This window comes from Streptomyces kunmingensis, from assembly GCF_039533535.1.
Taxonomy (GTDB): Bacteria; Actinomycetota; Actinomycetes; order Streptomycetales; family Streptomycetaceae; genus Streptomyces; species Streptomyces kunmingensis.
In genome coordinates, this window is record NZ_BAAATS010000012.1 from 140,371 (window position 1) to 198,041 (window position 57,671).

Sequence of the window (57,671 nt, forward strand, 5' to 3'; positions counted from 1 at the left end):
GACCCCGCTCCTCAATCGCCGGAGGGGCTTGAATGGGGGGGGCTTGAATGGGGCGGGACCGTCGGGTGTCAGTCAGGTACGAGACGACGGGAGGGGGTGGGCGGGGTATGTCCGCGCGCAGCACCCCTGCGCCAAGCGGCGGCCTGCAACGCAACGGGCGACGCCTACAAGATGGCGAGCACGGACATACCCCGGCCACCCCCGCACCCACCCACACACCTGTAGGACTCAACGGAAAGCCGCCAACGAGAACCGGACGGCCACCCTCCCTTCAAGGCGCCCCCGTACGCTGACCCCACGATGAGACACCGCAGGCGCCGCACCCCACCCTCCCCCCTCCCCCAGCGCAACGGCATCGACGCCGTACGAGTACGGATGCCGCTGGACGACAGGTGGGACACCGTGCGGGCCCACCTCACCGAGCGCCTGGCGGCAGCACACGGCACGATCGACGCGATGATCACAGAGGCCCGCATCGTGGGTTCGGACGGCACCCCCATCACGGCGACCACGCCCTACGCCCCCGGCGGCCACGTCTGGTTCCACCGGGACCTGGAGCCCGAACCCCCCGTCCCCTACTCCCTCGACATCGTCCACCGCGACGATCACATCCTCGTAGCGGACAAGCCCCACTTCCTGGCCACGACCCCCCGAGGCAGCCACGTCACGGAGACCGCGCTGGCCCGCCTCCGCCAGGTGTCGGGAACGGAGACGCTGAGCCCGGCCCACCGTCTGGACCGGCTGACCGCCGGCCTGGTGCTCTTCGTCGTACGCCAGGAGGAACGCGGCGCGTATCAGACCCTGTTCCGGGACCGGCTGGTCACCAAGGAGTACGAGGCGGTGGCCCGCCACGACCCCGCCCTCCGCCTGCCGACCAAGGTCCGCAGCAGGATCGAGAAGGAGCGGGGCGTGCTCACGGCGCACGAGGTGCCGAACGGCGAACCCAACGCGGAGAGCACGGTCCACCTCAAGGCCGTGAAGGGCGACCTGGCCCTCTACCACCTGACGCCCCACACGGGCCGCACCCACCAACTACGGGTGCACATGAACGCCCTGGGCGTACCGATCCTCGGCGACCCGCTCTACCCACGGGTCGCCGAACAGACCGCCCCCGACGACTTCCGCAGACCTCTGCAACTCCTGGCGCGCACACTGGAGTTCAGGGACCCGGTGACGGGCCACGAGCACAGCTTCGTGAGCGGCCGGCAGCTGGAGGCCTGGGAGTCGTACGAGTCCTGGGCTCAGTAGCCCCGCCACCACCGCAGAAGCCGCTGCCATGCGCCGAGCCGCACCTCGGGCGCCGCAACCGGAGCAGTGGGGACGGACGAAGCAGAGGGAGCCGCAGCCTCAGGCGCTGCGGCAGAAGCCGACGCAGCCTTGGGTGAGCCGGACGAAACATGCCAGTCGGCCCGCGGAGGCGGCACCATGCTGGGCTTGGTGACGACGTCCTGCTGCGCGCGGGGCGTGAAGGACACGGGCAGGGAGACGAGATGCTGCGACAGAATGGTGGAACGCCACCGCAACTCCCCTTCCGCGACCGAGAGTTCAGCATCGGGCAGCCGCATCAAAAACGCGTCGACCCCGATGTCGGCGATGGCGCGCCCGATGTCCTGCCCGGGGCACTCGTGGGGCCCGCCACCGAAGGCGAGGTGTGACCGGTTGCCCTGCATGTGCTCGGTCGGGTCGGGCCGCACGGCGGGGTCGACGTTCCCCGGTGCGATGCCGAAGATCAGGGCGTCACCGGCGCGGATGTGCTGCCCGCCGAGTTCGGTGTCGACCTTGGCGTAGTAGGCGACCATGGCACTGAAGGGCGGTTCGTCCCACAGGGACTGCTCGACGGCTTCCGGCACGGTCATCTGGCCGCCGTTGAGCTGGGCGCGGAAGCGCGGGTCGGTGAGCACGGTGCGCAGTACGTTGGCGATGAGGTTGGCCGTGGCTTCGTAGGCGGCGATGAGGACGAGCCGCAGGTGCTGGCCCACTTCGTCGTCGCTGAGGGCGGCGGGGGCGGCGATGAGACGGCTGATGAAGTCGTCCTCGGGATCGGCCCGGCGGCGGGCCGTGGCCTCCATGAGGATGCCCATGATGTATTCGTTGCTGGCGATGGCCGTCTCGGTGCCCTTGATCATGTCGCGGGCGGCCTGCACGAAGCGCTCGCTGTACGCCTCGGAGGCGCCGAAGATGTCGAGCATGACCATCATCGGCAGGTGCTCGGCGAAGTCGCTGACGACGTCGCACGTGCCGCGCTCGGAGAAGCGGTTGATGATTTCCTGGCAGGCCTTGTTGATGGCGCGGCGCAGGCTGCGGTGGTCGATGATCTCGAGGGCGTGGGTGACGGCGCCGCGCAGCCGCAGGTGCTCGGCGCCCTCGGCCATGGAGCAGATGGGCTGCCAGCCGAAGACGGGGGCGAGCGGGTGGGTGAGCTTGACGGTGCCGTTCTTCAGGGCGGTCCAGTTGCGGGCGTCGCGGTTGTACTGCGAGGTGGTGCGGACCATGTGGAGGTTCTCGCCGTGGCCGAGCACAGCCCATACGCGCACGTCGTCGTGGATCAGCGCGGGGGCGACGGAGCCGTGTTCGGCGCGCAGTTTCTCGTAGACGGCCGCGAGGTCGGTGTCGGCCTCGGGCCCGTAGAGCCTGCGCATCCCGTCGGGTCCGAGGGCGTGCGCGGGACAGCCCGGCGGGGGGCCGGACGAGGGGTCGCCGAGGGGGTCGAAGCCGGCGGGCGACTGGGAGGGCTGGGACGTCACGGTGATCGCTCCGGTAGTGAAGGGCAAACTGGTTCTTTGGATCGACCGGACCGACGAAACAAGCCCGCTCGACCCAACTGGTCGCTGCAAAACGGAAGTTGATGAAGCCCGCCCTCTCAGGCCCGCTGCAACGCCATCTCGTGCAGATAGCGCATCAGGGTCATGAGGACGTCACGGCTGGAGGCCCGGCGGCGTGCGTCGCACTCGATGATGGGCACGTGCGGGTCGAGGTCGAGCGCGCTGCGCAGCTCCTCGGAGGGGTAACTGGGGCCGTCGGGAAAGGCGTTGTTGGCGATGACGAACGGAACGCCGCGCTCTTCCAGGCGCCCGATCACGTCGAAGCTCACTTCGAGGCGGCGGCTGTCGATGAGAACCACGGCACCGAGGGCGCCCTCGAACAGGCCGTTCCACAGGAACCAGAACCGCTCCTGGCCCGGCGTGCCGAAGAGGTAGAGGACAAGCTCGTCGGTGATGCTGATGCGCCCGAAGTCCATGGCCACGGTGGTGGCGGTCTTGGTCTCGGAGCCGTAGTTGTCGTCGACGCCGATGCCCGCCTGCGTCATGGTCTCTTCGGTGGTGAGCGGGCGGATCTCGCTGACGGAGCCCACCATCGTCGTCTTGCCGACGCCGAACCCGCCCACGATGACGATCTTCACGGCGGAGGTGACCGTCTCGGGCATCCGGTCCTCGGCCCGCGGGCCGGGGACCTGGGCGCTGCCCACCGCCGCGTCCATGGCACCGGTGGAGTCAGAGCTTCTGTAGTCCATGCATCACCGCTTCGAGGAGGGAACGGTCGGCGACGGCGCCCCGGATCACCGGTGCCCGCGAGTGGACGAGTTCGGCCGCGAGGAGCTCGCCGAGCAGCACGGTGACCACGCTGAACGGCAGATTGAGGTAGGCCGAGATCTCGGCCGTGGACAGCGGTGTCCGGCACATGCGCAGGACGGCGGACTGTTCGGGCGGCGTGGCGACCGGGGGGTCGGCGCGGGCCACGATCAGGGTGACCAGGTCGAGCGTGGCGCGCTCGGCGCCTTCGGTGCCGCCGGTGATGACGTAGAGCCGCTCGGGATCCTTGGGGTCCTTCGGGCCCTCGGGGCCCTGGGCGGAGCGGCGCTCGCGCTGGGGAGGCAGTTCCTCTTCGCGGTGGGGGGGGTCGAGGGAACGTGGCGTCATACGGTCTGGCCGTTGCGTCGGGGCGGGCTGGTCAGATGGGCGCCGATCCGGATGACGAGGTCGCGCATCTGGTGGCTGATGAGGCCCGCGTCGACGTACGGGTCGGCGAGGACGGCGAGGTAGGCGCCCTTGCCCGCGGCCATCAGATAGAAGAAGCCGCCGTCGACCTCGATGATGACCATGTTCATCTTGCCGTTGCTCTCCGGGATCTCGGAGGCGACGGCGGAGGCGAGGGACTGAAGTCCGGCGCAGGCTGCGGCGATCCGGTCGGCGCCGTCGGGATGGCCGCCGAACCGGGCGATGCGCAGACCGTCCGCGGAGAGCACCACGACCTGACGCACATTGGGCACGCCGTCGGCGAGCTCCTTGAGCATCCAGTCGAAATTGGCGCGTTGCTGGATCACTGGCGGTCTCCCTCGTCGACCTGCTGGTTGTACGCGTCGTCGTGCGGCTTCTCTGCGTCGGCGACCGCCCCGCCGGCCACGCCACCGGCGGCGGCACCGGTCTCGTCGGGCTTGAGGCCGTTCATGAACGCCTCGACCCACAGGCCGGGTTCGGGCTGGGCCGGCCGCTCGTGCTCCGGCTCCGCGGCCGGACCGACCGCGGGGGCGGCGACGGGTGGCGGGGCGGCCGTGGTCCCGGAGCCGGAACCAGGACCAGGACGGGAACCGGAACCGGGCGGCGGCATCGACAGATCGGGGTGGCGGGGCGTCACGATGATCTGGTCGTCGATGATCTTCGTGTCGACCTTCCTGCGGCGCTGCGGCAGCCCATTGGCCCGCCACTCCGTGACCACGGGTTCGTCGTCCTCCATCGCGGCGACGACCGGGGCGGAGGGGCGCGGTCCCGTGGTGGGGCGACGCGTCTTCTTCAACCGCGGCTCTTCCTTGATCGGTACGCCGTTGTGGTCGACGCGCGGTACGGCGGTGGCGCCGATGCCGTGGGCGAGGCCGGGCGCGGGCCCGGTGCTCATCATGTCGCGCGGCACGACGAGGACGGCGCGCACGCCGCCGTAGGCGGACTGGCGCAGGGAGATCTGCATGTCGTACATCGAGCAGAGCCGGCCGACGATCGCGAGGCCGAGGCGCGGATTCTCACCGAGGTCGTTGAGGTCGATGCCGGACTTGGCCTTGTCGAGCATCCGCTCGGCCTTGGCGCGCTGTTCCTCGCCGAGGCTGACGCCGCCGTCCTCGATCTCGATGGCGATGCCGGTCTGCACCTCGACGGCGGTGACGTGGACCCGGGTCTGCGGCGGCGAGTAGCGCGTCGCGTTGTCGAGGAGCTCGGCGCAGGCGTGGATGAGGGGCTCCACGGAGACACCCCTGATGGCCACGTCGCAGATCGCGTGCAGGTCGATGCGCGGGTATTCGAGGATGCGGGACATGGCGCCGCGCAGCACGCTGTAGAGCCGGACGGGCTTGGGCCACTGGCGGCCTGGCCGGGCGTTGCCGAGGACGGTGACGGAGTCGGCGAGGCGGCCGATCAGGGCGGTGCCGTGGTCGATGCGCAGGAGGTCGTCGAAGACCTCGGGGTTGCGGCCGTGGTCCTCCTCCATCTCGCGGAGTTCCTGGGCCTGTTTGTGCACGATGGCCTGGACGCGGCGGGCGATGGAGACGAACGCGCGCTGCGCGGCGTCGCGCATGGCCTCCTCGCGGTCGATCTCCTTGAGGGCCTGGCGCAGGAGTTCGCGCTCGCCCTGGGTGGTGTCGCGGAAGGCGGGATCGGAGTCGCAGGTGTTGCGGACGGCGTCCTTGGGGTTGTCGCCGGTGCGCATCCGGTACAGGGCGTGCGGCAGGACCTCTTTGGCGACGCGCATCGTCCGGTGCTCCTGGGCGGCGATACGTGCTTCCAGCTCGGCGATGTGCCGCGTGTACTGGGCGCGCAGCCCTTTGACGAGGCGACCGCGCCGGACGGCCTCGGCCGCGACGGCGACCACCAGGAGCGTGCCGAGCGCGCCGCACAGGGTGACGGCGAGGCGGGCGGGCTGCGTGACCAGGGCGACGGCCGCGCCGGTGGCGGCGGCCATGACCATGGCGGGCAGCAACAGCACGCGTGTGTAGGGGACGTCTCGGCCACCGGGAGGCGATTGAACACTCACCATGTATGCCCTCTGAACGGTCGGGTCGGGGAAGGAAGTTTGCGATGGTTCGCCGCGCTTCGTTCCGGGGATCAATGCGAATCATCGGCGCACGGGAGAACAAACGCCCGAATACATCTCAACTCGGTGCGCTGCGGGCGAGCTTAGTCCGACCGGATCATCGCCGAGTCATATTCGGCAAGGCCCTGAAATAGCCACCGGGGCAGGCATACACTCGCTCCCATTTGCACGCTCGGCTGCGATTCGAACACATGGAGTGAGGGCGTCCGGTCGTCCGAACTCCCGGCGGGCGGACAGCGGTTGACGTTTCACGCGGCCTGCTGGTGCACTGAGTGCATGCGCCCTCAGCTGCGGCTGGTCACCCGCGACCACATCGACTTCGGTCGTGTGTGGTCGGCGGCGTGTTGCGCCTGACGTCCCTCAGGCCCACCACCACCCTTTACAGCTGAAGAGGCGTTTACTCATGCCCGTAGAGTTCCTCGGCATCGCCGCGACCAACGAAGGCTCCGAAGTCACCGCCCGCTCCGGGGCGTCCTTCGACAAGGACTACACGCTGCGGCTCGCCCGCGCGCACGAGGAGTACGGCTGGGACCGCATCCTCTTCGCGTACGGGTCCGGGTCCCCCGATCCGTCGCCGGCTGCCGCCTACATCGCGGCGCGCACCGAGAAGATCCAGATCCTGGTGGCGCACCGACCGAACGTCTCGTACCCCACGTTCGCCGCGAAGACCTTCGCCACCCTGGACCGCATCAGCGACGGCCGCCTCGCGGTCCACTTCATCACGGGCGGCAACGACCACGAGCAGCAGCGCGAGGGCGACTTCCTCGGCAAGGACGAGCGGTACGCGCGTACGCGGGAGGCCATCCAGATCATCAAGAAGGCCTGGACGTCGCACGAGCCGTTCGACCACGAGGGCGCGCACTACCGCTTCCGCGACTTCGTCAGCGACACCTTCCCGGTGCAACAGCCGCATCCGCAGGTCTCGTTCGGCGGTTCGTCGCCGGCGGCGTACGCGGCGGGCGGCGCGGAGGCCGACATCTACTGCCTGTGGGGCGAGCCCCTCGCCGAGACCGCCCAGCAGATCGAGTCGGTCGGGGCGGCGGCGAAGGCGGCGGGCCGCACGGACGTGCCCCGTATCCAGGTCGCGTTCCGCCCGATCATCGCGCCGACGCAGGAGCTGGCGTGGGAGAAGGCGCACGCGACGCTGGCCCGCATCAAGGCCCGCAAGGCGGGCAGCCCGCTCTCCCGCCGCCATCCGCTGAAGAACCCGGAGAACGCGGGTTCCCGACGTCTTCTCGCGGCGGCGGCCCAGGGAGAGCGCCACGACCGCGCCCTGTGGACCCCGACAGCGACGGAGACCGGCGGCGCCGGCAACTCGACGGCGCTGGTCGGCACCCCGGAAACGGTGGCGCAGGCCCTGCTGGACTACTACGACCTGGGCGTGAACATCCTCTCGGCCCGCGGCTACGACCTGCTCGACGACGCGATCGACTTCGGCCGCCACGTGATCCCGATCGTCCGCGAAGAGGTCGCCAAACGAGACGCGGCCCGCGCGGCGGCCTGAGAGCCACGGGCCCGGACCGGGGCCGACCGGCCCCAACCAGCTCCGTCCAGCCTCAAGCCCTCGCCCGGGACCGGGCCCGCCCCGGCGGGCCCCAACCGGCCCCGGTCCAGCCACAAGCCCCCGCCCAGGACCGGCCCCCGCCGACCCCACCCCGGCGGACCCCAACCAGCTCCGGTCCAGCCACAAGCCCCCGCCCAGGACCGGGCCCGATCCCCCGCCACGGCCGGCCCCACCGCATCGCGACACCGGGCCCGGGACCACTGGTCCCGGGCCCTGCCGATTGTGCCGCTCCAGCGCGCGTCAGCCCACCGACGAGTACGCCACCACGCCCCGCAACAGCTGGTCCACCGCCTTGCGCGCATTGCGTGCCACCGTCGACGAACCGTCGTGGGGCGCCGCCGCCGCGATCTGGCCCAGCACGTCGATGACCTGCTTGCACCACCGGACGAAGTCCCCGGCCGGCATCTCCGCCTCGCGCAGCACTTCGTCGAGGCCCTTGCCGGAGGCCCACTGGTACGCGGCCCAGGCGAACCCGAGATCGGGCTCGCGCTGGCCGACCCCCTCCGCCTGGTTGATCCGGAACTCCTCTTCCAGCGCGTCGAGCCGGCCCCAGATCCGCACCATCTCGCCCAGCGCGGCCTTCGCCTTCCCCGACGGCACCTTGGGCGCCAGCGCATCGTCGGAGACCCGCGCCTCGAACACCAACGCCGAGACGCACGCCGCGAGTTCGGCGGGGTTGAGGTCGTTCCACACCCCGTCGCGCAGGCACTCGCTCGCCAGCAGGTCCAGCTCACCGTAGAGCCGCGCGAGCCGCTTGCCGTGCTCGGTGACCTCGTCGCCGCGCAGATAGTCCAGCTCGGTCAGCAGCTTCACGATGCGGTCGAAGGTACGCGCGATCGTGTTCGTGCGGCCCTCGATCCGGCGCTCAAGGCCCGCGGTGTCCCGCCGCAGCCGGTGGTAGCGCTCGGCCCAGCGGGCGTGGTCCTCCCGGTCGGAGCACCCGTGGCAGGGGTGGGCCCGCAGCTCGGTGCGCAGCCGCGTGATCTGCCGGTCGTCGGCGGCGGGCGCCCGCCCCTTCTTGTGCCGGTCGGGCACGATGTGCCCGGCCTTGGTGCGCAGCGCCGACGCCAGATCGCGGCGCGACTGCGGGGAGCGTGCGTTGAACGACTTCGGGATCCGCATCCGCTCCAGCGCCTCCACCGGCACCGGGAAGTCGATCGACGCCAGCCGCTTGACCTGCCGCTCGGCGGTCAGCACCAGCGGTCGCGGACCGTCGTGGTGCTCGAACCCCCGGTGCCCGTTGGTCCGCCCGGCGGGCAGCCCGGGGTCCAGGACGAGCGCGAGGCCCGCGAACTTGCCCGTCGGTACGTGGATGACGTCCCCGGGCTTGAGCTTCTCCAGCGCCGCGGCCGCCTGCGCCCGCCGCTGCGCCACGCCCTGCTTGGCCAGCTCCGTCTCGCGGTCCTTGAGCTCGCGCCGCAGTCGCGCGTACTCGTCGAAGTCCCCGAGGTGGCAGGTCATGGACTCCTTGTAGCCCTCGAGCCCCTCCTCGTTCTTCTGGACCTGACGCGAGATGCCGACGACGGACTTGTCCGCCTGGAACTGCGCGAACGAGGTCTCCAGAAGCTCCCTGGACCGGTGCCGGCCGAACTGCTCGACCAGGTTCACCGCCATGTTGTACGACGGCTTGAAGCTCGACTTGAGCGGATACGTACGGGTGCCCGCGAGCCCCGCCAGGTGCTCCGGACTGAAGCCGCGCTGCCACAGCACGACGGCGTGGCCCTCGACGTCGATGCCCCGGCGGCCCGCGCGCCCCGTCAGCTGCGTGTACTCACCGGGGGTGATGTCGGCGTGCTGCTCCCCGTTCCACTTGACGAGCTTCTCGAGGACCACCGATCTGGCGGGCATGTTGATGCCGAGCGCCAGTGTCTCGGTGGCGAAGACGGCCTTCACCAGACCGCGGACGAACAGCTCCTCCACGACCTCCTTGAAGGTCGGCAGCATGCCCGCGTGGTGGGCGGCGATGCCGCGCTCGAGCCCTTCGAGCCACTCGTAGTACCCGAGGACGTGCAGGTCCTCGTCGGGGATGGAGGCCGTCCGCGCCTCGACGATCTCCCGGACCCGGGCCCGCGCGTCCTCGTCGTTCAGCCGAAGCCCCGCGTACAGGCACTGCTGCACGGCGGCCTCGCACGCGGCGCGGCTGAAGATGAAGGTGATGGCGGGCAGCAGCCCCGCGGCGTCGAGCCGCTCGATGACCTCGGGGCGCCCCGGCGTCCACATCCTGGAGCGCTGGCGCCGCTCCCGCTCCCGGTCGGCCTCGCGCATGGCGCGTCCGCGCCGCCGGTCCTGGTACGAGGGACGGCTCGCCTCCATGCGCGCCATCCGCGTCAGGTCCGGGTTGACGGCCTTTCTGCTGCCTTCGCCCTCCTCGAAGAGGTCGTACATCCGGCGTCCGGCGAGCACGTGCTGGAACAGCGGCACGGGCCGGTGCTCGGAGACGATCACCTCGGTGTCGCCGCGCACGGTGTCGAGCCAGTCGCCGAACTCCTCGGCGTTCGACACCGTGGCCGACAGGGAGACCAGCGTCACGGACTCCTGGAGGTGGATGATCACCTCTTCCCATACGGCGCCACGGAAGCGGTCGGAGAGATAGTGCACCTCGTCCATGACCACGTAGCCGAGATTGATCAGCGCCTGCGAGCCCGCGTACAGCATGTTGCGCAGCACCTCGGTGGTCATCACGACCACCGGCGCGTCACTGTTCACACTGTTGTCGCCGGTCAGCAGGCCGACCTTGTCGGCGCCGTAGCGCTTGGCGAGATCCTGGTACTTCTGGTTGGACAACGCCTTGATCGGCGTCGTGTAGAAGCACTTCTTGCCCTGCTCGAGGGCGAGGTGCACGGCGAACTCGCCGACGATCGTCTTGCCCGAACCCGTGGGCGCGGCGACCAGGACGCCCTTGCCCGCCTCGAGCGCCTGGCACGCCTCGATCTGGAAGGGGTCGAGGCCGAAGTCGTACATCTCGCGGAAGTCAGCGAGCGCGGTGGCCTGCTCTGCGGCCCGCCGACGGGCTGCCGCATACCGCTCGGCCGGTGAGAGGTCCTCTGTCATCGTGCTTTCGAGCCTACCGGCCCCCACTGACAACGGACGATCATTATCCGGTAAGGACCCGCACCGCCCCCGGCACGCACTCGGCCACCAGCGGCAGCGGCCCGACGGGTTCTCCGTCCGCGTATCCCGTGACGCCGGCGGCATCGCCGGTGGCCAGTTCCACTCGCGCCGCCCGGTAGGTGCTGACGACGGGGTGGCTGAGATGCGTGCCCTTGTAGACGCGCGGGAACACCCGCAGCAGTGTCGTCCGGGAGCACTCGCCGACCACGGTGATGTCGAACAGTCCGTCGCTCATGTCGGCGTCGGCGCAGATCCGCATGCCGCCCCCGTACGACGTGCCGTTGCCGACGGCGACGAGGGTCGCGGCGATCTCGCGCACGGAGCCGTCGTCGAGGGTCAGGCGGAAGGGCACCGGCTCGAACGCGGCCAGCTCGGCCACGATCGCCAGGTCGTACTTGAAGCGGCCGAGCGGTATCCGCATCCGGTTTCCGCGGTCGTTGACCCGGGAGTCGAAGCCGGAGGCGAGTACGGTGCCGAACCAGTGGCCGCCGATCCGTCCCAGGTCGACGGAGCGGATCAGCTCGCCCTTGAGTGCCTCGGCGACGAGCGCGCCCGCTCGGGCCGGCTCGCGTACGGGCAGCCCCAGGGAGCGCGCGAAGTCGTTGCCCGTGCCCACCGCGACGACGCCGAGCGGGGTGCGGGTGCCGGCGACGGCCTGCAGGGCGAGGTTCACCAGACCGTCCCCGCCGACGGCCACCAGGGCGCCGGTGCCCTCGGACACCGCGGCACGCGCGCGTACCAGGGCGTCGTCGGCGTTCTCCCCGATGACGGTGCGCACGGAGAAGCCGGCCGCCCGCAACGCGGAAGCGGCCGGCTGCGCGGCGCCCGCGCCCCGGCCGCGTCCCGCGGTGGGATTGACGAAGAGGGTGATCTCGCTGGTCACGGGCCGGACCCTAACAAGTGCCCGGCCCGGAAGGGGGATTACCTCAGGTCACATCGTCGTAACCGTTGATCCGGTCCTTCTCGCCCGTGGACTGCTCGGGCAGCGAGCGGCTGGCGGAGACCGGCTCCACCTCATCGATGTCCTCGGGGGACAGATCGAGCTCGGAGGCCTCGTCGTCGGCGGGCCCGGCTGCCTCGATACGCCGCCTGCGGCGGTCGTTCAGCAGGGAGAAGGCCGTCGCCGCGAAGTACAGGATCCAGATCGGCCCGGCGAGGGCGATCATGGTCAGCGGGTCCGTGCTGGGCGTGGCCACCGCGGCGAAGACGGTGATGCCCATGATCATGCCGCGCCACCAGCCGAGCATCCGCTTGCCGGTGATCACGCCCGTGAGGTTGAGCATGACGAGGAGCAGCGGCAGTTCGAAGGAGAGCCCGAAGACGATCACCATGCGGGTGATCAGGTCGAGCAGCTCGTCGAGCGGCAGCTGGTTGTCGATGTTGGCGGGCGAGAAGTCGAGCAGCACGCGCGCCATGGTCGGCAGCGTCTTGTACGCGAAGAAGGCGCCGCCGAGGAAGAGCGGGACGCCGGTCGCCACGAAGCCGGTGGCGTACTTCTTCTCGTGCTTGTGCAGGCCGGGCGCGACGAAGCCCCACAGCTGGTAGAGCCAGATCGGCGACGCGCCGACGACACCGGCCATCAGCGACACCTTCAGGGCGAGCGTGAAGGGCGTGATCAGGCCGTTGAGCACGATGCGGGCGCACTGCTCGTTGGCGTCCTTGTTCTCGGCGGCCTTGGCCGTCAACTCCGAGAAGGACTTGTCACAGCCGACGGAGTCAAGGACCGGGTTCGTGAAGAACTCGATGATGTCCTTGTAGTAGAAGGCAGCGACGATCGTCACGACGAGGATGGCCAGGACGGCCTTCCCGAGCCGGTTGCGAAGCTCACGCAGGTGCTCCGCGAGCGGCATCCGCCCCTCGGGGTCCTTCTCCTGCTTGCGGGCAGACTTGAGCAACCCACGTCCTCATCTCGTGCGACAGGCCGCCGTCACAGGGGGCGGCCTTCGATCAGCTCTTGATCAGCTCTTCGTCGTCTGGTTGGTCGGCTCGGACACGGGACGCGAGCTGGTCACGTCGCCCGGAGCGGCCTGGATGGTGCGCTGCGCCGGGGTCTCCTTGTCGTCCTGCTTCGGCGGGTCGGAGGGAGCGGCATCCTTGTTGCCACCCTCGCTCTTCATGGCCTTGGCCTCGCTCTTGAGGATGCGGGCCGACTTGCCGAGCGAGCGCGCCATGTCCGGGAGCTTCTTCGCGCCGAACAGGAGGAGGATGACCACGAGCAGGATGATCAACTCGGGGGCGCCGATCTTTCCACCGAACATATGCGTTTACCTTCTCACTGAGGCGGCAGGGGCGGGACTGCCGGTACCGATCGGACTTCGGACTGTTGTCCGACCACCGTGCTGGCAGCGATCGTATCCCGTGGGGGTGAACACGGGGCAATCCCCGTGCGTACTCCCAGTTGCGGCCGGCGCCTCACTATCAGGCCGCGTATGCGAGCGTACCCGCCCGACCTCGGAGTCCGACAGGTCACAGTGGTAAAGCGCTTTCCATCCCGCGTCGCACGCTTCGAAGCGCTCAGACGGCGTCACCGCCGGCCTTGGCCACGCTCACCGCGGCCCGCTCCAACTCCTCGGCCGCGCGGTTGATCCGCTGTGTGGTGTCGGCGACCTGGCGCCCGAGGCGCTGCGCCTCGACGAACACCTTGACCGCGAGGACGGCCAGCACGGCAAGTCCCACGAACCCCAAAGCCACGGCCAGCATCGCCCAGAACATGCGCCGAGCCTAGACGGTCTGGTGGAGACGGAGTGTGCGCACCCCGCCGCCGGTGAGGAGTTCGACGATGCGCTCACCGGCCGGCTTGCGTACCGCGGTCCCGCACTCGGGACACGTGAACGAGTAGAAGGTGGTGCGGCGGCTGGCGCCGATCGCCAAGCGCAGCGCGGTCGCCGCCAGTTCGAAACAGCCGCGGCAGTCCGGGCAGGCCGCCTTGAAGACGGCGGGCACCGGAGCGGCGACCGTGGCGGACATCGTGGCGATATCAGTGAAACCGGCCACACCGGTCATCCTGTCCACCTTGCACCTTTCATCCGTTCTGCGCCATACATCCCACGAGGCCGGGCCCAACTCCCTCACGCGACCCCGTCGTACGCGGCCAGCGCCTGCCGCGCCGCGTCCCGCGCGCTCACCGCGAGCTCGGCCGGCGCCACGATGTGCCCGTCCCTGCCGAGCCGCAGCGCGAGCCGTCGCAGCGAGGAGGGATCGGGCGTACGCAGCGTGATCCGCAGACCACCGTCCGCCAACTCCTCGGCGCTGTCGTGCGGGTAGTACTCGGCGACCCAGCGCCCGCCGGGCCCGACCTCCACGACGACCTCGGGGTCCTCGGCCGCGGGCTGCACCAGCCCCTCGGACAGATCCCGCAGTTCGACCTCGGGCGGCGCCGCGGCCTCCTCGAGGACCCGGATCTCCGCGACCCGGTCGAGCCGGAACGTACGCCGCGCCTCCGACCTGCGACACCACGCCTCTACGTAGGTGTGACCGACGCTGACCAGGCGGATCGGGTCGATCTCCCGCTCGGTGACCTCGTCGCGCGCGGGCGAGTAGTAGCGGATCCACAGCCGCCGCCGCTCGGAGATCGCGCGGTCGACGTCCGCGAAGACGCCGCCCTCGGACTCGAACGTGACGTTCAGGCGCGCGCTCGCGCTCGCCACCTCACCGGCCGCCGCCTCCAGCTTCGCGGTCGCGCGCAGCAGCGCCAGGCGGTCGCTCTCGCGCAGCCCCGGCAGCGTGGCCACCGCCCGCGCCGCCACCAGGAGCGCGGTCGCCTCGTCGGCGGCGATCCGCAGCGGCTCGGCGACATCGTCCGGGTTGTGCCACCAGATGCGGTCGCCGTCCGTGTCGATGTCGAGGAGGTCACCGCCGCGGAAGCTCGTCCCGCACAGCGGCAGCACGTCCAGGTCGGAGATCAGCTCGTCCTCGGTGATACCGAAGGCCCGGGCGACGTCCTCGACGCGCGCACCGGGGCGCTCGCGCAGATACGTCACCAGGGACAGCATCCGCCGGGTCTGATCGATGGCATTGGAAGCCATGCTTGTGTGTTCTCCCCCTCAGCCCTTGGCCACGGCGCGCAGCCGGTCCACGACATCGGCCCGCAGCTCGGCGGGCTCCAGGACGACCACATCAGGGCCGAACTCCACGAGCCAGGCGTCGAGTCCGTGCCCGTACGGGATCTCCAACTCGTCCCAGCCGTCGCCCAGTTCCCGTACCGAGACGGCCTTGGCGCGCAGCGGGTAGCCCGCGCCGGTGCGCAGCCTGATCAGCGCGGAGCGCGTGGCGCTCTCCCCCGCCCAGCTCGCCACGGTCTCCCGTACGGTCACCACGTCCGGCACCTCGGCCTTGAACTGGCCGGCGCGCGAGCGGACCTTGCCGGTGATCCGGGACAGCCGGAAGACCCGCTCGGCCTGCCGGTCGCGGTCCCAGCCCGCCAGGTACCAGTGGCCGCGCCAGCACTCCAGGGCCCACGGTTCGACGTGCCGGGGCGCGGGCCGCGCCGCGGTCGCCTTGCGGTAGTCGAAGACGACGGGCCGGCGGTCGCGGCAGGCCAGCATCAGCGGCTCGAAGGACGCCTCGTGCACCGGAATCCGCGGTTCGAGCGCGCCATGGCTCTCGTACGGGTCCACGTCCTCGGGCATCCCGGCGGCCCGCAGCTTCTGCAGGGCGCCGCTGGCGGCACCGGCCAGGCGGGCCTGCTGCCACACCTTCGCGGCGAGGCCGAGCGCGGCGGCCTCCTCGCCGTCGAGCGTGACGGGCGGCAGCCGGTTGCTGTCGCGGCGGGCGAGGTAGCCGACCTCGCCGTCCAGGTTCTCCACGGTCTCGATGACCAGGCCGAGCTCGCGCAGGTCGTCCTTGTCGCGCTCGAACATGCGGTTGAAGGAGTCGTCGTTGCCCGCCTCCAGGTAGGCCTCGATGGACCCCCGCAGCTCGCGCTTGCTGAGTGGCCGCCGTGTCCCGAGCAGACACAGCGCCAGATTCATCAGCCGCTCGGCCTTGGCAATGGCCATCGACGCCCTTTCCTCATGTAGCTCCCGACGGACGACCGTACCGCTAGGGGGTGTACCGGCAAAAGCCAGGGGATGCGGCAGGGCCCATGCCTGATGGCATGGGCCCTGCGATGACCACTTGTGGTCGTGGTGCGACGAACTCAGACGGAGATCAGGTCACAGACGAAGATCAGCGTCTCGCCGGGGGCGATCACGCCGCCGCCGGCGCCACGCTCGCCGTACGCGAGGTGCGCGGGGATGGTCAGCTTGCGACGGCCGCCGACCTTCATGCCCTGCACGCCCTTGTCCCAGCCCTGGATGACCTGGCCGGCACCGAGCTGGAACTCCAGCGGGTTGCCGCGGTTCCAGGAAGCGTCGAACTCCTCGCCGGTGGAGAAAGCCACACCCACGTAGTGGACCTTGACGTAGTCCCCGGCCTTTGCCTCGGGGCCGTCACCCTCCCAGATCTCCACGATCTCCAGGTCCGTGGGGACCGGACCGTCGGGGAAGTCGATCTCGGGCTTGTCGATGCTCACGTGTAGTGCTCCTGCTTGTTGGCGGTTGGGCAACCGGGACAGTCTGCCATTTCTCCGGCGGTCAGTGCGCGGCGAGGATGTCGACCACGAAGACCAGCGTGGAGTTGGCCGGCAGGGTCTCGCCCTTGGCCTCCTTGCCGTACGCCTGGTCGGCCGGGATCACGAGAAGGACCCGGTCACCGATGTGCTTGCCGACGATGCCGGTGTCCCAGCCCTTGATGACCTGGCCCTGCCCGATGACGGTCGAGAACGGCTGGCCCGTCTTCCAGGACGAGTCGAACAGCTCGGCCTTCTCCTTGCCCTCGTTCAGCTTCCACGCGGCACCGCTGTACTGCATCGTGACCGTCTGGCCGCTCTTGACCTCGGCACCCTTGCCGTTGATCAGGACCTGGTCGACGAGCTTCTTCGGCGGGTCGTTCTTCGGGACGGAGATCGTGGCCGGCTCCTCCTTGTCGGCCTTGATCTGCGGCAGGTTCGAGGGGATCGAGCCCTGCGTGCCCTCGGCCTTCTTCGGGATCACCTTGCCGACGTCGACGGCGAAGACGAGCGTGTCCGTGGCGGTGATGCCCACCTGCGGGTTGCCCTGGCTGCCGAAGCCGGCCGCCGGAGGCGCCACGACGAGGACCCGGCTGCCCTCCTTCTGCCCGACCACGGCCTGCGCGAACGCCGGGAGCTGGCCCTCGCCGCCCGCGGTCACCAGCTGCTGGCCACCGCCCTGCTTCCCGTACGTCGTACCGAGGTCCTTGGCGCCCTTCCAGACCTTGCCGGTGAAGTTCATCGACACCAGGTCGTTCTTCTTCACCTCGGGGCCGTCGCCCTCGGAGAGCGTGTGCACGACGAACTTGTCGCTCGGGTCGCCCTTGGGCAGCGTGATCGTCGCCTTCTTGCCGACGTCGCCGCTCACCTTCGGCATCGGGTTCGCCGTGTCGACCGCCTTGGGCACCTCGGCCGTCTGCGGCGACGAGGACGGGGAGTCCGCCTTGTCCGCCGCGTCCTTCTTGCCGTCGTCGCTGCCGCAGGCCGTCGCGGTCAGCGCCAGTGCCGGCACGATCAGTAGAGCTGCAAGTCGGCGTCGCACAGTGATCCTCAAGTCGCTCGAGTACAGTCCGGCCACTCTAGGCCCTCGTACAGCTTTTCCGAGGACGGCCGAAGGGCCTCGTACGAATGATTCGTACGAGGCCCTACGCGGGATCGGTGGAACCGGGAAACGGCCCGGACCGCGCCTACATACCGGCGATCAACTTCTCCACCCGGTCGTCCACACTGCGGAACGGGTCCTTGCACAGCACGGTGCGCTGCGCCTGGTCGTTCAGCTTCAGATGGACCCAGTCGACCGTGAAGTCACGGCGCTGTTCCTGGGCCCGGCGGATGAAGTCGCCGCGCAGCCGCGCGCGCGTGGTCTGCGGCGGCACGGACTTGCCCTCGAAGATCTTCAGGTCGTTGCAGATCCGAGCGGCCTGGCCCTTCTTCTCCAGGAGGTAGTAGAGGCCTCGGCGGCGGTGGATGTCGTGGTACGCGAGGTCTATCTGTGCGACCCGCGGGTGCGACATCGTCATGTTGTGCTTGGCGCGGTAGCGCTCGATGAGCTTGTACTTCATGACCCAGTCGATCTCGGTGCCGATGCGGTCGAGGTCCTCCGCCTCGATCGCGTCGAGCGTGCGGCCCCACAGCTCGAGGACCTGGTCGACGGTGCCGGTGCGGATGCCCCGGCGCTCCACGAAGTCGACGGCCTTCTCGTAGTACTCGCGCTGCACCTCGAGGGCCGAGGCCTCGCGGCCGCTGGCCAGGCGCACCTTGCGCCGGCCGGTGATGTCGTGGCTGACCTCGCGGATGGCCCGGATCGGGTTCTCCAGGGTCAGGTCGCGCATCACGGTGCCCGCCTCGATCATGCGCAGCACCAGGTCGGTGGCGCCGACCTTGAGGAGCATGGTCGTCTCGGACATGTTCGAGTCGCCGACGATGACGTGCAGCCTGCGGTAGCGCTCGGCGTCGGCGTGCGGTTCGTCGCGGGTGTTGATGATCGGCCGGGAGCGCGTCGTCGCGGAGCTGACGCCCTCCCAGATGTGCTCGGCTCGCTGGCTCACGCAGTACACGGCACCGCGCGGAGTCTGCAGTACCTTGCCCGCGCCGCACAGCAACTGACGCGTGACCAGGAAGGGAATGAGAATGTCCGCGAGCCGCGAGAACTCCCCGTGCCGCGCCACCAGGTAATTCTCGTGGCAGCCGTAGGAGTTTCCCGCCGAGTCGGTGTTGTTCTTGAACAGATATACGTCGCCTGCGATGCCCTCCTCGTGCAGGCGGCGTTCGGCGTCGACGAGCAGGCCTTCCAGAATGCGCTCGCCCGCTTTGTCGTGGGTGACCAACTCGGTCACGTTGTCACATTCCGGTGTTGCGTATTCCGGATGCGAACCCACGTCAAGATAGAGGCGGGCGCCGTTCCGCAGAAAGACATTGCTGCTGCGGCCCCATGACACGACACGGCGGAAGAGGTACCGCGCCACCTCGTCAGGTGACAGACGGCGCTGTCCCCTGAACGTGCATGTGACGCCGTACTCGTTCTCCAGCCCGAAAATGCGGCGGTCCATGACTGAACATTACGCCCGATCCCCCGAGCTGAAACGGGGTTCGACGGCACGGTTTGGATCATTTTCCGCCGCGACCCCGACACGCCCGGACGTGCGAGGGGCACTCAGCACCCGCCCCGTGGCCAGCAGCACGAGCAGCGCGAGGCTCCCCGTGGCCGCCGGCACGGTGAACCCCCACCGTGTACCGCCCCATTCGACGACCGGTCCCGCGACGGCCGTACCGACGCTGGCCCCCACCGTGAACGTCGTCACGAGCCAGGAGAACGCCTCCGTCACCGTGCCCCGCGGCGCGTGCCGGTCGACGACGATGAACGCACAGGCGATGCACGGCGCCAGGAACACCCCCGCGACCGCCGTGAGCGCCACCATCGCCACCGGCCCGGGCATGAGCGTCAACGGCACGTAGAAGAGGGCCAGAAGAGCCACCAGCCACCGAAGTCGCGTCTCCGGGGGGCCACTCCACTGCCGCGCCCCGTACACGCTGCCGCCCGCCAGGGCGCCGAGCCCGAGCGCCGCCATCATCCAGCCGTAGACGGTGTTCGCCGCGGCCCCGCCGTTCTCGTCGGCGTACGAGACCCCGGCCACGGTGATGGAGCCGAGCGCGAGCCCGATGAACAGGAAGGCGGCGAGCAGGACGAGCAGTCCCGGCGAGCGCAGGGCGCCCAGCCAGTGGGCCTCGCGCGGCGCCGAGCGCCACTCCCGCGAGGGCCGCGACAGCACGACCGAGAGCGCGCCGAGCACCCCGATGACGTTCAGGACGACCAGCGCGGCCTGCGCCGACCACAGCGACACGCACACCGTCACCAGCAACGGGCCGACGGTGAACATGACTTCCTGCGCGATGGCGTCCATCGCGTACGCCCTGTGCACCTGCTCCTCGCGCGGCAGCACGCTGGGCCACAGGGCCCGCAGACCGCCTTCGAGCGGTGGCGTGAACAGTCCGGCCGCGGCCACGGAGCCGTACGCCCACACCGGCGAGTCCGTGCCGACGAACGCGAAGAGGGTCATCGCGAGCCCCGACAGGACAGCGGCCGGCAGTTGCACCTTCGGCTGGCCGCGCAGGTCGACGAGGCGCCCGAGCAACGGCTGCCCGATCGCGTTGGCCACCCCGTAGACCGCCGCCAGCGCTCCCGCCAGGGTGTACGTGCCGCCCTCGGCGCGGATGAACAGCACGATGGCGATCGCCGCCGTGGCGTTCGGCAGCCTGCCGACGAGCGTGCCCGTGAGCAGCCGCATCGCGTGCCGCGCCCGGAGGATCTCCGCATACCCCGCGGCCATCGCGCCGCCCCCGTCCTGAGGTTCAAGTTTTACGTATAACGTCGAGGGGTTATACGTACCACGTACGCCGCTCCGGGGACCACCCGCTAACGTCGTCCACCCCGGCCCACCCGGTCCACCGGCCGGGACGACACCCACGGAGGCAGCAGTGACCAGCGGTACGGACGGGACGGCTCCCGCCCGCCCCACCAGCCGGGACGTGGCCCGCGCCGCCGGCGTCTCGCAGGCCGCGGTCTCCCTCGTCATGGGCGACAAATGGCACGGCCGGGTCGCCGCCGCCACCGCCGAACGCGTCCGCACGGCCGCACGCGAGCTGGGCTACCGCCCCAACCTCGCGGCCCGCAACCTCCGCCTGGGCCGCACCCGCACCGCCCTGCTCGTCGTGCCCGCCCTCACCAACGAGTTCTTCGCGGGCGTCTACACCGGAGCCGCCCGCGTCGCCGCCCGGCACGACTTCGGCGTCGTCCTCTATCCCTCCCCCGACGGCGTGGGCCAAGCCCGCGATCCGTTCCCCTCCGCCAGCGCCGCCCTCGACGGCATCCTGGCCTCCTCCATGGCCGCCGACGCCGTCACGGCGCTGCGCGGCGACGGCCTGCCCCTCGTCATGCTCGACAGCGACCCGGCCGGCAGCCTCGGCGCCGCGACCGTCAACCTCGACCTCGCCGACGGCATCCGGCAGATCACCGACCATCTGCTGACCCTCGGCCACCGCCACTTCCTGCACATCGCCTCCGCCGTACGGTCCTGGACCTTCGACGTACGCGCCCGCGAACTGGCCGCCACAGCCGCCCGGTTGCCCGGCACGACAGTGCGCACCGTCCGCTCAGCCCTGACCGTCGAGGACGCCCTCGCTGCCGCCCAGCGGGCCCTGCACACCTCCGGCGAGACCCGGCCCACCGCGATCGTCTGCGACGACGACAAGCTCGCCACAGGCGCCTACAAGGCCGCGCGGCGCATGGGCCTGCGTATCCCCGAACACTTCTCGGTCACCGGCTTCGACGACCTCTCCCTCGCCACCGCCGTCGAACCCGAACTCACCACGGTGCGCCTGCCCGCGGAGGAGTTCGGCGAGCGGGGCATGGCCGCCCTGCTCGCCGTCCTGGAGGGCCGGACCCCCGAAACCGATCCGCTCCCCGTCGAGTTGGTCGTCCGCGGCTCGACAGCGCCACCACCCCGCACCACGCCCTGACACACGTGTGCCCCGGCCGGTTCGGCAACCGGCCGGGGCACACGCGGACGCACACGTACTGAGGGCTACTCCTCGGCGGAATCGTCGGAGTCGGAGGCGTCGTCGGACACCGCGTCCGACGCGGCCTTCGACGACGCGGCAGCACCCTCGGCCGTCAGCAGCCGCGACAACTGCCGCCCCACGATCCGCTTGAACTTGCGCTGCTGCGGCCGCGTACGGTCCAGCACCGCCACCTCGAGACGCTCCGCGGGAATCTCCCGCTCGCTCCCGTTCGTATCGCGCGACAACGCCTGCACCGCCAGCTTCAGGGCCTCGGACAGCGTCATACCGTCCTGATGACGCTGGTCCAGGTAGCCACTGATCTGCTCGGCGTTGCCGCCGACCGCCACCGAGCCGTGCTCGTCGACGATCGAACCGTCATGCGGCAACCGGTAGATCTGATCCCCCTCGGAAGTCTCACCGACCTCCGCGACAACCAGCTCCACCTCGTACGGCTTCTCGGCCGCACTGGAGAAGATCGTGCCCAGCGTCTGCGCGTACACGTTCGCCAGACCACGGGCCGTCACATCGTCACGGTCGTACGTGTACCCACGCAGATCCGCGTAACGGACGCCCCCGATACGCAAGTTCTCGTACTCGTTGTACTTACCGGCGGCCGCGAAGCCGATCCGGTCGTAGATCTCGCTGAACTTGTGCAGGGCCCGGGACGGGTTCTCGCCGACGAACACGATGCCGTCGGCGTACTGCAGCACGACCAGGCTGCGACCGCGGGCGATGCCCTTGCGCGCGTACTCCGCGCGGTCGGCCATCGCCTGCTGGGGTGAGACATAGAACGGCGTCGACACCGGCTATCCGTCCCTTTCTGTCAGTAACGCATCAGTGGGGAGAGAAGAGCGAACGGACAGCTCACAGCAGAGCGGCTCGCGGACCGTCCGGCTGCTCCAGACGCCGCTCGAGGATCGCCCGGGCGATCTCCGAGGACTCGTCGTCCGTCAGACGGCGGAAACCGTCCTGCGAGATCACCGTGACGATCGGGAAGATCCGCCGCGCCATGTCCGGACCGCCGGTCGCCGAGTCGTCGTCCGCCGCGTCGTACAGCGCCTGCACGACCAGCGTCGTCGCCTGCTCCTCCGTCAGATCGCCGCGGTAGAGCTTCTTCATCGCCCCGCGCGCGAAGACCGAACCCGAACCGGTGGCGGCGTAGCCGTGCTCCTCGCTGCGCCCGCCCGTGACGTCGTAGGAGAAGATGCGCCCCTTCTCACGGTCGACGTCGTATCCGGCGAACAACGGCACGACCGCCAGCCCCTGCATGGCCATGCCGAGGTTCGAGCGGATCATCGTGGACAGCCGGTTCGCCTTGCCCTCCAACGACAGCTGGGCGCCCTCGACCTTCTCGAAGTGCTCCAGCTCCAGCTGGAAGAGCTTCACCATCTCGACGGCCAGACCGGCGGTGCCGGCGATACCGACGGCCGAGTACTCGTCCGCCGGGAAGACCTTCTCGATGTCGCGCTGCGCGATCACGTTCCCCATCGTCGCCCGGCGGTCGCCGGCGAGCACGACCCCTCCGGGGAACGACACGGCGACGATCGTCGTGCCGTGCGGGGCCTCGATGACGCCCTGCGTCGGCGGCAACTGCCGGTTCCCCGGCAGGATCTCCGGCTGGTGCTCGGCCAGGAAGTCCATGAAGGACGACGACCCGGGCGTCAGGAAGGCAGCCGGTAGACGCCCGGTGCTACGAGGGTTGGCTTCCACGCGTTTCCTTCCAAGTAAGCGGCGGCTCGACGGGTGGTGTCGGGGTCGTCCCCCAACTTGCCGATGGCCGAATTGCAGTTGAAGCACAGTACGCCACGGACCCTACCCGTCTCGTGGCAGTGATCCACATGGACTGCGGGAGCCTTGAGGCAGATCACGCAGATCCCCATTTGGGAGGCGACCATCTCGTCGCGCTGCGCCTCGGTGAGGTTGTAGTTGCGCTTGAGGTGGTCCTGTCGGCCCTGGATCGCTCGGCACGCCTTGCACCGGGTCGACAGACCGTCGGAGGCCGAAGCATTGCGATGCCACTCGCTGTGCGCCTTGACCTCATTGCAAGCGCGGCAGAGCTTGTGCCCAGCAGGCACTTCCACCCTCTCGCGCACGGACTTGCCGATCGCCTCTCGGCGGCGCCGGTAATGTGCCGCGCTGTATTCCGCGACACATTCCCGGCACCGCGTCTGAAGGCCGTCCCGCCGGTTCCGGTCGGCGGCGTAAGAGGCCAGGGGGAGCATCTTCTTGCACCCGGCACACCTCTTCTCAGCCAGATGCGACATGTCCGCTATTGACCACCTTTTTGCACAAATGAGCGCACGAAGTCCTCTGCGTTCTCCTCGAGTACGTCGTCGATCTCGTCCAGAACCGAGTCGACGTCGTCGCTCAACTTCTCCTGGCGCTCCTTGAGATCTTCGGTCGCCTGGGCGTCCTGCGCCTGCTCCTCGACCTCCTCGGTGGAGCGCGTCGCCTTCTGCTGTCCGCCGCCGGTGTCCTTGGTCGCCATATCCAGCTCACCCCGCTCGGGTCGACATACACGTCGTACGTGTCGTACAGGCCGTTCGTGATCAGAACCCTACAAGTCGGCTCCGACATCGGCCCCGCAGTTGGTACAACGTGCGGAGCCCACCTTTGTGATTCCCCTGCCGCGGGCCTTTCAGCCGCGGATCAGCCGCCGGAGAGCACGCGGACCAGATCTTCGGCCGTCCGGCACCGGTCGAGCAGCTCCTTCACGTGGTTGCGCGTTCCGCGAAGGGGTTCGAGCGTGGGGACCCGTTGCAGTGAGTCGCGGCCGGGCAGATCGAAGATGACCGAGTCCCAGGAGGCCGCGGCGACGTCGTCCGCGTACTGCTCGAGGCAGCGTCCGCGGAAGTACGCGCGCGTGTCCTCGGGGGGCGCCGTACGGGCCCTCTCGACCTCGTCCTCGGTGAGGAGGCGCTTCATCTTGCCGCGGGCCGCGAGGCGGTTGTAGAGGCCCTTCTCGGCCCGTACGTCGGCGTACTGGAGGTCGACGAGGTGCAGCCGCGCGGCGTCCCAGTCGAGGTTGTCGCGGCGCCGGTAGCCCTCCATGAGCTCGCGCTTGGCGACCCAGTCCAGCTCGCCGGAGAGGCTCATCGGGTTGGTCTCCAGGCGGCCGAGCACGTCCTCCCAGCGCGACAGGACGTCCTTGGTCTGGTCGTCCGCGTCGGCGCCGAAGCGCTCCTCGACGTACTTCCGGGCGAGCTCGAAGTACTCCATCTGGAGCTGCACCGCCGTGAGCGTGCGTCCGCTACGGAGCGTGATCAGATGCTGGAGCGACGGGTCGTGGGAGACCTGGTGGAGGGTGCGGACCGGCTGGTCCACGGCCAGGTCGACCGCGATGAAGCCGTCCTCGATCATGGAGAGGACCAGGGCGGTCGTACCGAGCTTCAGGTACGTCGAGATCTCGGAGAGGTTCGCGTCGCCGATGATCACGTGGAGCCGGCGGTACTTCTCCGCGTCCGAGTGCGGTTCGTCGCGGGTGTTGATGATCGGGCGCTTGAGGGTCGTCTCGAGGCCGACCTCGACCTCGAAGTAGTCGGCGCGCTGGCTGAGCTGGAAGCCGTGTTCGTGCCCGTCCTGACCGAGGCCGACGCGGCCCGCACCGGTGACGACCTGACGGGAGACGAAGAACGGCGTCAGATGGCGCACGATGTCCGAGAAGGGGGTCTCCCGCTTCATCAGGTAGTTCTCGTGCGTGCCGTAGGAGGCGCCCTTGTTGTCGGTGTTGTTCTTGTAGAGGTGGATCGGCTGGGCGCCGGGCAGCTGGGCCGCGCGGTCGGCCGCCTCCGCCATGATGCGCTCGCCGGCCTTGTCCCACAGGACCGCGTCCCGAGGATTGGTGATCTCCGGTGAGCTGTACTCGGGGTGTGCGTGGTCGACGTAGAGGCGCGCCCCGTTGGTGAGGATGACGTTGGCCAGGCCGATGTCCTCGTCGGTGAGCTGGCTGGAGTCGGCGGCCTCCCGCGCGAGGTCGAAACCCCGGGCGTCGCGCAGCGGGTTCTCCTCCTCGAAGTCCCAGCGGGCGCGGCGGGCCCGGTGCATCGCCGCCGCGTAGGCGTTGACGATCTGGGACGAGGTGAGCATGGCATTGGCATTGGGGTGGCCGGGGACGGAGATCCCATACTCCGTCTCGATGCCCATTACTCGCCGTACGGTCATGCGGCCCTCCTTGCCCGGCGGCGCCCTCGGTCGGGGGCGGCGCTCAAGTACCGCTGGTTCTCCGATGCGCATGCGGTGCCCGTCCCCGCACGGCGCGACTCGGCGGCAGGAAAGAGCCTAGAACGCCTCCGCGCTGGTGGGGAGATCATTTGCGTCATTGCTTCGCTCCGACATCGAGCGGGTGGCTGCGTGGTAGTTGCCCGGAAAAACAACGGGCTGCGGGCACCCGGTCCGGGCACCCGCAGCCACCCTGTCTTTTACAGGTATTGACCGGTGTTCGCCACCGTGTCGATGGAACGTCCGGTGTCCGCGCCCTGCTTTCCGGTGACAAGGGTGCGGATGTAGACGATCCGCTCGCCCTTCTTTCCGGAGATCCGGGCCCAGTCGTCCGGGTTCGTGGTGTTGGGCAGGTCCTCGTTCTCCTTGAACTCGTCGATGCAGGCCTGGAGAAGATGAGAGACCCTGAGGCCCTTCTGCTTCTGCTCGAGGAAGGCCTTGATGGCCATCTTCTTGGCACGGCCGACGATGTTCTCGATCATTGCGCCGGAGTTGAAGTCCTTGAAGTACAGGACTTCCTTGTCTCCATTGGCGTACGTGACTTCGAGGAAGCGGTTCTCCTCGGATTCCGCGTACATGTGCTCCACGGCGGTCTGGATCATATTGGCCACCGTGGCCGCCCGGTCGCTGCTGTGCTCGCCGAGGTCGTCGGCGTGCAGGGGCAGGCGCTGGGTGAGGTACTTCCCGAAGATGTCCTTGGCCGCTTCGGCGTCCGGGCGCTCGATCTTGATCTTCACATCGAGTCGTCCGGGCCGCAGGATGGCGGGGTCGATCATGTCCTCACGGTTCGAGGCACCGATCACCACCACGTTCTGCAGGCCTTCCACGCCGTCGATCTCGGCGAGCAGCTGCGGGACGATGGTGTTCTCCACGTCCGAGCTGACACCGGAGCCACGGGTGCGGAACAGGGACTCCATCTCGTCGAAGAAGACGATGACGGGGGTGCCCTCGCTGGCCTTCTCACGGGCACGCTGGAAGACGAGGCGGATCTGCCGCTCGGTCTCACCGACGTACTTGTTGAGAAGCTCAGGACCCTTGATGTTGAGGAAGAAGCTCTTGCCCTGGCCCTGTCCGGTCACCTCGGCGACCTTCTTGGCAAGGGAGTTGGCGACTGCCTTGGCGATCAGGGTCTTACCGCAGCCGGGGGGCCCGTACAGCAGGACGCCCTTCGGCGGCCGCAGTTCGTGCTCCCGGTAGAGGTCCGGGTAGAGGTAGGGCAGCTCGACCGCGTCGCGGATCAGCTCGATCTGGTTGCCCAGGCCGCCGATCTGTTCGTAGCCGATGTCCGGGACCTCTTCGAGGACGAGTTCCTCTACTTCGCTCTTCGGTACGACCTCGTAGACATAGCCGGAACGGGGTTCGAGAAGCAGGGCGTCGCCGGGGCGGATGACGACGTCGAGCAGGGGTTCGGCGAGCCGGACCACCCTCTCCTCGTCGGTGTGCCCGGTGACAAGGGCGCGCTCGCCGTCCTCGAGGATCTCCTTGAGGGTGACGATGTCGCCGACGCTCTCGAACTCCATGGCCTCGACCACGTTGAGCGCTTCGTTGAGCATGACTTCCTGGCCGCGCCTGAGCTCTTCGAGCTCGACGCTCGGGCTCACGTTCACCCGGAGTTTTCGGCCGCCGGTGAAGATGTCGGCGGTGCCGTCCTCGTTTGCCACGAGGAAGACTCCGAAGCCGGCCGGCGGCTGTGCGAGCCGGTCGACTTCCTCCTTGAGGGCCACGATCTGGTCGCGGGCCTCGCGGAGTGTGTTCGCGAGTCGTTCGTTCTGAGCGGACACGCCGGCCAGATTTGTCTGCAGCTCGACGATCCGCTCTTCGAGAATCCTCGTATGACGCGGAGAGTCGGCGAGCTTGCGCCGCAGGACGGCGATTTCCTGCTCGAGATAGGCAATCTGACCGGCGGGGTCGTCGGACCCTCGTCCCGGGCGGATGCCGCGGTTGATGTCGTCGTCGTGGGCTGCCACGGTCCTCACCTCCTCCAAGGGGAGCTGGACGCTTCCAGACCCTACCTGGGTGGGTGTTGATTGAAACCCCTAGATCACAAAGACGGTCGAGGAGTGTCTGATCTTCACCCTTGCGCTCTCCCTCACGCCAGTGGAATACCCACCCAACAACATCGGAAAGCGGGCGGTTGTAGGGTCGAACTGTTCAACACCCGTCAGGCCTGGCCCGACTTGCTCCTGTGAAGTCGGTTTTCCGGGGCCACGACGCAGGAAACGGCAGGAGACATGACCGTGCAGCAAGAGGCCGGATCCGGCACCGGGAGCAGCGTTCCGCTGGAGGTGTGGATCGACCAGGACCTGTGCACAGGTGACGGGATCTGCGCCCAGTACGCGCCGGAGGTCTTCGAGCTGGACATCGACGGTCTCGCATATGTGAAGAGCCCGGACGACGAGCTGTTGCAGGACGCCGGTGCCTCAACGCCCGTACCCCTTCCGCTCCTCACGGATGTAGTGGCGTCCGCGAAGGAGTGCCCGGGTGACTGCATCCATGTACGCCGCGTTTCGGACAGCGTCGAGGTGTACGGCCCCGACGCGGCGTGACGGTGAAGGGCCCCGCATACCGGATCACCGGTGTGCGGGGCCCTTCTTGTCGTGTCTCAGACGCTGTCGGCCTTGGCCGGGGTGGAGCGGGCGAACGTCCCGTTCTTCCACTGCCACTTGGCCCGGTCGTGGATGTCGGGGCGGTAGCGCGGGACGGCGTCGGAGGAGTAGCCGTCGAGGGTGGCGGTGACGGCTTCGTCGCGTACGTCGAAGGCGCTGACGGAGAACCCGTCCTTCGGGTCGACGAGTGTGGCGACGACCCGGGGCTTGGCTCCCGGGGCCTGGGTGAGGACGTAGACCCCGTTGGGCGGGGTGCCGGAGCCCGCGTCGCAGCGGACGACCGCGACCGTCTCGGGCCTGCCGTCGCCGTCGAGGTCGCCGGAGGCCTTCTTCTGGACGACGACCTCGACCGGGCCGCAGTTGAGCGGGAAGTGGACCGCGGCCGGATCGGGCGGCGCGAGGGCCGCCGAGGTGGTGCCGGGCGCGGTGGATTCGGCCTGGGCCGCGGTGGCGGCGCCGGGCTGGAGGAAGCCGGAGGCGGCGACGACGGCGGCGAGCGCCGCCGCGGTGGCCAGCCAGTGGATGGGTCGGGTGGTGGTGTGCGCCAGTTCCGGGACGGCGGGTTGCTGCACTAGGAGTGTCTCCTGTGAGGGCTGTGCCGGTGGGGGTGGCCAGCATCGTGCCATACGTCACAGTGCAGGGGAACGGCGGGGTCTCGCGTTTCTGCGGAGTGCTCCTGGTTGTGGTGCTGCCGCTGTGTCAACGAACGGACGCCGCCGCCGAGTTCCCGTACATCAAGGGGAACTCGGCGGCGGTGTCACAGCGTTGTGCGGTCGTACGTTCCTGTGGGGCGGCCGGCCGTCGGCTCAGCGGCCGCGGTTGCCGCCGTCGGCGTTCGGACCGTCGTAGTCCTCGCCGTAGGCGCCCTTGGCGGGGCGGCGGCGGCGCATGGGCGGCTCGACGCCGTCCGCGAGGCGGCGGGCGGTCAGCAGGAAGCCGGTGTGGCCGATCATCCGGTGGTCGGGGCGGACGGCGAGGCCTTCCACGTGCCAGTTGCGGATCATCGACTCCCACGAGGTGGGCTCGTTGAAGCAGCCGATCTCGCGGATGGACTCGACGGTGCGGGCGAGCTGCGTGGTCGTGGCCACGTAGCAGCACAGGATGCCGCCGGGGACGAGCGCCTTCTTGACGACGTCCAGGCACTCCCAGGGAGCGAGCATGTCGAGGATGACGCGGTCGACGTCGCCGTCGGTGAGGTTGTCCTGGAGGTCGCCGACGGTCAGCTGCCAAGCCGGGTGCGGGCCGCCGAAGTAGCGCTCGACGTTGCCCTTGGCGATCTCGGCGAAGTCCTCGCGGCGCTCGTAGGAGTGCAGCATGCCCTCGTCGCCGATGGCGCGCAGCAGGAAGCTGCTGAGGGAGCCGGAGCCCACGCCCGCTTCGACGACGCGTGCGCCGGGGAAGATGTCGGCGAAGGCCAGGATCTGCCCCGCGTCCTTGGGGTAGACCACGGCGGCGCCGCGGGGCATGGACAGGACGTAGTCGGGGAGCAGGGGGCGCAGCGCGAGGTAGGCGACGTTTCCGGTGGTGCGGACAACGCTGCCCTCGGGAGCGCCGATCAGCTCGTCGTGCGGGAAGGAACCCTTGTGGGTGTGGAAGTTCTTCCCGTCCTCGAGCGTGAACGTGTAGTGGCGGCCCTTGGGGTCGGTCAGCTGTACCTGGTCCCCGACCTTGAAGGGCCCGCGTCGGCGGGCGGCACCGGTCGGTTCGGACATGTGACCAGCCTACCGGCCCTGGGGGCGCCCGCCGACCACACCGCTCACGGGCGTTCTACGAGGGTCGGGCCATGGCCTTGACGAACGCGCGCTCCACGTCGGCGGCGGACAGGACGCCGTAGATCGCGCCGTTGTTCTCGACGACGAGGTACTCGGTCGCCGGGGTCGCGCGGAGGGTGTCGAGGAGGTCCTCCCCCGCCAGTTCGGCGGAGACGCGCATCCCGTCCGTGAGGTCCTGGGCGAGGCCGCTGACGGCGACCCAGGGGCGGCGGTGCTCGGGAACGCCGACGATGGCGGCCTCGCGGACCAGGGAGCGGGGTTCGCCGTCGACATCGACGACGACGAGGGCGCGGGCTCCCGACTCGTTGGCCCGGCGCAGCGCCTCGGAGAGCGGGGTCGCGGCTTCGACGGGGACGGCGCGGCGGGTGAGGGTGCGGGCGCGCAGTTCCGGGAGGTGTTCGCGCAGGCGGGCCATGCGGAGGCTGTTGCCGGCGCCGGTCCAGATGATCGCGGCGAGGATCGCGGCGAGGAGGGCGTCGGTGACGGTGTCCATGCCGCTGACGTCTTCCGCGTTTCCGCCGAGGGCGCCGGTCTGGGTGAGCAGGGGCAGGCCGATGAGGACGGTGACGGCGAGGGCGCGGCCCACCCAGGCGGCGGCGATCGTGCCGCTCATGGGCTTGCCGGTGATCTTCCAGACGACGGCGCGGAGCATGCGGCCGCCGTCCAGGGGCAGGCCGGGCAGCAGGTTGAACGCGGCGACGATGAGGTTGGAGACCATCAGGCCCGCGAGGAGCACGCCGGGGACGGTGGCGGGCTCGACCGCCATCATGCCGAGGTAGAAGACGCCGGAGAGGACGAGGGAGAGCAGGGGGCCGACGAAGGCGAGGATGAACTCGCGGCCCGGGGTCTCGGATTCCTTCTCGATCTCGGAGACGCCGCCGAAGAACTGCAGCTGGATCCGGCGGACCGGGAGCTTGAAGCGCAGGGCGGCGACGGTGTGGGCGAGTTCGTGGACGAGTACGGAGGCGTAGAACGCGACCGCGAAGAAGAGGGAGACCAGGTAGCGGGCGGCGCCGAGCTCGGGCAGCACGCGGTCGAGCTGGCCGCCGAACACCCAGGTGATCAGCGCGGCCACGAGGAACCAGCTGGGGGCGACGTAGACCGGCACGCCGAAGGGGCGTCCCATGAGGATGCCGCCGCGCGGGTTCGGCGGCTTCGTCGGCCCCTTGCGCTTGCCGGAGGTGGCGGCGGCGCGGTCGGGGTGGGTGTCGTAGGGGTGCTGGGCCGGGGTTTCGTCGGCGCCGGTGGGACGGCTTCCGGAGGCGCCGGTGGTGGGGCCGTCCCCCGTGGGAGCCCCGGTGGCCGGGCCGCCTGCGCTACTGGGGGCCTGGCTGATGCCGGACCCGTGATCGGAGCCAGGCTCCTGACCGGCGCTGGGGCCTTGGCTGGTGCCCGGGGTCTTCGGGGGCTCCTGCGGCGGGGCCGCGTCCGTGCCGCCCGGGGTGGAGTCGGGCCGGGCCTGCGCAGGATGCTCACCGGTGTCGCCCGCGGGCGGGGCGGATCGGGGCTGCCCGTTTTCGTCCACGGCGAAGGGCCGGGCCTGCGCAGGGTGCTCGCCGGTGCCGCCCGCGGGCGGGGCCGGCTCGCCCGGGGCGGATCGGGGCTGCCCGTTGTCGTTCACGGCCAGGGGCCGGGCCTGCGCGGGACGCCCCCCGGGGTCGCCCGCGGGCGGCGTCGCCCCGCCGGTGCCGGACTGCGGCTGCCCGCTCTCGTCCACGGTGATCCCTCGGTCCCCTCGTTCGAGCGTTTCCCGCCGGAGCGGGACGTTCTGGCGTCGATGGTATGCGGACAGTGTCCGGCGGCCCCGGGCGACTCCCCCGGGCCACGCTACGCAAGACGCCGGGGACGCGCAGGTGCCTGACTGTCAGTGGCGGGCCGTATCGTCGTGGGACATGGAGACCAGTACCGAGTCGGGACCGGGGACGAGCCCGGAGTCCGGCCCCGAGAGCGGCCCCGGCGAGGCCGTCACCGCCAGCGTCGCGGCCGTCACGGCTGTCGCGCCGGCCTCGCTCTCGCCGTCGCGCGCGAGCGATTTCATGCAGTGCCCGTTGCTGTACCGGTTCCGGGTGATCGACAAGCTGCCGGAGAAGCCGAGCGAGGCGGCGACGCGGGGCACGCTGGTCCATGCCGTACTGGAGAGATTGTTCGACGCGCCGGCCGGGGAGCGGACCGCGCCGCGGGCCAAGTCGCTGATTCCGGGCCAGTGGGACCGGCTGCGGGAGGCCAGGCCGGAGCTGGGCGAGCTGTTCGCCGACGATGCCGAGGGCGAGCGGATGACGCGCTGGCTCGGCGATGCGGAGCGGCTCGTCGAGCGGTGGTTCACGCTGGAGGACCCGACCCGCCTCGAGCCCGCCGAGCGGGAGTTGTTCGTCGAGGCCCAGCTGGAGTCGGGGCTCAAGCTGCGCGGGATCATCGACCGGGTCGATGTGGCGCCCACCGGCGAGGTGCGGATCGTCGACTACAAGACGGGCAAGGCGCCCCGGCCCGAGTACGCCGAGGGCGCGCTGTTCCAGATGAAGTTCTACGCGCTGGTGGTGTGGCGGCTGAAGAACGTCGTGCCGCGGCGGTTGCAGCTCGTGTATCTGGGGAGCGGGGACGTGCTGACGTACGACCCGGTGATCGCAGATCTGGAGCGGGTGGAGCGCAAGCTGCACGCGCTGTGGGACGCGATCCGGGAGGCCACCGAGACCGGGGAGTGGCGGACGCGGCCGACGAAGCTGTGCGGTTGGTGCGACCACCAGGCCGTCTGTCCGGAATTCGGCGGCACTCCCCCGCCGTATCCGCTTCCCGTGCGCTCCACGGGCGATCCGACGGGCGATCAGACCCACGGTCCGGCCGGCGGTCCGGCGGTCGTCCCCCGGGAGGCGCAGCCGCTTCAGGTCAGGGTGGCCGAGTCCGGCCAGGCCTAGCAGGGCAGAATGGGGCCGGACTATCGAAGGAGAGTTTCGTGGCCATCCGCGTCCTACTGGTCGATGACCAGCCGCTGCTGCGTACCGGTTTCCGCATGATTCTGGAGGCCGAGCAGGACATCGCGGTCGTCGGCGAGGCCGGGGACGGCCTCCAGGCGCTCGATCAGGTGCGGGCGTTGCAGCCCGATGTGGTGCTCATGGACATCCGGATGCCGCGGATGGACGGTGTCGAGGCGACCCGGCAGATCACCGGTCCCGACAAGGCCGGTCCGGCGAAGGTGCTGGTCCTGACGACGTTCGATCTCGACGAGTACGTCGTGGAGGCGCTGAAGGCGGGGGCCAGCGGCTTCCTCCTCAAGGATGCTCCGGCGAACGAGCTGGCGCAGGCGATCCGTGTGGTCGCCGGCGGTGAGGCGATGCTCGCGCCGAGCATCACGCGCCGGCTGCTCGACAAGTACGCGGACCATCTCCCGTCGGGCGACGAGCCGGTGCCGGACACGCTGCACACGCTGACCGAGCGCGAGGTCGAGGTGCTCAAGCTGGTGGCGCGGGGTCTGTCGAACGCGGAGATCGCGGCTGATCTGTTCGTCAGCGAGACGACCGTGAAGACCCATGTCGGCCATGTGCTCACGAAGTTGGGGCTGCGCGACCGGGTGCAGGCGGCCGTGTACGCGTACGAGAGCGGCCTGGTGCGGCCGGGCGCCCAGTAGCCCGCGGACACGGACTACGTGCGCGTGCGTAGGAGAAGACGGTGTGCATACGAAGGCGGCGGTCACCCGGAGGTGGCCGCCGCCTTCGTGTGTACGTGTGGGCCGGTCAGCCCTTGCTGATCTCCCAGAACCGGAAGACGGTCGACGCGTCGAGGCAGTTCTCCAGGCCGTACACGTTGTCGCGGGCGACGGCGTACTGCTTGGCCTGCCACACCGGCAGGATCGGCAGTTGCCGGGCGACGATGTCCTGGAGCCGCTCGTACTGTTCGGTGGTGGCGGCGCGGTCGCTCTGGGCGCCGGTCCGCGGGATGATCGTGCCGGTGATGGTGCTGTTGGTGTAGTTGTTCCCGAGGACGTTGCCGTCGCCGAAGAACGGCTGGGTGAAGTTGTCCGGGTCCGGATAGTCGGGCACCCAGCCCTTGACGTAGACGCCGTACTTGCCGGACTTGATGTCCCGTTCGTACTGGGCGAAGGGGACGGACTTGACGTCCGCGTCGAAGAGGCCGCTCGCGTTGAGCTGTTCGGCGATGGCCTTCAACTCGGCGTCGGTGGCCGGGCCGTAGCGCGTCGGCGTGGACCAGAGCGTCAGCTCGGTCTTGCCGGTGAGGCCGGCGGCGCGCAGCGTGGACCGGGCCTTGCCCGGGGAGGGGCGGGCGCCGTACGTGTCGAAGAACGCGGTGTTGTGGCCGCTGATGCCCGCCGGGATGATCGAGTACAGCGAGGTCGCGGTGTTGTCGTAGACCTTGTCGATGAGGGCGTCGCGGTCGATCAGATAGGCCATCGCCTTGCGGACGGCGAGATTGCCGGCGACGGGGTCCTTCATGTTGAAGACGAGGTGCTGGACCTCGGCGCTGGTGCCCTCGACGACGTCGAGCTTCTCGGCGTCCTCGCCGGTGGCGGCCTCGATGTCGGCGACGTCCTTGGCGGCGAGGCCGCGGTAGGCGAGGTCGACGCCCCCGTCGAGCAGGGACTTCTTCAGGCCCGCCTGGTCACCGTGGAAGAACTTCATGGTGACGCCGGAGTTCTTGACCTTGGCGGTGCCCCGGTACCGGCCGTTGACGGAGAAGGTCGCCTGCTTCTTGTCGAACGAGTCGAGCCGGTACGGGCCCGAGCCGACGGCCTTGCCGTCCTCGCGCAGGGCGTCGGCCGGGTACACGGTGTGGTCGACGATCGAGCCGGCGCCGGAGGCGATCTTGCTGGGGAAGGTCGCGTCGGCGTACTTGAGGTCGAACACGACGGTGTTGTCGTCCGGCGTCTCGACCTTGTCCAGCATCGGGAACATGATGGCGGGACCGGCGTCGTCGTTGATGTTCCGCATGCGGTCGAACGAGTACTTGACGTCCTTCGACGTCAGCGCGTTGCCGTTGCTGAACTGCAGCCCGGGGCGCAGGGTGCACGAGTAGGCCTTGGTGGCCGAGTCGCTGAAGTGGCACTCCTTGGCCGCCTCGGGCTGCGGTTCGGTGCCGCCCTTGGGGAAGCTGAGCAAGGACTGGAAGACGTTGTTGAACAGCAGCCAGGAGCCCGGGTCGTAGCCGGAGGCCGGGTCGGTGGCCTGGATGTCGTCGGACATGCCCATGACCAGCGAGTCGCCGGTGCCGCCGGAGCCGCCCGAGCCGCCCTGGTCCGCGCCGCAGCCGGACAGCAGTGCCGCGGCGAGGCTTACGCCGAGGGGCAGGATCAGCCGCTTCTCGCGATTTCTCACGGTCGTGCCTTGTCGTCGTTCGTGCGGTACGTGGCGGGGCCGGCCTCGTCCTCGGGGCCGGCCCCACGGAGAACTCAGTCGCTGATGCCGCGGCCCAGTTCCCACAGCTGGAGGACCGAGGAGGAGGACAGCGCCCGCTCCACGCCCGTGATGTCGTCGCGCGCGGCGACGTACTGCTTGCCCTGCCACAGCGGCAGGAGCGGCACGTCATCGGCGACGATGTTCTGGATCTGCTGCAGGCTCTTGGAGGCGGTGAGCCGGTCGGCCTCGCGGCGCTCGGCCGGGATCAGCTGGCCGCGGATGGTGCTGTTCGCGTACGGGGACGCGATGGTGTTGTCCTTGTCGAGGAACGGCGCGAGGAAGCTGTCCGCGTCCGGGAAGTCGGGGAACCAGCCCATGCCGTAGACGCCGTACTTGCCCTTGAGCTCATCGGCGCGGAAGGTGTCCCAGAGCTTGCCGTCGATGTCGACGTCGAACAGGCCGCTGGAGTTCAGCTGCTTCTGCAGGACCTCGAACTCCTTCTTGGTGGCCGAGCCGTAGTGGTCGGTCGTGTAGTGCAGGGTGAGCTTGACGGGCGTGGTGATGTTGGCCCGGCTCAGCATGCCCGCGGCCTTCGAGCGGTCCGGGTCGCCGTACTTGTTGAAGAACGAGTTCTGGTGGCCCGTGACGCCCGCGGGCACCAGCGTGTACAGCGGGTCGGCGGTGGTGCCGTACACCTCGGAGATGAGCTCGCCGCGGTCCACGAGCTGCGCCATGGCCTGGCGGACGGCCTTGTCCTTGGTAGCGCCCGAGGCGGTGTCGAAGCCGATGTAGCGGATCTCCATGCCCGGCGTCTCGACCAGGTTGATGTTCTTGGGCGGGTTGGTCGAGTACGTGCTGATCTGCTCCGGGGACATGGCGCGCGTCATCACGTCGACGTCGCCCTTCTCCAGCGCCTTGCCCATGACGTCGGCGTCGGCGAAGGAGACGAGGGACACCTCGTTGTTCTTCGGCTTCAACTGACCCTTGTAGTTGGGGTTCTTGGTGAAGACGGCCTTGACGAGGGTCTTGTCCTTGACCTCGGCCTTCATCGTGTACGGGCCGGATCCGTCGATCTCGAAGCCGTTGCGCAGCGCCTTCTTCGAGTAGTCGTCGGGGTTGACGATGCCTGCGACGGGCGTGGCCAGCTTGTACGGGAAGGTCGCGTCCGGGGTGTTCAGGTGGAAGATCACCTGGTTGTCGCCCTGCGTCTCGACCGTGTCGATCGTGGAGAGCAGGCCGTACACCATGCTGGCGCTCTTGATGGTGCGGACGCGGTCGATGGAGTACTTCACGTCGGCTGCCGTGATCGGGCTGCCGTCGGCGAACTTCAGGTCCTTGCGGAGCTTGCAGACGTACCGCTCGCTGCCGGTGTCGGTGAAGATGCAGCTCTCGGCGGCGTCGGGCACGGGGTCGCCGCTGCCGCTGCGGGGCATCGCCATCAGCGTCTGCACGGTCTGGCGCAGCACGTTCCACGAGCCGACGTCGTAGGCGTCGGCCGGGTCGAACGGGGCGGGGGTGGACTTCGACGCCACGAACCGGTCGGTGGTGCCCACGGCGATTCCGTCGCCGCCCTCGCTCCCACTGTCGGACCCGCCGCACGCGACGAGCACGGGGGCAAGCAGACCGATGACGGCCGGCAGCACCAAAGTCTTGCGGTTCATGCTCGAAGTTCTCCAGAGCTGTCGATCCCGTGGGCCTGGGGCAAGGGTGATGCGCGCGGGACACGGGTGGGTTACGTCGATGTTCTCGCGACGACATTAATGGGCCCGCCGTCGCGGCCCGCAGGCGCTGGAGTCCGGCGCCCATCACGGAGCGGAATCAGGCGTGGACGCACCGAAAACACCTCAGGAGGAAGGTTCGGCGCAGGGGGCGACCAATCGGGACACAAAGGCACGCCCAGAAGCCCTCGAAGCGCTTGCGCAGCACGGCCCGCCACGCCTGTCGACCCCCTACCGAGTGGGAAAGGTCACACATTCAACTGGCTTGGTGTGCGCGGTGATTCAGCCAACCGGCGGCCGTCAGAGCGTCATCAGGCCATGCAGGAATGGCACGTTGACATGTTCGAGGGAGGGCACGACGGTGCGCCGGTGGGCCGGTTCGATCGGGGCGACGGACGGGACGGCGACGACGTGACAGCCCGCGGCCTCGGCGGCGGCGACCCCGGTGGCGGTGTCCTCGATGACGGCGCAGCGCGCGGGTTCGGCGCTCAGCCCGGAGGCGGCGATCAGATACGGGTCGGGGTGGGGCTTGGTGCGGGAGACCTCGTCGCCGGCGACGGTGAGGCGGAAGTGCTGTGCGCCGAGCGAGTGCAGGACCCGGTCGATGATGCGGCGGTGGGAGGCGGAGACGAGCGCCGTGGGCACTTCGTGCGCGGCCAGTTCGGCGAGGAGTCTCGCGGCGCCCGGCATCAGCGGCAGCGACTGGGCGATGCGCCGCTCGAAGGCGTCGTTGAGCAGGACGGTCACCTCGGGGATGGTGATGTCGGCGCCGGTCGCCTCGATGAGGAAGCCCGCGCTGCGGGTCATGGGGCCGCCGACGACGACCTGCTGCCAGGCGGGGTCGAGCGTGTGGCCGAGATCGGCGAAGACGGCGCTCTCGGCGTCCCACCAGAATCCCTCCGTGTCGACGAGGGTTCCGTCCATGTCGAGGAGCACGGCCTGAAGTGTGGAGCCTTCGGCCGTTCGGGTACCGAGTGCGGGGACCGTACTGGTCATCCGAGTACACCTCCATGAGGGACGAGAAGGCCGGTCACCCTCCTGGAGCGGGAGGGCGACCGGCCTGTGCTGGACCGACCAGTGTACGACGGTGATGATTACCGCGCGTTGAAGTACTTCGCTTCCGGGTGGTGGATGACGATCGCGTCCGTGGACTGCTCGGGGTGGAGCTGGAACTCCTCGGAGAGGTGGACGCCGATCCGCTCGGGCTCGAGCAGGTCGGCGATCTTGGCGCGGTCCTCCAGGTTCGGGCAGGCGCCGTAGCCGAGGGAGAAGCGCGCGCCTCGGTACTTCAGGGCGAACATGTCCTCCATCGCGGCCGGGTCCTCGCCGGCGAAGCCCAGCTCGGAGCGGACGCGGGCGTGCCAGTACTCGGCGAGGGCCTCGGCCAGCTGGACGGAGAGGCCGTGCAGTTCGAGGTAGTCGCGGTAGGAGTCGGCGGCGAACAGTTCGGCGGTGGCCTCGCCGATCTTCGAGCCGACGGTGACGACCTGGAGTCCGACGACGTCGGTCTCGCCGGACTCCTCCGGGCGGAAGAAGTCGGCCAGGCACAGGCGCCGGCCGCGGCGCTGGCGCGGGAAGGTGAAGCGGGTCCGCTCGTTCCCGTCGTCGTCCAGGATGATCAGGTCGTCGCCCTTGGACACGCAGGGGAAGTAGCCGTAGACGACGGCCGCCTCGAGCATGTTCTTGGTGTGCAGTTCGTCGAGCCAGCCGCGCAGCCGCGGCCGTCCCTCGGTCTCCACCAGTTCGTCGTACGTGGGCCCGTTCCCGGTACGCGCCTGCTTCAGGCCCCACTGGCCCTTGAACAGGGCGCCCTCGTCGAGCCAGGACGCGTACTCCTTGAGCTGGATGCCCTTGATGACGCGGGTGCCGCGGAACGGCGGCTCGGGGAGCGGGTTGTCGATGGCGACGTCGGAGCGTGCGGGCCCCTCGTCGGGCTGCTCCTCGACGGTTACGTTGCTCGCCTTGACCCGGCGTTGTTTCAGTTCGGGCAGGGTGGCGCCGGGCACGCCCCGCTTGACCGCGATCAGGGCGTCCATCAGCCGCAGACCCTCGAACGCGTCGCGGGCGTAGCGGACTTCGCCCTCGTAGATCTCGTGCAGGTCCTGCTCGACGTAGGCGCGGGTCAGCGCGGCGCCGCCGAGGATCACCGGGAAGTCGGCGGCCATCTTGCGCTGGTTGAGCTCCTGAAGGTTCTCCTTCATGATCACCGTCGACTTGACCAGCAGCCCCGACATGCCGATCACGTCGGCCTTGTGCTCCTCGGCCGCCTCCAGGATCGCCGAGACCGGCTGCTTGATCCCGAGGTTGACCACGTTGTAGCCGTTGTTGGACAGGATGATGTCGACCAGGTTCTTGCCGATGTCATGCACGTCGCCGCGCACGGTGGCCAGCACGATGGTGCCCTTGCCCTCCGCGTCGGACTTCTCCATGTGCGGCTCCAGATAGGCGACCGCGTTCTTCATCACCTCGGCCGACTGGAGCACGAACGGCAACTGCATCTGCCCCGAACCGAACAGCTCACCGACGACCTTCATGCCCTCAAGAAGGGTGTTGTTGACGATGTCCAGAGCGGGCGTGGTCTGCAGGGCCTCTTCCAGGTCCTGGTCCAGGCCGTTCTTCTCGCCGTCGATGATGCGGGCCTTGAGCCGCTCCTCCAACGGCAGCGCGGCCAACTCCTCGGCCTTGCCCGCCTTCAGCGACTTCGCCGTCGCACCTTCGAACAGCGCCATCAGCTTCTGCAGCGGGTCGTAGCCCTCGGCCCGCCGGTCGTAGATCAGATCGAGGGCGGTCTGCACCTGCTCCTCGTCGAAGCGGGCGATGGGGAGGATCTTCGAGGCGTGCACGATCGCCGAATCCAGCCCCGCCTTCACACACTCGTCCAGGAAGACGGAGTTCAGCACGATCCGGGCGGCCGGGTTCAGCCCGAACGAGATGTTCGACAGGCCCAGCGTGGTCTGCACGTCCGGGCGGCGCCGCTTCAGCTCCCGGATCGCCTCGATGGTGGCGATGCCGTCGCCCCGGGACTCCTCCTGACCCGTACAGATCGTGAAGGTCAGGCAGTCGATGAGGATGTCCGACTCGTGGATGCCCCAGTTCGTCGTCAGGTCCTCGATCAGGCGCTCAGCGATGGCGACCTTGTGCTCGACCGTGCGGGCCTGGCCCTCCTCGTCGATGGTCAGCGCGATCAGCGCGGCGCCGTGCTCCTGGGCGAGCTGGGTGACCTTCGCGAAACGGGACTCCGGGCCGTCCCCGTCCTCGTAGTTCACCGAGTTCAGGACCGCGCGCCCGCCCAGCTTCTCCAACCCCGCCCGCAGCACCGGGACCTCGGTGGAGTCCAGGACGATGGGCAGGGTGGAGGCGGTGGCGAAGCGGCCGGCGAGCTCCTCCATGTCGGCGGCGCCGTCCCGGCCGACATAGTCCACGCACAGGTCGAGCATGTGCGCGCCCTCGCGGATCTGCTCGCGGGCCATCTCCACGCAGTCGTCCCAGCGGCCCTCCAGCATCGCCTCACGGAACTTCTTCGACCCGTTGGCGTTCGTCCGCTCGCCGATCGCCATATAGGCGGTGTCCTGGCGGAACGGGACCGTCTGGTAGAGGGAGGCGGCGCCCGGCTCGGGGCGCGGCTCGCGCACGGTGGGCCGGGTGCCGCGGACCCGCTCCACGACCTGGCGCAGATGCTCGGGCGTGGTACCGCAGCAGCCGCCCACCAGCGAAAGTCCGTACTCGCGCACGAACGTCTCCTGCGCGTCCGCGAGCTCCTCGGCGCTCAGCGGGTAGTGCGCGCCGTCCTTGGTCAGCACCGGCAGGCCCGCGTTCGGCATCGCCGAGATCGGGATCCGCGAATGCCGGGAGAGGTAGCGCAGGTGCTCGCTCATCTCCGCCGGGCCGGTCGCACAGTTCAGGCCGATCATGTCGATGCCCAGCGGCTCGAGCGCGGTCAGCGCCGCGCCGATCTCCGAGCCGAGCAGCATCGTGCCGGTCGTCTCCACCGTCACCGAGCAGATCACCGGCAGGTTCGCGCCGGTCGCCTCCAGGGCGCGGCGGGCCCCGATGATCGACGCCTTGGTCTGCAGGAGGTCCTGGGTCGTCTCCACCAGCAGGGCGTCCGCGCCGCCCGCGATCAGGCCCTCCGCATTGCGCTGATAGGCGTCGCGCAGGGTCGTGTAGGGGGCGTGGCCCAGGGTGGGCAGCTTGGTGCCCGGGCCGATCGAGCCCAGCACCCAGCGCTGCTGACCCGTCGACGCGGTGAACTCATCCGCGACCTCGCGGGCCACCCGGGCCCCGGACTCCGACAGCTCGAAGACCCGCTCCGGAATGTCGTACTCGCCCAGCGCCGCATGGTTCGCGCCGAACGTGTTCGTCTCCACACAGTCGACACCGACCGCGTAGTACGCCTCATGGACCGAACGCACGATGTCCGGACGCGTGATGTTCAGGATCTCGTTGCAGCCCTCGAGCTGCTGGAAGTCGTCGAGGGTGGGATCCTGCGCCTGCAACATGGTGCCCATCGCGCCGTCGGCCACCACGACACGGGTGGCGAGGGCTTCGCGGAGGGCGTCCACACGGGCGCGGGAATCGGCGGCGGGCGTTGGCAACGAGGCCATGAAAGTGCTCCCTGAGGTGCGACGGCTGTCGGCTTTGCGGCTCCACTGCTGGAGGCGCACCCGGCCAGGGTAGCCGGGACCAAGGTCCGTTCGCGGAAGCGTCCACGGCGTGGAACGCCGCACGGCCCAACCGCGCCACACTGTCCGGGAGCGGTTCCTGACGGGAAACGGGTCGAAATATAGGCTCACGCCGCATTAGCAGGAGGTCGGCAACGACCGATACTGTTCAGCATTGTCGAACGTTGCTTGGCGGCATTGGTCGCTCGAGAGGAACCGAGGGAGGAAGGGACTGCGATGGCACGCAACATCCAGTCGCTCGAACGGGCCGCGGCGATGCTGCGACTCCTCGCGGGCGGTGAGCGGCGGCTCGGCCTCTCGGACATCGCCTCCGCCGTCGGCCTCGCCAAGGGCACGGCCCACGGCATCCTGCGCACCCTGCAGGCGGAGGGCTTCGTGGAGCAGGACGCGGCGTCGGGGCGATACCAGCTGGGCGCGGAGCTGCTGCGCCTCGGCAACAGCTACCTGGACGTGCACGAGCTGCGGGCGCGCGCGCTGGTCTGGACGGACGATCTGGCCCGCTCCAGCGGGGAGGCCGTCTACCTGGGCGTGCTGCACCAGCAGGGCGTGCTGATCGTGCACCACGTGTTCCGGCCCGACGACAGCCGGCAGGTCCTGGAGGTCGGGGCGATGCAGCCGCTGCACTCCACGGCCCTGGGCAAGGTCCTGTCCGCGTACGACCCCGTGGCGCACAGCGAGGTCATGGAGAGCGAGCGCAGGGAGTTCACGGCGCGCACGGTCTCCACGCTGGAGGGTTTCGAGTCGGTGCTCGACCTGACCCGTGCGCGTGGGTACGCCGAGGACGTCGAGGAGACCTGGGAGGGCGTCGCCTCCGTCGCGGCGCCGATCCACGACCGGCACCGGATGCCGGTCGGCGCGGTCGGTATCACCGGGGCGGTGGAGCGGGTGTGCATGAGCGAGGACAAGGGCGCGCTGCGGCCCGAGCTGATCGCCGCCGTGCGGGACTGCGCCCGGGCCGTCTCCCGCGATCTGGGCGCCAGCCGGTTCTGATCCGCACTGCCCGCCGCCACCCGCATGCCCCGTCCTCGGACGGGGCTTTCGCGTGTGCGCGCGGTCTCAAGATGCAGAGTGCACCTTCCCGCGCGACCATCGATGCACGTCCATGACCGCAGAGTCACCGATAGGCACGTTCGATCAATAAAGATCGTGCTTTGAATAACAGAACCCTTGACGACCGAGTAACCCCGGAGCGAGACTCGCGTCCATCGGTCGGCATTGTCGAACACCTACCGGCAATAAGCGTTAGAGTGTGACAAGGCCAGGCCGAAACCGCCCTCACTGGGCGCGGACCACCGGAGAGGGACCCGGGGTTCGGTTTTCCCCTGGACGAAGGACAAAGGAGTCGCGGGTGTCCAGCTCCGACATCTTCATCGGCGAGACCATCGGTACCGCCGTGCTCATCCTGCTGGGCGGTGGCGTCTGCGCCGCCGTCACTTTCAAGCGCTCGAAGGCGTACGAGGCCGGCTGGGTCGCCATCGCCTTCGGTTGGGGCTTCGCGGTCCTGACCGGCGCCTACCTCGCGGGCGGCGTCTCCGGCGCCCACCTGAACCCCGCGGTGACCATCGGCCTCGCCATCGAGGGCGGCACCAAGTGGAGCGACGTACCGCTCTACCTGGGCTCGCAGCTCCTCGGCGCGATGATCGGCGCCGTGCTGGTCTGGGCGACGTACTACGGACAGTTCCACGCGCACCTGACCGACCCCGAGGTCCTCGCCGCGCAGCCGGACGAGGACGGCCTGGTCGACCAGAAGGCCGCGCCCAAGGCGGGCCCCGTGCTCGGTGTCTTCTCGACGGGCCCGGAGATCCGGCACTACGTGCAGAACCTGATCACGGAGATCATCGCGACGGTCGTGCTGGTCCTCGCCATCCTGACGCAGGGCCTGAACGACGGCGGCAACGGCCTGGGCACCCTCGGCGCCCTGATCACCGCGCTCGTCGTCGTCAGCATCGGTCTCTCGCTCGGTGGCCCCACGGGCTACGCGATCAACCCGGTCCGCGACCTCGGTCCGCGCATCGTGCACGCGCTGCTCCCGCTGCCCAACAAGGGCGGCTCCGACTGGTCGTACGCCTGGATCCCGGTGGCGGGTCCGCTGATCGGCGGCGCCATAGCCGGTGGCCTCTACAACCTGGCGTTCAAGTAGGCCGCCCCGGCACCGCGAGCACCCCGCCCGAGCATCGAGAACCTTTTCAGGAGCACCCCGTGACCGACGCACACACCGCAGGCCCCTTCATCGCGGCGATCGACCAGGGCACCACGTCCAGCCGCTGCATCGTGTTCGACAAGGACGGCCGTATCGTCTCCGTCGACCAGAAGGAGCACGAGCAGATCTTCCCGAAGCCGGGCTGGGTCGAGCACGACGCGAACGAGATCTGGGCCAACGTCCAGGAAGTCGTCGCCAGCGCCATCACCAAGGCCGGCATCACCCGCGACGACATCAAGGCCATCGGCATCACCAACCAGCGCGAGACCACGCTGCTCTGGGACAAGAACACCGGTGAGCCCGTCCACAACGCCATCGTCTGGCAGGACACCCGCACCGACGCCCTGTGCCGGGAGCTCGGGCGCAACGTCGGGCAGGACCGGTTCCGCCGCGAGACCGGGCTGCCGCTCGCCTCGTACTTCGCCGGGCCCAAGGCCCGCTGGCTGCTCGACAACGTCGAGGGCCTGCGCGAGCGCGCCGAGGCCGGCGACATCCTCTTCGGCACGATGGACAGCTGGGTCATCTGGAACCTGACCGGCGGGGTCGACGGCGGCAAGCACGTCACCGACGTCACCAACGCCTCGCGCACGATGCTGATGAACCTGCACGAGATGAAGTGGGACGAGCGCATCTGCTCCTCCATCGGCGTGCCCATGAACATGCTGCCCGAGATCCGTTCCTCCGCCGAGGTCTACGGCGAGGTCACCGGCGGCACGCTCGGCGACGTCCTGCGCGGTGTCCCCGTCGCCTCGGCGCTCGGCGACCAGCAGGCGGCCCTGTTCGGCCAGACCTGTTTCGCCGAGGGCGAGGCCAAGTCGACGTACGGCACCGGCACCTTCATGCTGATCAACACCGGTGACAAGGCCATCAACTCCTACTCCGGGCTGCTGACCACGGTCGGCTACCAGATCGGCGACGAGAAGCCGGTCTACGCCCTGGAAGGCTCCATCGCGGTCACCGGTTCACTGGTGCAGTGGATGCGCGACCAGATGGGCCTCATCAAGTCCGCCGCCGAGATCGAGACGCTCGCGTCGTCGGTCGAGGACAACGGCGGCGCGTACTTCGTGCCGGCCTTCTCCGGTCTGTTCGCCCCGTACTGGCGCCCCGACGCCCGCGGTGTGATCACCGGTCTGACCCGGTACGTCACCAAGGCGCACATCGCGCGCGCCGTCCTGGAGGCCACGGCCTGGCAGACCCGTGAGATCAGCGACGCCATGACGAAGGACTCCGGCGTCGAGCTCACGGCCCTCAAGGTCGACGGCGGCATGACCTCCAACAACCTGCTGATGCAGACCCTCTCGGACTTCCTGGACGCCCCTGTGGTGCGTCCGATGGTCGCCGAGACGACCTGCCTCGGTGCCGCCTACGCCGCCGGTCTCGCCGTCGGCTTCTGGTCCAGCACCGACGACCTGCGTGCCAACTGGCGCCGGGCCGCCGAGTGGACGCCCCGCATGGACGCGGACACCCGCGACCGTGAGTACAAGAGCTGGCTCAAGGCCGTACAGCGGTCCATGGGCTGGCTCGAAGACGAGGAGTAAGACCCCACCATGACTACCCAGTCCACCCTGCAGACCGTGCCTGCCCTCGGAACGCACCCGGCCGCCGGCTCCAACCCGAGCCGCGCCGAGACCCGCGAGCAGCTTTCCAAGGCGACGTACGACCTCCTGGTGATCGGCGGCGGCATTCTGGGCATCTCCACTGCCTGGCACGCGGCGCAGTCCGGTCTCAGGGTGGCCCTGGTCGACGCCGGCGACTTCGCCGGCGCCACCTCCTCCGCCTCCTCGAAGCTGCTCCACGGCGGTCTGCGCTACCTGCAGACCGGCGCGGTGAAGCTCGTCGCGGAGAACCACTTCGAGCGGCGTGCCGTGTCCCGGAACGTGGCGCCCCACCTCGCCAACCCGCTCACCTTCTACCTGCCCGTCTACAAGGGCGGCCCGCACGGCGCGGCCAAGCTGGGCGCGGGCGTCTTCGCGTACAGCGCCCTGTCGGCGTTCGGTGACGGCGTCGGCCACCTGCTCTCCCCCGGCAAGGCGCAGCAGGACGTGCCCGAGCTGCGGACCGAGAACCTGAAGGCCGTGGCCGTGTACGGCGACGACCAGATGAACGACGCGCGGATGGCGCTGATGACGGTCCGCGCGGCCGTCGACGCGGGCGCCGTCGTCCTCAACCACGCCGAGGTCACCGGCCTGCGCTTCAGCAAGGGCCGGGTCACGGGCGCGGAGCTGAAGGACCGCACGAGCGGTGACGAGTTCGGTGTGAACGCGCGGCTCGTGCTCAACGCGACGGGCCCGTGGGTCGACCACCTGCGCAAGATGGAGGACCCGGACGCGGCCCCGTCCATCCGCCTCTCCAAGGGCGCGCACCTGGTCCTGAAGCGGACCTCCCCGTGGAAGGCCGCGCTCGCCACCCCGATCGACAAGTACCGCATCACGTTCGCCCTCCCGTGGGAGGACATGCTGCTGCTCGGTACGACCGACGAGGAGTACGAGGGCGACCCGGCGGATGTGTCGGTCACCGAGAAGGACATCGACCAGATCCTGGACGAGGCCGCCTTCTCCGTACGCGACCAGCAGCTGAAGCGGGATCTCATCACGTACTCGTTCGCGGGTCTGCGGGTGCTGCCGGGCGGTCCCGGTGACACCTCGAAGGCCAAGCGCGAGACGGTCGTCACCGAGGGCCGGGCGGGCATGCTGTCCGTCGCGGGCGGCAAGTGGACGACGTTCCGCCACATCGGCCGTACGGTGATGAAGAAGCTGGAGTCGCTGCCGGGCCACCCGCTCGGCGACGACTTCGAGCCGATCAACGAGCTGCCGAAGCGGATGCCGCTGCCCGGTGTCGCCAACCCGCGGGCCGTCGCGCACCGCCTCCTGGTGGACAACCCGGCGCCCGGCCCGCGCATGGCCGCCGACACCGCGAAGCACCTGGCGACGCACTACGGTTCGCTGGCCTTCGACATCGCGCGTCTGGCCAACGAGAACCCGGAGCTCGGCGAGCGCGTGCACCCGGACGCGCCGGAGATCTGGGCGCAGGTCGCCTACGCGCGTGACCACGAGTGGGCCCAGACGCCGGACGACGTGCTGCGCCGCCGCACCACGCTGACGATCCGGGGCCTGGCCACGGACGAGGTGCGCGGCAAGGTGCAGGCGCTCCTCGAGAAGAAGAAGTAGACCTGCCGGTTCATGCGAAGAGGGGCGGCTCCCACGCGGGGAGCCGCCCCTCCTGCGTCCCCGGGCACTGCCATGCAGCGTACATACCTCCGCAATGTCCGGGAGCGAGAGTGGAGGTATGCCTCCGGTTCCGCTCTCCGTGCTCGATCTCGTGCCCCTGACCTCCGGCTCCGACGCGGCCACCGCTCCGCGGGAGACCGCGCGGTGCTGCTCGGGCACCGCACGCCGCTGTCGGTGGTGGAGGAGTTCGGGATCCTCGACGTCTTCTTCCCCGGGCGGATCGATCTCGGGCTCGGACGCTCCGGGCGGCCCCGCGGTGCCGCGCCGCCGGGGGCCGCCGGGGGCGCCGGGCCGGGCGAGGGCACCTTCACGGACGAGGGGCTCTACGTCCCGCCCCGGTTCACCGGATTCGGGCGGCTCCTGCAATCACCGCGCTTTCAGCGGCAGTTGGAGCTTCTTCAGCAGCCGGAGTCGTGGGCGAGGACGACGCGGCCGCGCGGGAGCTGGCCGCCGGGTACGCGCCGTGGGTGCGGTCCATCCGCAGCGGCGAGGGGGCGATCCCGTACCCGACACCCGAGGAGGCGCGGCGGCATCGATGGACGCAGGAGGACCGGGCGTTGGTGGCCGACCGGGTGGACACCCAGTTCGTGGGCTCCGCCGGGACGGTGGCAAAGCGACTGACGGCGCTGCAACGGGCCACCGGGGCGGACGAGTTGCTGGTGACGACGATCACGCACGAGCACGGCGACCGGGTGCGGTCGTACGAGCTGCCGGCCCGGGAGTGGCACCTGATATGACACGCGAGAAGGGGCACCATGAAGTTCCAGGTCCTGTCCATCATCGGTCACGCCCCGCACCCGCTGACGGGTGAACTCCCCTCCGCAGCGGCCCGGTTGACTCAGGTCGTCGATGTCGGCGCGGCGGCGGAGCAGCTCGGCTATGACGCGTACGCGGTCGGCGAGCGTCATGCGGGCGCGTTCCTGTCGTCGAGCCCGACCGTGGTGCTCGGCGCGCTGGCGGCGCGGACGACGCGGATCAGGCTCCTCACGGGGGTCACGGTCGTCGCGATCCTCGACCCGGTGCGGGTCGCGGAGGACTACGCGACGCTCGACCAGCTCTCGCACGGCCGCGTCGAGCTGGTCATCGGCAAGGGCGCGGAAGCGGGCCACTTCGATCTGTTCGGCCTCGACGAGGCGCGTCAGTGGGATCTCCAGAAGGAGAAGTACGAGCTGCTGCGCCGGCTGTGGACCGAGGAGGGGGTCGACTGGGAGGGCGAGTTCCGGCCCGCTCTGAAGGGGGTGACGACGGTGCCGCGCCCGTACGCGGGCCTCCCCCGCGTCTGGCACGGTTCGGCGACCTCCCTCAACTCGCCCGAGCTGGCGGCGCAACACGGCGATCCGCTGTTCACGGCGAACGCGGTCCAGCCGCGGGCGGCGTACGCGAAGCTCATCGAGCACTACCGGGAGCGGTTCGAGGCGTACGGGCACGACCCGGCGCGGGCGCACGTGGCGGCGGGCTCGGGCGGGCTGCTGATCGCGGACACGCACGAGCAGGCCGTCGCGCGGTACAAGGAGCTGTACGAGGCGAAGGTCGCCCAGACCTTCAAGCCGCACCTCGCGGGGAAGGCGGGCTACAACACGCCGTTCCGTACGATCGAGGACGCCATCGCGGACGGGCCGCAGCTCATCGGCTCGCCGCAGCAGATCATCGACAAGATCCTCGGGTACCACGAGGTGTACCGGCACGATCTGCAGTCCGTCACCGTCGACACCTTCGGGCAGGGGACGGACGAGCAGATCGAGACGTTGCAGCGGTTCGCCGAGGAGATCGCGCCGGTCGTACGCGAGGAGGCGCCGAGCACACTGTGGGAGTGAACCCGGGCTACTGTCCCGCTTCGTCCGAGTCGACGATGGAGCGCTCCAACTTGCCCAGCAGACGCGCGAGTTGGCGTCGCTCGGACGGAGAGAGCCCGGCGAGCATCCGGGCCTCGTTGTCCAGGTGCTCGGCGAAGACCTCGTCGACCTTGGCCAGGCCCGTACCGGTCAGCCGGGAGTAGACGACGCGCCGGTCGTCGGCGTCCCGCTCCCGCACGATCAGGCCGTCCTTCTCCAGGCGGTCCATGCGCAGGGTGACGCCCGCGGAGGAGACGAGTCCGGAGTCGGCGAGCTGTCCCGCGGTGAGCCGGTACGGCTTCCCGGAGCGGCGCAGCGCGGTCAGGACGTCGAACCCGGCGACGGACAGGCCGTGCCGCTCGATCGAGGCGTTGAGCTTGGTGTTGTACCGCAGGAACGAGCGGTGCAGGCGGGCCAGCACCTCCAGCGGGGCGGTGTCGAGCTCGGGCCGCTCGCGCGCCCAGTCCGCCACGATCTGTGTCACGGCGTCCTGCCGCGTCACCTTCCGCTCGGCCATTCCCGCCCCCTCGCACGCTCCCTGGGTGAGGCGCGGAATCGTACGCCCCTGAAAATCCTACCCCTGAAGTGATCACGGGCGGCCGGTGCAGCCCGGGGGACGACCAGGCGCCACCCCCGGGTCGACTACGCGTTGAGTTCCTCCAGCGTCCGTCCCTTCGTCTCCACGGCGAACAGCGCGATCACGGCGCCGGCCCCCGCCACGCACGCCAGTTGCACGAAGACGAGGCTGAGGCTGCCGCCGGAGCCGAGGATCGCGCCGACCGTGATGGGGCCGAGGATCACCCCGAGCCGGTTCCACAGGCCGCCGAACGCCGCGCCCCTGGCCCGGTTCGAGGTCGGGTACAGCTCGGGCGAGTAGAGGTAGAGGCCCGCGTTGATCGCGTAGACGAAGAAGGTCGTGCAGGAGGCGAAGACGGCGACCTGGAGCCCGGAGGTGACGCCGGCGAGGGCCAGCGTCCCGAGGGCCAGGGCCGCGCCGCCGAGCGCTGTGGCCAGGGCGGGGCGGCGGCCGATCCGGTCGATGACGAGCGCGACGGCGAACGTGCCGAGCAGCCCCGTGATGTTGCTCAGCAGGGTGTAGACGAGCGCCGTGGTCAGATCGAGGCCGAAGTTCTTGGTGTAGAGCGACGGCAGCCAGGTCGAGATGCCGTGGTTGACGTAGTAGGCGACGAACCACAGGGCCGACAGGACGGTGGTGCGGCGCAGATAGCGGCCGGTGAACAGATCGCGCAGGCGCCCCCGCCGCACCTCTTCCGGGGGCGTGTCGGAGGGCTTGGGCAGGGGTTCGCCGACCGACTTCTCGACCTCCGCCTCGATGCGGGCGATGACCCGCTCGGCCTCCTCGGTCCGGCCCTGCGAGAGCAGCCAGCGGGGCGATTCAGCCACGTGCCGGGGCAGCAGGACCGCGACCAGGACGGGCAGCGCGCCGATCAGGAACATCGCGCGCCAGCCGAGGTTCGGCACGACCCACACGGCGACGAGGCTGGCGGCCGCGAGCCCGGCCGGGAAGATCATCTCGTAGAGCAGGACGAAGCGGCCGCGCTTGTCGGAGCGGGCGATCTCGTTGATGTAGGTGGCCGCGACGGGGACGACGCCGCCGATGCCGAGGCCCTGCACGAACCGGAAGAGCGAGAACAGTTCGATGCCGTTCGCCGTGGCGACGGCCAGGCTGGCGAGGCCGGTCGTGGCCACGCCGAGGGCGACGGTGCGCACCCGGCCGATCCGGTCCCCGAGCCAGCCCGCGAGCAGCGCGCCGAAGAGCATGCCGACGGAGCCGGTGGTGACGGCGAAGGTGGCCTGGCCCGTCGTGAGGTGCCACTCCTTCATCAGGACGGGCAGGGCGGAGGCGGCCAGGAGCTGGTCGAAGGCCTCGAAGAAGGTCACGGCGCCGATCAGGAATCGGACCTTGACGTGCCAGCGGGAGTGCGGCAGCCGTTCGAGCCTGGCTGCGATCGAGCCGAGGCCCTGTTTACCGGCCACAGTCGTCATGGAGGGGTCCTTCCGCGAACACGCGAACAGAGGAGTTCCGCCGACAGTAGGAGGCAACACCTAAGTGGTCAATGGTTAGGCACTTAGGTATATGAACAACAACCGCAACCATGGTGGGTCTTGCGGAGAAACATTTAAGCGCTTAGCTTTCTAGCACTTGAGCGATTCCCGCTCCGGTCGCCGGCTCCGGGTTGCAGCCCTGCTCCCTGCCGTGCCCCGTCCGCTGTCGTGTCCCGTCCGCCTCCCGGAGGTTCGCCGTGCCCAAGACCCTCACCGAGATCCTCGTAGCGGGCAGGTGGCGTCGCGGTGGCGGCGAGCCCTTCGACACCGTCGACCCGGCCACCGGAGAGGTGCTCGCCACCGTGCACGCCGCGTCCGCCGAAGAGGTCGACGAGGCGGCGCTGGCGGCGGCGCGGGCCGCGGTCGACCCGGCCTGGCGCGACCTCCTCCCCCATCAGCGGGCCCGACTCCTCTACCGCATCGCGGAGTTGACCGAGGAGGCCGCCGACGAGCTGGCCGCCACGCAGACCGCGGACACCGGCAAAACCCTCACCGAGACGAGGGCGCTCGCGCTCAGCGCGGCCGGCACCTTCCGCTACACGGCGGCCGCGCTGGAGACCGCAGAGGAGGCTCTGACGCCCTCGCGCGGCGCGTACGTCACGATGAGCGTGCACGAGCCGATCGGTGTCGTCGGCGCGATCAACCCCTGGAACTCCCCGGTCGCCAGCGACGCGCAGAAGATCGCTCCCGCGCTGGCGGCGGGCAACGCGGTGCTGCTCAAACCCGCCGCCTGGACACCCCTCGTCTCCCTCGCGCTCGGCCGCCTCATCACACGAGCCCTCACCGAACTCGGCCTGCCCACCGCCCTGCTGTCCGTCCTGCCGGGCAGCGGCCGGGTGGTCGGGGACGCGGTCGTCCGGCATCCACTGGTCGGCAGGATCGGATTCACCGGCGGCACGAAGACCGGCCGGTCCATCGCGGCGATCGCGGCGCAGAAGCTCATTCCGGCCTCCCTCGAGCTGGGCGGGAAGTCACCCACGATCGTGCGGGCCGACGCCGACCTCGAACAGGCCCTGGCAGGCGTCATGTTCGGCATCTTCTCCTCCAGCGGGCAGTCCTGCATCGCCGGCTCGCGGCTCTTCGTGGCCCGTGAGATCCACGACGAATTCGTGCGCGAACTTGTCACGCGCGTAGGGAAGTTGCGCGTCGGCCCCGGTACCGCGCCCGACACCCAGGTGGGTCCGCTGGTCCACGCCGAGCACCGCGACTCGGTCGCCGCCTACGTGGACCTGGCCCGCTCCGAAGGCGCCGAGGTGCTGTGCGGCGGCGCGGCGCCCGAAGGCACCGGGTACGGGCAGGGCGCGTACTACCTGCCCACCGTCCTCACCGGCCTGCCGAACTCCTCGCGCACCTGCCAGGAGGAGATCTTCGGCCCGGTCCTGGTCACGCTGCCCTACGACGACGAGGACGACCTGGTACGCCAGGCCAACGACTCCGTGTACGGCCTTGCCTGCGGGATCTGGACCCGGGACCACCGCGCGGCCTGGCGCCTGGCCCGCCGGATCGACGCGGGCACCGTGTGGATCAACACGTACAAGCAGTTCAGCGCGTCCACCCCGTTCAGCGGGAGGAAGGACAGCGGGCTCGGCACGGAGAAGGGACGTGACGCCATCCGCGCCTACCAACGCCAGAAGTCCCTGTACTGGGGCATCTCCGACACCCCGCTCCCCTGGGCCAACTGACCACTTCCGCGACGGAGTTCCCGATGTCACACCCCCCGATAGCCCGGCTGCGCGCCCTGCGCTCCGTCGAGCTGCTCACCCCCTCCTTCGCCGAGGCCACCGACTTCTACGAGGACGCGTGGGGCCTGGAGGTCGTCGAGTCCGAGCACAGCGCGAGCTGGCTGCGCGGCACCGGCGACGAGCACCACGCCCTCCAGCTGACCCGCTCCGAGCGCACCGGCCTCGGCTGCCTCGTGTTCGCGGTCGCCACCCCCGCCGAGATCGACGAGGCGGCGCGGCGGCTCGAGGCGCGCGGCCTCGTGCCGGTCTCCGGACCCGGGCCGCTCGACCAGGTCGGCGGCGGCTACGGCTTGCGGTTGCACGACCACGAGGGCCGGCTGGTCGAGCTGTCCGCCGAGACCTGGGCGGTCCGGCCGCGCGGCCGCGAGGAGGCCGTGCCGGTCGGCGTCACGCACACCGTGCTGAACACGCCCGACATCGACGCCGCCGTCGCCTTCTACCGCGACGTGCTCGGCCTGCGCGTCTCCGACTGGTCCGAGCACCAGATGGCGTTCCTGCGCTGCAACGCGGACCACCATTGCATCGCGTTCAACCAGGCCGAGTGGGTCTCCCTCAACCACGTGGCGTACGAGATGAGTTCGGTCGACCACTTCATGCGGGGCCTGGGCCGTCTGCGCCACCACGGGATCGTCCCGAAGTGGGGTCCCGGCCGGCACGGGCCCGGCAACAACACCTTCTCCTACTTCACCGACCCGACCGGGCTCGTCTGCGAGTACACGTCCGAGGTCGCGCAGGTCGTCGAGGACCGGTGGATCGCGAAGGTGTGGCGGCGCGTGCCCGAGCTGTCCGATCTGTGGGGCACTGCGGGGGCGCCGTCGAAGGAGATCCGCTGTCACATGGCCGGCCGGCCGGAAGGAGTGCAGGTATGACCAGGACACTCGCTGTGGGGCTTGTCGGATGGGGCGCGATCGGGCGCGTCGTCGGCACGGCGCTCGCACAACAGGGCGTGCGGGGCGCCGAGTTGGCCTGCATCGTCGACAACCGTCCGCTCGGCGACGCGGCGCCCGCGCCGCAGGTCTCCTTCGAGGACGCCATCGAGCGCTCCGACCTGATCGTGGAGGCCGCGGGTCAGGGTGTCGTACGGGAATGGGGCGAGCGCGTCCTCACCGCGGGCACCGATCTGCTGGTGGCCTCCACCGGGGCCCTCACCGACGAGGAACTCGCCAAGAAGCTGCTCGCCGCCGGGCCCGGCCGGGTCTACTTCACCGGCGGCGCCGTCGGCGGCCTCGACCTGCTCCAGGCCGTGCGCTCCCTCGGCCCGCTGGACGAGGTGAGCCTGACGACGACGAAGCTGCCGTCGACCCTCGAACAGCCGTGGATGGACGCGGAGCTGCTGGAGCGGATGCGTGCGGCGTCCGGGCCCGTCGAGGTCATGTCCGGCACCGCGCGGGACGTGCCCGTGAAGTTCCCGAAGTCGACGAACGTGGCGGCCTCGGTCGCACTCGCCGTCGGCGACCTGGACGCTGTGCGGGTCCGGGTCGTCGCCGATCCGGCGGCCGAGCGGACCCGGCACGTGATCGAGGCGTCCGGGCCGCACGGCGCCTACCGCTTCGAGGTGGCGCACCGCCCCGATCCGGCGAACCCGGCGACCAGCCAGGTCGTGCCCTACGCGGTGCTGCGCTCCCTCTCCGCGCTGGCCCGGCGGTCGGGGCAGATCCTGTGACCGCCGTTCACTTGGAGGAAGCCGGATCGGACGGCCCGCTGCTGCTGTGCCTGCACGGGATCGGCTCGTCGTCGGCGGCGTTCGCCCCGCAGCTCGACGCTCTCGCCGGGCACGTCCGCGTCGTCGCCTGGGACGCACCCGGGTACGGCCGGTCCCCCGATCCCGCGGGCCCGCTCGACCTGGACGGGTTCGCGGACGCGGCGGCCGACGTGATCCGCTCGTACGGCTCGCCGGCACACGTCCTTGGCGTGTCCTAGGGCGGCGTGATCGCGGTCCGGCTCGCCACGCGCCACCCGGAGCTCGTGGCCTCGCTCGTGCTCGCCGACTCCAGCGCCGGGTCGGGTACGGACGAGGCGAAGGCCGCCGGGATGCGGGCGCGCGCCGATGAGCTGGCCGCGCTCGGCCCCCGCGCGTTCGCCGAGAAGCGAGGGCCGCGCCTCGTCTCGGACCTGGCCCCCGCCGCACTCGTCGAGCGGGTCGTCGACACCATGGCCGGCGCGGTCCGGCTGCCCGGCTACGGGTACGCCGCCGAGGCCATGGCCGGCGCCGATCTGCGCCCCGAACTGTCCGCCGTCGCCGCGCCCGCGCTCGTCGTGTGCGGCGACCGCGACACGGTCACCGGCGTCGAGGCCTCCCAGGTCCTCGCCGGGGCCCTGCACAAGACCGCCTTCGTGATCGTCAAGGACGCCGGTCACCTGGCCAACCAGGAACAGCCCGAGCGGTTCAACGCCTGGGTCCTGTCCCACCTGCACATCGTCACCGCCCAGCCTCAACCTCAGCAAAGGACGTCATCATGCCTCTGACCACCACCGCGTACGACAACGGCGACGACCTGGCCGCGTACACCGACTCCCTCATCGCTTCGAAGGAATCCCGCGTCGCCGACTTCGACACGCTCTCCTTCCAGGAGAAGGCGGGTCCGCAGTACCGCCGCGGCCAGATCCGCTACGTCGGCTCCGGTGCCACCGGCAACCACGAGGGCGACAGCCGGATCATCCCCTCAGGCGGCTTCACCTTCTCCAACATGCTGCTGCCGCCCGGCGCCGAGGGCCCGGCCCACACCCACCACGACGTGGAGGAGGCGTTCTTCGTCCTGGAGGGCGAGGTCCGGGTGGGCGTGCACCGCGGCGCGGACGAGGTCGAGTACCGCACGCTGGGCTACCGCGACATGATCGTGGTCCCGGCCGGGGTGACCCGCTCGCTGAAGAACGAGGGCGACACCGACGCGCTGTTCTGCGTCGTCATCGGCACCCAGAAGCCGCAGGTCCCGTCGTATCCCGCGTACTCGCCGATGCACGGCGTCACCCGTGACTGAGCAGTCCTCCGACGACCTGCGTACGGTCGTCGTGACCGGGGCGGGCCGTGGTCTGGGTCTGGCCATGGCCCGCCGGGCCGGCACCGACGGCTTCCGGGTCGTCGTCGCCGAGGTCGACGCGGAGCGGGGCTCCCGGGCGGCGGAGGAGTTGCGCGCCGAGGGGGTCGACGCCCGCTTCGTGCGGTGCGATGTCGCCGACCCGGACTCGGTCGCCGACCTCGCTGCGTTCGTACGTGGCTTGGGGCCGCTGTACGGCCTCGTCAACAACGCCGCGCTCGCCAACGGAGTCGGTGGCAGGGAGTTCCAGTACATCGGCGTCGAGGCCTGGGACCGTCTGATGGCGGTGAACGCGCGTGGCCCCTGGCTCGTGGCGAAGGCTCTGCACCCGCTGTTCGGGCCGGTGGGCCGCATCGTGAACATCGCGTCCGACGCGGCGCTCTACGGCTCCCCGCGCCTCGCGCACTACATCACTTCCAAGGGCGCCGTCATCGCCCTGACCAGGGCCATGGCCCGGGAGCTCGGCCCGCGCGGCATCACCGTGAACGCGCTCGCGCCCGGCCTCACCGAGTGCGAGGCGACCGAGACGGTGCCCGCCGAACGGCACGGCCTCTACGCCGCGAACCGGGCGATCCCGCGGGCCCAGCGGCCCGACGACCTGACCGGCCTGGCCTCCTTCCTCCTCTCCGAGGAGTCGCGCTACCTCACCGGACAAGTGATCGCCGTCAACGGCGGCTTCACGATGAACTGACGTACAGGAGCTGGCAGTTATGGATCTGGGCCTCGCCGACCGGACCTATGTGGTCACCGGAGGCAGCTCGGGCGTCGGCCTGGCCACGGTCCGCGCCCTGCTCGACGAGGGTGCCCACGTCGCCACGTGCGGACGGGACGCCGAGCGGCTGGAGCGGATCGGCGCGCACGAGCGGCTGTTCACGGCCGTGTGCGACGTACGGGACGCCGATGCCGTCCGCGGCTTCGTGGACACGGCCGCCGAGGCGTTCGGCGGACGGCTCGACGGGCTGGTCAACAACGCCGGGCAGTCCCGTATGAAGCGCCTCCACGAGACGACCCCGGACGACTGGCGGGACGAACTGGAGCTGAAGTTCGCGGGCGTGCTCAATCCCCTTCAGGCCGCCCGGTCCCTGCTCAAGGCGTCCGACGCGGCGTCCGTCGTCAATGTCAACGCCGTCCTCGCCAAGCAGCCCGAGCCCCGGCTCATCACGACGAGCGCGGCCCGCGCCGGCATCCTCAACCTCTCCAAGTCCCTCGCCACGGAACTCGCCGCCGACGGCATCCGGGTCAACTCCGTCTGCCTCGGCCTGATCGACACCGGCCAGTGGACGCGCCGCCACGCCGCCGCGGACTCCGGTCTCCCTTACGAGGACTGGCAGGCGGAGCTGGCCGCCGACCGCGGCATCGCCCTCGGCCGGCTCGGCAGGGCCGAGGAGGTGGCGTACGCGGTCCTCACCCTGCTCGCGCCCCGGGCCTCGTACATCACCGGAACCAGCATCGACGTCTGCGGCGGAGTCGGCCGCGGGATTCTCTGAAACTTTCCCACCTGACCTCTCTGAGGAGCGCGCATGCGTTACGCCAATGGGGGCGACCTCCTCGTCGCTGTCCTGAAGGAACTCGGCATCGACACGGTCTTCGGGATCGTCTCCGTGCACAATCTGCCGCTGGTCGAGGCCGTCGACCGCGAGCTGCGCTTCGTCCCGGTGCGGCACGAGGCGAGCGCGGTGAACGCCGCTGACGCCTACGGCCGGGCCCGCGGCTCGATCGGCTGCGCGCTGACCTCGACCGGCACCGGCGCGGGCAACGCGGCGGGCTCGCTCGTCGAGGCGCTCGCCTCCGGCACGTCCGTGCTGCACGTCACCGGCCAGGTAGAGACCGCGTACCTGGGCAGCGGGCGGGGCTTCATCCACGAGACGAAGGAC

Annotated in this window: 50 protein-coding genes and 2 pseudogenes (1 of these 52 running past the window's edge); 20 read left to right on the plus strand and 32 right to left on the minus strand. The window is 69.9% G+C overall.

Going from position 1 to position 57,671, the window contains the following annotated elements; genetic code table 11:
• Positions 1–300 precede the first annotated feature (300 nt).
• Complete coding sequence (locus ABD366_RS15385) at positions 301–1,248, plus strand: pseudouridine synthase (RefSeq protein ID WP_324771688.1); 948 nt, start codon at positions 301–303, stop codon at positions 1,246–1,248.
• Here the strand turns inward: ABD366_RS15385 and ABD366_RS15390 are convergent.
• The 5 genes from ABD366_RS15390 to ABD366_RS15410 form a co-directional block, all read right to left on the minus strand.
• Entirely contained in the window at positions 1,242–2,744 is a 1,503-nt protein-coding gene (locus tag ABD366_RS15390; protein WP_411293787.1) for a cytochrome P450, read from the minus strand. The genes ABD366_RS15385 and ABD366_RS15390 overlap by 7 nt on opposite strands.
• A 116-nt stretch (positions 2,745–2,860) precedes the next feature.
• Positions 2,861–3,511: a GTP-binding protein gene (locus tag ABD366_RS15395; protein WP_411293786.1), complete on the minus strand. Its 651-nt coding sequence runs from the start codon at positions 3,509–3,511 to the stop codon at positions 2,861–2,863.
• Positions 3,492–3,917 (minus strand): DUF742 domain-containing protein, encoded by a 426-nt coding sequence (locus tag ABD366_RS15400; protein WP_324771687.1) that lies wholly within the window; start codon positions 3,915–3,917, stop codon positions 3,492–3,494. Before ABD366_RS15400 ends, ABD366_RS15395 begins: the two co-directional genes overlap by 20 nt.
• The gene (locus tag ABD366_RS15405) at positions 3,914–4,321 is read right to left on the minus strand and encodes a roadblock/LC7 domain-containing protein (protein WP_324771686.1); all 408 of its coding nucleotides are present in this window, start codon (positions 4,319–4,321) and stop codon (positions 3,914–3,916) included. Before ABD366_RS15405 ends, ABD366_RS15400 begins: the two co-directional genes overlap by 4 nt.
• Positions 4,318–6,018: an ATP-binding protein gene (locus tag ABD366_RS15410; RefSeq protein ID WP_324771685.1), complete on the minus strand. Its 1,701-nt coding sequence runs from the start codon at positions 6,016–6,018 to the stop codon at positions 4,318–4,320. Before ABD366_RS15410 ends, ABD366_RS15405 begins: the two co-directional genes overlap by 4 nt.
• Before the next feature lie 460 nt (positions 6,019–6,478).
• On the opposite strand from ABD366_RS15410, the gene ABD366_RS15415 reads away from it, so the two are divergent.
• Entirely contained in the window at positions 6,479–7,579 is a 1,101-nt protein-coding gene (locus ABD366_RS15415; protein WP_324771684.1) for an LLM class flavin-dependent oxidoreductase, read from the plus strand.
• Positions 7,580–7,879: 300 nt separating this feature from the next.
• Here ABD366_RS15415 and ABD366_RS15420 read toward each other — a convergent pair whose 3' ends face one another.
• From ABD366_RS15420 to ABD366_RS15475, 12 genes are all read right to left on the minus strand, one after another.
• Positions 7,880–10,690: a DEAD/DEAH box helicase gene (locus ABD366_RS15420; RefSeq protein ID WP_324771683.1), complete on the minus strand. Its 2,811-nt coding sequence runs from the start codon at positions 10,688–10,690 to the stop codon at positions 7,880–7,882.
• Positions 10,691–10,733: 43 nt separating this feature from the next.
• Complete coding sequence (locus ABD366_RS15425; protein ID WP_324771682.1) at positions 10,734–11,633, minus strand: diacylglycerol kinase; 900 nt, start codon at positions 11,631–11,633, stop codon at positions 10,734–10,736.
• 43 nt (positions 11,634–11,676) lie between these two features.
• The gene (gene tatC, locus ABD366_RS15430; protein WP_324771681.1) at positions 11,677–12,645 is read right to left on the minus strand and encodes a twin-arginine translocase subunit TatC; all 969 of its coding nucleotides are present in this window, start codon (positions 12,643–12,645) and stop codon (positions 11,677–11,679) included.
• A gap of 63 nt (positions 12,646–12,708) precedes the next feature.
• Entirely contained in the window at positions 12,709–13,008 is a 300-nt protein-coding gene (gene tatA / locus ABD366_RS15435; protein ID WP_324771680.1) for a Sec-independent protein translocase subunit TatA, read from the minus strand.
• A 256-nt stretch (positions 13,009–13,264) separates the two neighbouring features.
• Positions 13,265–13,462: a G protein-coupled receptor family protein gene (locus ABD366_RS15440; RefSeq protein ID WP_324771679.1), complete on the minus strand. Its 198-nt coding sequence runs from the start codon at positions 13,460–13,462 to the stop codon at positions 13,265–13,267.
• Between the two features lie 9 nt (positions 13,463–13,471).
• Complete coding sequence (locus ABD366_RS15445) at positions 13,472–13,717, minus strand: hypothetical protein (protein WP_324771708.1); 246 nt, start codon at positions 13,715–13,717, stop codon at positions 13,472–13,474.
• 101 nt (positions 13,718–13,818) lie between these two features.
• Complete coding sequence (locus ABD366_RS15450) at positions 13,819–14,775, minus strand: helix-turn-helix transcriptional regulator (protein ID WP_324771678.1); 957 nt, start codon at positions 14,773–14,775, stop codon at positions 13,819–13,821.
• An 18-nt stretch (positions 14,776–14,793) separates the two neighbouring features.
• Complete coding sequence (locus ABD366_RS15455) at positions 14,794–15,747, minus strand: helix-turn-helix transcriptional regulator (protein WP_324771677.1); 954 nt, start codon at positions 15,745–15,747, stop codon at positions 14,794–14,796.
• Between the two features lie 140 nt (positions 15,748–15,887).
• Entirely contained in the window at positions 15,888–16,262 is a 375-nt protein-coding gene (locus ABD366_RS15460) for an FKBP-type peptidyl-prolyl cis-trans isomerase (protein ID WP_324771676.1), read from the minus strand.
• Positions 16,263–16,323: 61 nt separating this feature from the next.
• Complete coding sequence (locus tag ABD366_RS15465) at positions 16,324–17,340, minus strand: FKBP-type peptidyl-prolyl cis-trans isomerase (RefSeq protein ID WP_324771675.1); 1,017 nt, start codon at positions 17,338–17,340, stop codon at positions 16,324–16,326.
• A gap of 145 nt (positions 17,341–17,485) precedes the next feature.
• Positions 17,486–18,847, minus strand: coding sequence for a Pup--protein ligase (gene pafA, locus ABD366_RS15470; RefSeq protein ID WP_164558827.1), 1,362 nt, complete (start codon positions 18,845–18,847; stop codon positions 17,486–17,488).
• A gap of 9 nt (positions 18,848–18,856) precedes the next feature.
• Complete coding sequence (locus tag ABD366_RS15475; RefSeq protein ID WP_324771674.1) at positions 18,857–20,125, minus strand: MFS transporter; 1,269 nt, start codon at positions 20,123–20,125, stop codon at positions 18,857–18,859.
• A gap of 148 nt (positions 20,126–20,273) precedes the next feature.
• On the opposite strand from ABD366_RS15475, the gene ABD366_RS15480 reads away from it, so the two are divergent.
• The gene (locus ABD366_RS15480; protein WP_324771673.1) at positions 20,274–21,314 is read left to right on the plus strand and encodes a LacI family DNA-binding transcriptional regulator; all 1,041 of its coding nucleotides are present in this window, start codon (positions 20,274–20,276) and stop codon (positions 21,312–21,314) included.
• Positions 21,315–21,379: 65 nt separating this feature from the next.
• Here ABD366_RS15480 and prcA read toward each other — a convergent pair whose 3' ends face one another.
• The 6 genes from prcA to arc all read right to left on the minus strand — a co-directional run bounded on the left by prcA (position 21,380) and on the right by arc (position 27,541).
• The gene (gene prcA, locus ABD366_RS15485) at positions 21,380–22,159 is read right to left on the minus strand and encodes a proteasome subunit alpha (RefSeq protein ID WP_324771672.1); all 780 of its coding nucleotides are present in this window, start codon (positions 22,157–22,159) and stop codon (positions 21,380–21,382) included.
• A gap of 61 nt (positions 22,160–22,220) precedes the next feature.
• Complete coding sequence (prcB, locus tag ABD366_RS15490; protein ID WP_324771671.1) at positions 22,221–23,066, minus strand: proteasome subunit beta; 846 nt, start codon at positions 23,064–23,066, stop codon at positions 22,221–22,223.
• The gene (locus tag ABD366_RS15495) at positions 23,018–23,620 is read right to left on the minus strand and encodes an endonuclease VII domain-containing protein (protein WP_324771670.1); all 603 of its coding nucleotides are present in this window, start codon (positions 23,618–23,620) and stop codon (positions 23,018–23,020) included. Before ABD366_RS15495 ends, prcB begins: the two co-directional genes overlap by 49 nt.
• A gap of 5 nt (positions 23,621–23,625) precedes the next feature.
• Positions 23,626–23,844 carry a ubiquitin-like protein Pup gene (locus ABD366_RS15500; protein WP_324771669.1) on the minus strand — a complete coding sequence of 73 codons (219 nt, stop codon included), beginning with the start codon at positions 23,842–23,844 and terminating at the stop codon, positions 23,626–23,628.
• A 161-nt stretch (positions 23,845–24,005) separates the two neighbouring features.
• Positions 24,006–25,517: a depupylase/deamidase Dop gene (gene dop, locus ABD366_RS15505; protein ID WP_344441886.1), complete on the minus strand. Its 1,512-nt coding sequence runs from the start codon at positions 25,515–25,517 to the stop codon at positions 24,006–24,008.
• Positions 25,518–25,774: 257 nt separating this feature from the next.
• Positions 25,775–27,541 (minus strand): proteasome ATPase, encoded by a 1,767-nt coding sequence (gene arc / locus ABD366_RS15510; RefSeq protein WP_324771668.1) that lies wholly within the window; start codon positions 27,539–27,541, stop codon positions 25,775–25,777.
• Between the two features lie 264 nt (positions 27,542–27,805).
• On the opposite strand from arc, the gene ABD366_RS15515 reads away from it, so the two are divergent.
• Positions 27,806–28,120, plus strand: a complete 315-nt coding sequence (locus ABD366_RS15515) for a ferredoxin (RefSeq protein WP_324771667.1) — start codon at positions 27,806–27,808, stop codon at positions 28,118–28,120.
• 56 nt (positions 28,121–28,176) lie between these two features.
• Here ABD366_RS15515 and ABD366_RS15520 read toward each other — a convergent pair whose 3' ends face one another.
• The 3 genes from ABD366_RS15520 to ABD366_RS15530 all read right to left on the minus strand — a co-directional run bounded on the left by ABD366_RS15520 (position 28,177) and on the right by ABD366_RS15530 (position 31,669).
• Positions 28,177–28,752, minus strand: a complete 576-nt coding sequence (locus ABD366_RS15520; protein ID WP_324771666.1) for a hypothetical protein — start codon at positions 28,750–28,752, stop codon at positions 28,177–28,179.
• A 234-nt stretch (positions 28,753–28,986) separates the two neighbouring features.
• A complete protein-coding gene (locus tag ABD366_RS15525; RefSeq protein ID WP_324771665.1) occupies positions 28,987–29,892 on the minus strand; it encodes a tRNA (adenine-N1)-methyltransferase in 906 nt (301 codons plus the stop codon).
• 55 nt (positions 29,893–29,947) lie between these two features.
• Complete coding sequence (locus tag ABD366_RS15530; RefSeq protein WP_344441889.1) at positions 29,948–31,669, minus strand: site-2 protease family protein; 1,722 nt, start codon at positions 31,667–31,669, stop codon at positions 29,948–29,950.
• Positions 31,670–31,844: 175 nt separating this feature from the next.
• On the opposite strand from ABD366_RS15530, the gene ABD366_RS15535 reads away from it, so the two are divergent.
• Both ABD366_RS15535 and ABD366_RS15540 read left to right on the plus strand, forming a co-directional pair.
• Positions 31,845–32,861, plus strand: a complete 1,017-nt coding sequence (locus tag ABD366_RS15535; RefSeq protein WP_324771663.1) for a RecB family exonuclease — start codon at positions 31,845–31,847, stop codon at positions 32,859–32,861.
• A gap of 38 nt (positions 32,862–32,899) precedes the next feature.
• Positions 32,900–33,571: a response regulator transcription factor gene (locus ABD366_RS15540; RefSeq protein ID WP_324771662.1), complete on the plus strand. Its 672-nt coding sequence runs from the start codon at positions 32,900–32,902 to the stop codon at positions 33,569–33,571.
• 106 nt (positions 33,572–33,677) lie between these two features.
• Here ABD366_RS15540 and ABD366_RS15545 read toward each other — a convergent pair whose 3' ends face one another.
• The 4 genes from ABD366_RS15545 to metH all read right to left on the minus strand — a co-directional run bounded on the left by ABD366_RS15545 (position 33,678) and on the right by metH (position 41,616).
• Entirely contained in the window at positions 33,678–35,273 is a 1,596-nt protein-coding gene (locus ABD366_RS15545) for an ABC transporter substrate-binding protein (protein ID WP_324771661.1), read from the minus strand.
• A 74-nt stretch (positions 35,274–35,347) separates the two neighbouring features.
• Entirely contained in the window at positions 35,348–36,955 is a 1,608-nt protein-coding gene (locus ABD366_RS15550; RefSeq protein ID WP_324771660.1) for an ABC transporter substrate-binding protein, read from the minus strand.
• 357 nt (positions 36,956–37,312) lie between these two features.
• A complete protein-coding gene (locus ABD366_RS15555; RefSeq protein WP_324771659.1) occupies positions 37,313–38,008 on the minus strand; it encodes an HAD family hydrolase in 696 nt (231 codons plus the stop codon).
• A gap of 98 nt (positions 38,009–38,106) precedes the next feature.
• On the minus strand, positions 38,107–41,616 hold the full coding sequence (gene metH / locus ABD366_RS15560) for a methionine synthase (protein WP_344441892.1): 3,510 nt from the start codon (positions 41,614–41,616) through the stop codon (positions 38,107–38,109).
• 294 nt (positions 41,617–41,910) lie between these two features.
• Between metH and ABD366_RS15565 the strand changes: the two genes are divergently transcribed.
• The 6 genes and pseudogenes from ABD366_RS15565 (at position 41,911) to ABD366_RS15590 (ending at position 48,935) form a co-directional block, all read left to right on the plus strand.
• A complete protein-coding gene (locus ABD366_RS15565) occupies positions 41,911–42,684 on the plus strand; it encodes an IclR family transcriptional regulator (protein ID WP_324776712.1) in 774 nt (257 codons plus the stop codon).
• Positions 42,685–43,042: 358 nt separating this feature from the next.
• Positions 43,043–43,834, plus strand: a complete 792-nt coding sequence (locus tag ABD366_RS15570) for an MIP/aquaporin family protein (RefSeq protein ID WP_324776714.1) — start codon at positions 43,043–43,045, stop codon at positions 43,832–43,834.
• Between the two features lie 59 nt (positions 43,835–43,893).
• Entirely contained in the window at positions 43,894–45,432 is a 1,539-nt protein-coding gene (gene glpK / locus ABD366_RS15575; protein WP_324776716.1) for a glycerol kinase GlpK, read from the plus strand.
• 9 nt (positions 45,433–45,441) lie between these two features.
• Complete coding sequence (locus tag ABD366_RS15580; protein ID WP_324776718.1) at positions 45,442–47,061, plus strand: glycerol-3-phosphate dehydrogenase/oxidase; 1,620 nt, start codon at positions 45,442–45,444, stop codon at positions 47,059–47,061.
• A gap of 192 nt (positions 47,062–47,253) precedes the next feature.
• Positions 47,254–47,858 (plus strand): annotated as a pseudogene (locus ABD366_RS15585) (LLM class oxidoreductase); the annotation flags it as partial.
• Positions 47,859–47,876: 18 nt separating this feature from the next.
• On the plus strand, positions 47,877–48,935 hold the full coding sequence (locus ABD366_RS15590) for an LLM class flavin-dependent oxidoreductase (RefSeq protein WP_324776720.1): 1,059 nt from the start codon (positions 47,877–47,879) through the stop codon (positions 48,933–48,935).
• 7 nt (positions 48,936–48,942) lie between these two features.
• Here the strand turns inward: ABD366_RS15590 and ABD366_RS15595 are convergent, their stop codons facing one another.
• Together ABD366_RS15595 and ABD366_RS15600 are read right to left on the minus strand one after the other, a co-directional pair.
• Positions 48,943–49,470 carry a MarR family winged helix-turn-helix transcriptional regulator gene (locus ABD366_RS15595; protein WP_324776722.1) on the minus strand — a complete coding sequence of 176 codons (528 nt, stop codon included), beginning with the start codon at positions 49,468–49,470 and terminating at the stop codon, positions 48,943–48,945.
• A 125-nt stretch (positions 49,471–49,595) separates the two neighbouring features.
• Positions 49,596–50,960 carry an MFS transporter gene (locus tag ABD366_RS15600; RefSeq protein ID WP_324776724.1) on the minus strand — a complete coding sequence of 455 codons (1,365 nt, stop codon included), beginning with the start codon at positions 50,958–50,960 and terminating at the stop codon, positions 49,596–49,598.
• A gap of 257 nt (positions 50,961–51,217) precedes the next feature.
• Here ABD366_RS15600 and ABD366_RS15605 point away from each other — a divergent pair, with 257 nt between their 5' ends.
• The 8 genes and pseudogenes from ABD366_RS15605 to ABD366_RS15640 form a co-directional block, all read left to right on the plus strand.
• Positions 51,218–52,702 (plus strand): aldehyde dehydrogenase, encoded by a 1,485-nt coding sequence (locus ABD366_RS15605; protein ID WP_324776726.1) that lies wholly within the window; start codon positions 51,218–51,220, stop codon positions 52,700–52,702.
• A gap of 23 nt (positions 52,703–52,725) precedes the next feature.
• The gene (locus ABD366_RS15610; protein WP_324776728.1) at positions 52,726–53,631 is read left to right on the plus strand and encodes a VOC family protein; all 906 of its coding nucleotides are present in this window, start codon (positions 52,726–52,728) and stop codon (positions 53,629–53,631) included.
• Entirely contained in the window at positions 53,628–54,425 is a 798-nt protein-coding gene (locus ABD366_RS15615; protein ID WP_324776730.1) for an aspartate dehydrogenase domain-containing protein, read from the plus strand. Before ABD366_RS15610 ends, ABD366_RS15615 begins: the two co-directional genes overlap by 4 nt.
• Positions 54,422–55,228, plus strand: a pseudogene (locus tag ABD366_RS15620) (alpha/beta fold hydrolase). The gene ABD366_RS15615 and the pseudogene ABD366_RS15620 overlap by 4 nt, the downstream one beginning before the upstream one ends.
• Positions 55,219–55,740 carry a cupin domain-containing protein gene (locus tag ABD366_RS15625; protein ID WP_324776732.1) on the plus strand — a complete coding sequence of 174 codons (522 nt, stop codon included), beginning with the start codon at positions 55,219–55,221 and terminating at the stop codon, positions 55,738–55,740. The pseudogene ABD366_RS15620 and the gene ABD366_RS15625 overlap by 10 nt, the downstream one beginning before the upstream one ends.
• A complete protein-coding gene (locus tag ABD366_RS15630; RefSeq protein ID WP_324776734.1) occupies positions 55,733–56,488 on the plus strand; it encodes an SDR family oxidoreductase in 756 nt (251 codons plus the stop codon). Before ABD366_RS15625 ends, ABD366_RS15630 begins: the two co-directional genes overlap by 8 nt.
• 19 nt (positions 56,489–56,507) lie before the next feature.
• A complete protein-coding gene (locus ABD366_RS15635) occupies positions 56,508–57,284 on the plus strand; it encodes an SDR family oxidoreductase (protein ID WP_324776736.1) in 777 nt (258 codons plus the stop codon).
• 33 nt (positions 57,285–57,317) lie between these two features.
• Positions 57,318–57,671 carry the 5' portion of a thiamine pyrophosphate-binding protein gene (locus ABD366_RS15640; RefSeq protein WP_324776738.1) on the plus strand. Its footprint extends 1,272 nt past the window's final position, so the window shows 354 of its 1,626 coding nt (coding positions 1–354); its start codon is at positions 57,318–57,320; the stop codon falls past the right edge of the window.

What these genes read in the sequence shown, in the direction of transcription:
- ABD366_RS15385 (WP_324771688.1), top strand. Translation starts at nt 301, where the DNA reads ATGAGACACCGCAGGCGCCGCACCCCACCCTCCCCCCTCCCCCAGCGC.
- ABD366_RS15395 (WP_411293786.1), bottom strand. Translation starts at nt 3,511, where the DNA reads ATGGACTACAGAAGCTCTGACTCCACCGGTGCCATGGACGCGGCGGTG.
- ABD366_RS15400 (WP_324771687.1), bottom strand. Translation starts at nt 3,917, where the DNA reads ATGACGCCACGTTCCCTCGACCCCCCCCACCGCGAAGAGGAACTGCCT.
- ABD366_RS15410 (WP_324771685.1), bottom strand. Translation starts at nt 6,018, where the DNA reads ATGGTGAGTGTTCAATCGCCTCCCGGTGGCCGAGACGTCCCCTACACA.
- ABD366_RS15415 (WP_324771684.1), top strand. Translation starts at nt 6,479, where the DNA reads ATGCCCGTAGAGTTCCTCGGCATCGCCGCGACCAACGAAGGCTCCGAA.
- ABD366_RS15420 (WP_324771683.1), bottom strand. Translation starts at nt 10,690, where the DNA reads ATGACAGAGGACCTCTCACCGGCCGAGCGGTATGCGGCAGCCCGTCGG.
- tatA (WP_324771680.1), bottom strand. Translation starts at nt 13,008, where the DNA reads ATGTTCGGTGGAAAGATCGGCGCCCCCGAGTTGATCATCCTGCTCGTG.
- ABD366_RS15440 (WP_324771679.1), bottom strand. Translation starts at nt 13,462, where the DNA reads ATGTTCTGGGCGATGCTGGCCGTGGCTTTGGGGTTCGTGGGACTTGCC.
- ABD366_RS15445 (WP_324771708.1), bottom strand. Translation starts at nt 13,717, where the DNA reads ATGTCCGCCACGGTCGCCGCTCCGGTGCCCGCCGTCTTCAAGGCGGCC.
- ABD366_RS15450 (WP_324771678.1), bottom strand. Translation starts at nt 14,775, where the DNA reads ATGGCTTCCAATGCCATCGATCAGACCCGGCGGATGCTGTCCCTGGTG.
- ABD366_RS15455 (WP_324771677.1), bottom strand. Translation starts at nt 15,747, where the DNA reads ATGGCCATTGCCAAGGCCGAGCGGCTGATGAATCTGGCGCTGTGTCTG.
- pafA (WP_164558827.1), bottom strand. Translation starts at nt 18,847, where the DNA reads ATGGACCGCCGCATTTTCGGGCTGGAGAACGAGTACGGCGTCACATGC.
- ABD366_RS15475 (WP_324771674.1), bottom strand. Translation starts at nt 20,125, where the DNA reads ATGGCCGCGGGGTATGCGGAGATCCTCCGGGCGCGGCACGCGATGCGG.
- ABD366_RS15495 (WP_324771670.1), bottom strand. Translation starts at nt 23,620, where the DNA reads ATGTCGCATCTGGCTGAGAAGAGGTGTGCCGGGTGCAAGAAGATGCTC.
- ABD366_RS15500 (WP_324771669.1), bottom strand. Translation starts at nt 23,844, where the DNA reads ATGGCGACCAAGGACACCGGCGGCGGACAGCAGAAGGCGACGCGCTCC.
- dop (WP_344441886.1), bottom strand. Translation starts at nt 25,517, where the DNA reads ATGACCGTACGGCGAGTAATGGGCATCGAGACGGAGTATGGGATCTCC.
- ABD366_RS15515 (WP_324771667.1), top strand. Translation starts at nt 27,806, where the DNA reads ATGACCGTGCAGCAAGAGGCCGGATCCGGCACCGGGAGCAGCGTTCCG.
- ABD366_RS15525 (WP_324771665.1), bottom strand. Translation starts at nt 29,892, where the DNA reads ATGTCCGAACCGACCGGTGCCGCCCGCCGACGCGGGCCCTTCAAGGTC.
- ABD366_RS15535 (WP_324771663.1), top strand. Translation starts at nt 31,845, where the DNA reads ATGGAGACCAGTACCGAGTCGGGACCGGGGACGAGCCCGGAGTCCGGC.
- ABD366_RS15550 (WP_324771660.1), bottom strand. Translation starts at nt 36,955, where the DNA reads ATGAACCGCAAGACTTTGGTGCTGCCGGCCGTCATCGGTCTGCTTGCC.
- ABD366_RS15555 (WP_324771659.1), bottom strand. Translation starts at nt 38,008, where the DNA reads ATGACCAGTACGGTCCCCGCACTCGGTACCCGAACGGCCGAAGGCTCC.
- metH (WP_344441892.1), bottom strand. Translation starts at nt 41,616, where the DNA reads ATGGCCTCGTTGCCAACGCCCGCCGCCGATTCCCGCGCCCGTGTGGAC.
- ABD366_RS15565 (WP_324776712.1), top strand. Translation starts at nt 41,911, where the DNA reads ATGGCACGCAACATCCAGTCGCTCGAACGGGCCGCGGCGATGCTGCGA.
- ABD366_RS15580 (WP_324776718.1), top strand. Translation starts at nt 45,442, where the DNA reads ATGACTACCCAGTCCACCCTGCAGACCGTGCCTGCCCTCGGAACGCAC.
- ABD366_RS15590 (WP_324776720.1), top strand. Translation starts at nt 47,877, where the DNA reads ATGAAGTTCCAGGTCCTGTCCATCATCGGTCACGCCCCGCACCCGCTG.
- ABD366_RS15595 (WP_324776722.1), bottom strand. Translation starts at nt 49,470, where the DNA reads ATGGCCGAGCGGAAGGTGACGCGGCAGGACGCCGTGACACAGATCGTG.
- ABD366_RS15600 (WP_324776724.1), bottom strand. Translation starts at nt 50,960, where the DNA reads ATGACGACTGTGGCCGGTAAACAGGGCCTCGGCTCGATCGCAGCCAGG.
- ABD366_RS15610 (WP_324776728.1), top strand. Translation starts at nt 52,726, where the DNA reads ATGTCACACCCCCCGATAGCCCGGCTGCGCGCCCTGCGCTCCGTCGAG.
- ABD366_RS15615 (WP_324776730.1), top strand. Translation starts at nt 53,628, where the DNA reads ATGACCAGGACACTCGCTGTGGGGCTTGTCGGATGGGGCGCGATCGGG.
- ABD366_RS15625 (WP_324776732.1), top strand. Translation starts at nt 55,219, where the DNA reads ATGCCTCTGACCACCACCGCGTACGACAACGGCGACGACCTGGCCGCG.
- ABD366_RS15635 (WP_324776736.1), top strand. Translation starts at nt 56,508, where the DNA reads ATGGATCTGGGCCTCGCCGACCGGACCTATGTGGTCACCGGAGGCAGC.